A 54,818-nucleotide genomic window follows, 5' to 3' on the forward strand; every position below is an offset into this window, starting at 1 on the left:
GATCGCTAAAATTGTTCCAGACAAGGCGCAAAGCGACGATAATGCAGATGCCTTAGCGAGATTTGCAACGCAGTATGGGGCAATTTTAGCATCAGCCCGCAGGGACAGGACTCTTTTTTGCCGCTTCATCGTTAAAAATAAGCGTTTAGAATGACTAAACTTATTATTTTTAACCTCGAATCGCCTAAAAAATAGTCACTGTCAGTGCCATGGTCGAATGTTCAACACGCCCTAATACAAAACTTTCGCTAAAGCGCAGCAGATGAGCGACAAAGACCCTTGTCCGCTGCAAATTCTCTAATGTCTGTTATCTTATCCTAAATTTTGTGACCTGTGCAGCAGATGACAGCAGTCATTATTGTTGTTAATGGTCTAACATGGCACATCGCCTTAAACTTCCTTATAATAAAGCGCTCTTTTTACGTGTTTTTTAGACTGCTATAGTTTTAGCTCCTATCATGGTGTGACCTGCTTTATGACTGATGTAACTGCTTCTTTAACCGATACAAAATCATCGCAGCCGCTGCGCGTGGTGTTTGCAGGTACGCCTGAATTTGCCGCGCAAAGTTTGCAAGCACTTGTTGAGCAGCAAAGCGCGTTGAATATTGAGATTGTGGCGGTGTATACCCAGCCTGACAGAAAGGCGGGTCGTGGACAAAAACTCACGCCATCAGCGGTCAAAGCGGTAGCGCTTGAGCACAATATCGCCGTCGAGCAGCCCTTAACCTTTAAAAAATCTACAGAAGACGGGCAGCAAGCGCGCGCAACCTTACGCAAGTATGCGCCTGATATCATGGTGGTCGCCGCTTACGGACTCATTTTGCCCCTTGAAGTGCTAAACACCCCACGTTACGGTTGCCTTAATATTCATGCTTCCTTACTGCCGCGCTGGCGAGGGGCGGCACCGATTCATCGCGCGTTACTGGCGGGCGATAGCGAGACGGGCATCACTATCATGCAGATGGATAAGGGGCTGGATACAGGTGATATGCTCTACAAAACCTACTGCCCGATTGCGACTGATGACACCGCTCAAAGTTTGCATGACAAGCTCGCCGAGCAGGGCGCAGATGCCATTACGACCGTACTTGCCGATTTGCCAAGCTATCAAAACCAAGCCGCAGCCCAAGACGATAGCCAAGCCAATTACGCTGATAAGCTGGTTAAAACCGAAGGCGAGATTGACTGGACGCAGCCTGCGGCAGTGATTGAGCGGCAAATCCGCGGACTAACGCCGTGGCCAGGCACCTATACCTTTTTAGACGGCGCGCGTGTCAAAATATTGGCAACTCTGCCTGTTAATGATAGCCAAATGACCGACTTACCCGCAGGCACGGTGATTAGCGTTGGTCGCAAAGCGATTTTAGTGGCGTGCGGCGCTGATGAGGCAAGCAGCGACGCAAGTCATGACGATGAATCTAGCAATAAGATAAACACCACCCTTGCCATTACCCAGATGCAGTTTGCAGGCAGTAAGCCGATGAGCGCTGAGCAGCTGTGCCACGGTAACAAACTTGATGACGGTGATGTGTTCGCCATGTCTGCACCATAACTTTTTTATATGATGCTGTGAGAGGCGTCAAGGAAACCTTACTTAATGAAATCTTCTTCTGTTTCGACCCAGCCTGCACTTAGCATCAGCAGTATTCAAAAGGGCAGTGTACGCGCGCGCGTACTGCGCACGTTACTCATGATTCACGCAGGGCACTCCTTGGCCAGCTTGCTTGACCCGTTATTGTCGCGCCTGCCTGATGTGGACAGAAGCTTTGCGCATGCGCTACTATTGACCACGTTGCGCCAGTGGCACGCTACTGCGCGCCTCGTGGACAGCCTATCAGACAAGCCGATTGACGAGATGCCTGTCCGTGCCAGTATTCAGCTGGGCATCACGCAGTTGTTGTACCTAGAAGTCGCTGATCATGCCGCGATTAATGAAACCGTCGAAGCGGTCAAAGAAATCGACTACGCGCGCGCCTCTGCCTTAACCAATGCCATTTTGCGTAAAGTCGCCAAAAATCCCAATAAATTTCGTAAAAAGTGTAATAAAAACCACAGCCTACCTAATTGGCTGGCGCAGCAGCTCAAGCAAGACTGGCAGCCTGAGTATGACGCCTTGACCCAAGCGCTGCGTCAGAGTGCGCCGATATTTTTGCGCGTTAATACTGCAGTGACGGATACTGACAGCTATCATGCTGCGCTTACAGACGCTGAGATTGACAGCGCGCCTGTCACTTTACGTACCGCTACCGCTGCTACAGAAACCGCACTCGAAGTCACCGCCTTGCGCCTACAGCAATCGGTCGCTATCAGTGAACTGCCTGATTTTGAGAGTGGCGCAGTGAGTGTCCAAGATGCACACGCCCAGCTTGCTGCACCAATTTTACAACAAGCATTGGCGCAAAACGTCCCAAGCGCGCCCATTCGTCTGCTCGATGCTTGCGCCGCCCCTGGTGGTAAACTGGCACACTGGGCAAACTTGCTGCAAAGTGGCAAGGCGTTTCACGTGAAACAAGAAAATGCTGCAGTAAATGTAGATGAGATTTTACTGACCGCGATTGATAATGAAGCCAATCGTCTTGGCCGTATCGAAGACAATCTGGCGCGCCTTGTGCAGCAAAATACAAGCGCTGTAACGCCAAAGATTGATGTCATTTGCGCCGATGCCACCACATGGCAAGCCGCCAAGCCAAGTTTTGATGCGATTTTATTAGATGCGCCTTGCACCGCGACGGGCGTCATCCGTCGTCATCCTGATATTGGCCTGCTCAGACAAGAAAGTGATGTTGCGCAAACCGTCGCGCTACAGGCAAAAATCTTGGACAACTTATGGTCACAGCTGAACGCAGGCGGCTACTTGTTGTATGTGACGTGCTCTATCTTGAAACAAGAAAACGTCGAGCAAATGCAGCACTTTTTAAGCACGCATAGCGACGCCCGCGCCATTGACTTTAATGAGGATTGCAACTGGGGTATTGAGCAGGCCATCGGTCGCCAGTGCTTACCACTCGATAATGACGGCGGCGATGGCTTTTATTATGCGTTATTGCAGAAGGTTAAAAGCTAATCCAAGCGCGCTACGATAGACAGCAATAAAAGCAGCATATTCGCAAGTGTGTATTGGCATTGCGCCTATAGATTGCTATCTTAGGAGCACGTTTATCACGCGTTTTGAATACAGACACGCCCTAAAACAATGAAGTTAATTACCCGATAGGACACACCATGAAATATATCAGTACCCGTGGTCAAACTGCGCCCATGGACTTTAGCGACGTTTTGTTGATGGGGCTTGCGCCTGATGGCGGTCTGATGCTGCCTGAAACCTATCCGCAGATTGACGATGCGACCTTGAGTGAATGGCGCAGCCTCAGCTATTCTGAGCTGGCACTGGCGATTATGTCAAAGTTTGCCACCGACATTCCAGCGGCCGACCTAGAAGATATTATTCAGCGCACGTATAATACTAAGACCTTTGGCAGCGCGGACATCACGCCAGTGCGTAAGCTTGACGACAATCTGTACGTACTTGAGCTGTCAAACGGTCCGACCTTGGCATTTAAAGACGTGGCCATGCAGTTTTTGGGCAATGCCTTTGAATACGTGCTCAAGCAAAAAAACAAACGCATCACCATCATCGGCGCGACCAGTGGCGATACAGGCAGCGCGGCAGAATACGCGCTACGCGGCAAAGACAATATCGAAGTCTTTATGCTCTCGCCACACGGCAAAATGAGTGCCTTTCAGCGTGCGCAAATGTACAGCTTGACCGATGCCAATATTCATAACATTGCCATCAAAGGCATGTTTGATGATTGCCAAGACATCGTCAAAGCCTTGCAGCAAGATGCCGAGTTTAAAGCGCAATACGATTTGGGCACCGTCAACTCGATTAACTGGGGACGCATCTTGGCGCAAATCGTCTATTACTTTAAGGCGTATTTTGCGGTCACCAATAGCAATGATGACAAGGTCAGCTTTAGCGTGCCGTCAGGCAACTTCGGCAATATTTGTGCAGGGCACATCGCTCGCGAAATGGGCCTGCCCATTGGTCGCTTGATTGTCGCCACCAATGAAAATGACGTACTAAATGACTTTTTTAATCAAGGCAAATACCAGCCGCGCGCTGCTGATAACACTTATGTGACCTCAAGCCCGTCTATGGACATCTCAAAAGCCTCGAACTTTGAGCGTTTTGTCTACTTGCTGCTCGAAAAAGACACCGCGCGCGTACATGAGCTGTTTGATGGCGTGAAACAAGGTCAAGGCTTTGATTTAAGTGACGTCATGAGCGCTATTAATGACCAATACGGCTTTGCGGCAGGCAAGTCCACACATGAAGATCGCTTAGCGACCATCAAAGACTTGTATGACACCCATCAAGACTTGGTTGACCCGCACACCGCAGACGGCATCAAGGTAGCAAAAGAATTGCAGCAAGCAGGTGAAGTCATCGTATGCGCGGAAACTGCGTTGCCAGCCAAATTTGCCGAGACCATTAATGAGGCAGTCGGGCAGATTGAGATTGCGCGCCCTGCACACACCGAAGGTCTAGAAGACTTGGCGCAGCACGTGACGGTGTTAGACAACGATGCTAATCTGGTCGCAGAACAAATTCGCCAGCATGTGAGTGCCAATACGGCGGCGTAATTGCTGATACACGCTCACATTGTCTTCGTTTTTAAAGCACTGTTTCATGTGAAACAGTGCTTTTTTTTGGTTTAAGATTTTGCAAATATGTTTTTAAGCTATCCATAAAGAAAAGCAAAACCTAATAAACCGCATAGCGTATTAAGTACCGATTTTATTTTGCAAAAAAGCCTAACGATTGCTGCAAATTTAAGTTACTCTAATGTAAAAAGTTGTTTAATATTGTGCTATGGTAGCTTTATTTTAGATAGCAAGGCTGCTGTCCTTTGCCGCCTACCGAGCGGCATTCTTATTGTTTGCTATCGCTACTGTACTGTTCACTAATGATGGATATGACCATGAAAACAAGTCTCAGCCGTATGGCAAAATCTGTTGCGATGGGCGTTTTTGGTAGCGCCTTGCTGATGTCAGCGGCGCATGCTAACAACCCTGCACCGACCATCAAAGCCGATGCCCCAAACCGCTATATTGTTAAAAAGGGCGATACCTTATGGGACATCTCAGGCCGCTATTTGGACAGCCCATGGCGCTGGAAAGAGATTTGGGCAACCAATAAACAAATCAAAAATCCCAATCTGATTTATCCAAATGACATACTGATTTTGTGTGTGATTCAAGGCAAGACACTCGTTGGCGTTGATACAGGCGAAGGCTGCGCAGGCGTAGAAAAACAAGTCTTAGGTACTGCGCCAGTCGCAGCGGTCACTGTGACCTCGACTGCCAACAGCATTCCACCGATTCCATGGTCAGCCATTCAGCATTGGCTGGACAAAACCATCATTGTGAACCCAAAAGACTTTGACACCACACCGTACGTCCTCGCTTCCAAAAACCGCAACCTCATTACCGCACGCGGTGATAAAATCTATGCTAAAGGCGTGCCTCTATTGGTCGGACAGCGCTACGGTATCTATCGTAAGGGCGAGCCTTATATCGACCCTACTACCCAGCAGTTAATCGGTTTAGAAGTCACACAGGTGGCGACAGGTTTGGTGACTTCGGTGGCGAGTAATGGCGTGAGCAGCATTCAACTGACCGACACCTATGATAAAGAAGTGCGCGAAGGCGATCGCGTGTTTGTAGAGCTAGACAATTCGATTCCGCCAGTCTTTTACCCCGTCCCTGCCAATGTCACGCGTGGTGGTTTGATTGTGCGTGTTATGGACTCTATCAGTTCGGCCGCACGCGGCAGCGTGGTAGCGATTAACTTGGGTAAAGCGCAAGGTGCAAAACCAGGCGATGTCTTGACTGTGTACCGCAAAGGCCCATTGGTGCGCGATGTCTATGATAATGACAGTCCAGTACGTCTGCCTGATGAGCCTGCGGGTATGGTGATGGTATTTAATACCTTTGATGAGATCAGCTATGCTTATGTTTTAAGCTCCGAGTTGCCGCTCAACACGGGTGATAGGCTGCTACCACCGCCTTATTTATAAGGCAGTAAACGGTTATGTCAGTATCATCTAAATCTGTCCACCTGTCTGTTTCCAAGCGCGCTATGGTGTCACTGTGGCAGCGCGTGAATACTTCGCTAAATGCTTATTATAAGCTAGTCACGCATTTTGGTAATGCTGAGGCGGCATTGCAAGCGAGCAGTCAGGCGTGGCAACAGCTGCGTATCCATAGCACGCACGTAAAACGGCATCAAGATGCGGATGGCGATGCCTTTGTCGATAGCGTTCAAGATGCGCTGGATAAAGGGCAGTATCAGCTCTTATTTATTGATGATGCGGCGTATCCTGAATCGCTAAAGCAGCTATACGACCCACCACCACTACTGTTTTATAAAGGCAATATCGAGCGCTTAAACGAGCCGCAAATTGCTATCGTCGGCAGTCGCAAGCCAACCACGCACGCGCAAAAGACCACCTTTGATATGGCGCAGTATTTGGCGCAGGCAGGCTACGTGATTACCAGTGGTTTGGCAGTGGGTGTGGACATTCGCGCGCACTTAGGCGCGCTGGCGCAAACAGAAGCCTCTCATCAAGGGCGCACGATTGGCGTGATGGGCACAGGTATTAATGTCTGCTATCCCAACCATCATGAGCATTTGGTCAAGCAAATCATTGAGGCGGGCGGGGTGGTCATCAGCGAGCTGTTGCCCGACATGCCGCCGAATAAGCACACCTTTCCGCGCCGCAATCGTATCGTCGCAGGGTTGTCACAAGTTACCATCGTCACCGAGGCCACCTGCAATAGTGGCTCGCTGATTACCGCGCGCTTGTGTAACGAACAAGGCAAGCAAGTTTTTGCGGTTCCCAGCCATATTGACAATCCTAATGCCGAAGGCTGCCACCATCTGATACGCGAGGGCGCAACACTCATCTATCATCCGCAGCAAGTCATTGAGGACATGAAATACAGTGCGCCGCGACCATTTAGCGACTTTGCTGCATCCTGTACTACCAGTCCGTCTCAACAGCCAAACAATGCGCCGAAAGATACTGCATTACCAACCCGTAGCGAACCTGCCAGCAGCAACCCACCTGCCGCTAGTGTGCCTGAGCACCTAACCCAAGTTTATGCGCATATTGATTGGCATGGTCAGGATTTGGACGCGCTGGTTATCGCGACCGAGCTTGCACCGCCTGTGCTTATTGGACAGCTGATGGAATTAGAGTTATTGGGGACGATTCAGACCCAAGGCGGACGCTACAGCCGCGTGTAAACTTTTCTGCATAGGTTTTTTGGTGCAAATCCATTATAGTACGTACTCACAATGCTAAGTAAAAACAGGGCGTAGCCGCCTTTGGACTGGTATTAATAAAAAAAGAAAGAAAAACGGGTGGGTAGCATGAGCGTACAACAAGTATCGAAGCCGTCTTTTTACATGATTAACGATGTACAGACCGCCGTAACGTGGCTACGCACAGGGCATCTGCTCGCTTATCCGACTGAGAGCGTCTGGGGCATTGGCTGCGACCCCTTTAACGAAGATGCTGTCGAGACCGTGCTTGCGATTAAACAGCGCCCAAAAGCCAAAGGCATGATACTGGTCACCGATGCTATTGAGCGTATTGCGCCACTACTTGCCAGCCTACCCCCCGAGCAGCGCGCCACCATCAGCGCCAGTTGGCAGCCGCAAACAGGCGCAGCCAAACGCCAAGCCAACACATGGCTACTGCCTATCACGGAGGCACTGCCTGTCGCTATTCCTAACTGGGTCACAGGCCAGCATGACAGCGTGGCGGTACGCGTGATTGACCATCCACTTATCAAGGCACTGTGCGCAGCACTGGTTAGTGAGCACAACCCTTATGGCTTTTTGGTATCTACCAGCTGCAACCCCGCGAGCTTGCCGCCCGCCAAGACTCTAGACGATGCCTATGCTTATTTTGCAGACAGTGACTACAGCGCACAGGTGCGTTATTTGCAAGGCGAAACCTTAGGATATGAGCTGCCCAGCCAGATTCGTAAGGCCCTTACAGGCGCGATTATCCGCTAAGCGCCCCGTAAGCGTTTTATGCTTAACCCATTTTACCTTTCACGATACTAGGGGGTGTCCCTAATTCAAGCGTTTAGGACTAAATGGGCTAAAAATGGCTAAATCTTTGGCAAACGGTGTCAAATAGCTGGCCAATATCTTGATATTACCTGCGCTATTTTCCTTGTTTGCCTGCGATTTATCTCATTTTTATCACCATTTTTAAAATAGGAACACGCCCTAGCCAAAACAATACGGCTGCTAAAATGACGGTGTTGGCCTTTCTTAACCTTAACTTATTTTAGTAGTTTCTGTATTGACAGAAATAAAAGAGTGCGGCAAGCTAAAACCAACACTCTATTTGTATGTATAGGACATGCCTTATGAAGCTTAGCCCCATTACCGAGCAGTTTATTTTACATTGGGGCGAGATGGGCTCGCGCTGGGGCGTCAATCGCACCATGTCACAGATTCACGCCTTGTTATACATCACAGGCAGACCGATGCACGCCGAGGAAATCGTTGAGACTTTAGGCGTGGCACGCTCTAACGTCTCGACCAGCATTAAAGAACTGCAGCATTGGGGCTTGGTACAAAAGGTCTCACTCTTAGGCGACCGCCGCGACCACTTTACCACCGAGCTGGATGTTTGGGGGCTGGCGCGCACCATTGTCATAGAGCGCCAACGCCGCGAGCTTGCACCGACCGTCACCTTTTTACAGCAGTTGGTGGACAGTCCTGACTTTGCCGCAGAGCGTCCCGAGGTACGCGCACGCGTCAAAGACACACTTATCTTTATTGACACCATCACCACATGGTCAAATGAAATGCTCAAACTGCCGACCAGTATCCTAAAAAAAGTACTCAAAACGGGCAAAAATATTCGTGAATTGCTGCGCTAAACACATACATAGAACCCGTAGCTAAGAACAAAACCAAAACAGTCACCAGCATCAAACCCTGTAAAAATAAAAGAAAATCAGTAAGAAAGAATATAAAAGGAGTGAAGCGATGAAGGTATTAATCAGCGGGGGTTCAGGATTTTTAGGCACCGCACTAAGCAAGCAGCTTTTGGCGCATTACCAAACAAAAAACAGTCCTATCGACATCACGTGGCTGACACGTGATACCCAGCAGGCGCACTTGCATGAGGTCACCTTGATGTCTTATGACGCGCTCAAAGATACCGATACCGCGTTTGATGTGGTCATCAATTTGGCAGGCGCGGGCATTGCCGATAAGCGCTGGAGCGATGAGCGCAAACAGCAGCTGATGGACAGCCGTATCAAGCCGACACAGGCGCTACTTAACTTTATCGAACGTAGTGAACATAAGCCCAAGTGCGTCATCAGTGGTTCAGCCATCGGCTGGTATGGCACGCAAGGGGATAGGCCATTGACCGAAGACAGCGGCTTTGAAGACGACTTTGCCCACCGTTTGTGCGCGGCGTGGGAGCAGCTGGCAGCAAAAGCGACTGAATTTGGTGTCCCTGTGGCGCTGATACGCACAGGCGTGGTCATTCACCCAAGCGGCGGTATGCTTGGTAAGTTGTTGACACCGTTCAAAATGGGGCTGGGTGGTCAGCTTGGTGATGGCACACAGATTATGAGCTGGATTAGCCGTGATGACTGGGTGTCTGCATTGATATTTGTATTAGAGCAGCAGTTGGCAAAGGCGACGAGTGCTGCGATCGATACACCCAAGGTGACGATTTATAACTTTACCGCGCCCAATCCTGTGAGTAATGCGGTATTTACCAAAGCCGTTGGGCATTGGCTGCATCGTCCGACCCTATTTACCTTGCCACGTCCGCTACTCAAGGTCATGTTCGGTGAGATGGCAACGTTACTGGTCGATGGACAAAAGGTGCTACCTAAAGCACTAGAGGATAGCGGTTATACGTTTGTGCAGCCGACCCTCGCCGAAGCCTTACGCCAGCAAAAAAAGCGTTAATAGCGGGGTAGCACTACACAGCCACAGCGTAAAATTAATGAATCATCCGTTAATAATGGCGCGGTAGGGATTATTTACTGCGCCCCTATTGGGCATAAGTCATTCCTTTTAAGCGTACCTATCAAGGCAACATTGGCATTATTTTAATCATTTATTTCTGTAATTACAGAAATTATGGAAGATAAATAAATAATTAAGGAGAATACCATGCGTCATCCGTCATTATCCCACATCGTTTGGCGAGACTTGTGCCAGCAAAGCCCCCTTGAAATCCTATACAACTTGCTCTTACCGTTGCCGTTCTTACTGTTGTCATGGTGGTGTGCTTATTACGGCTGGTGGCTACCTGCACTGGCTGGCTCGTTTTTATTTTTTACTGCCGCTCTTCGTCAAGCGCACGACGCCTATCACAGCACCTTAGGCGTTGGGCGCAGATTCAATGACTTTATGCTATATGCGCTGACCAGCACCATGCTATGCAGCACGCACGCTATTAAAAAGACCCATCTCAACCACCACCGCGACCCATTAGGCACAAGTGATGTGGAGGGCAACTGGGCGCGTTTGCCGTGGTACAAGGCGATTATTGGCGGCGGGGTTTTTTCGGTACGCATTCAGTGGTATGGGCTGACGCATGGCAGCAAACGTGCGCGTAGGCAGGTCGCGTTTGATATGCTGATTATCCTCAGTATTTTTGCTGCTGCGCTTTTGTGGTCGCCAGCGGTGCTGGTGTATCACGTGCTTGTTATGCTGCTTGCCAATACCTTGGTAGGATTCTTTGCGGTATGGAGCGTACATCACGATTGCGATGAGACCATCTACGCGCGCAGTGAGCGCCATCCACTTGCTAACTTACTTACCTTTAATCTGTTGTATCATATGGAGCATCATTTGTTCCCAGCGGTACCCACGCAGCATTTGCCAGCGCTTGCCAAGCGTTTAGAAGCGACCGCGCCCGAGTGGGTACAGCAGTCTGTATTGCCCATGTCAAAAGCTGCCCCAAAATTACTGCCCGCCATTGCCACAAAAAAACCACTCAGATGAGTGGTTTGGTTTACTGATAGCGGCTTTAGAACATACAGGCGCCGCTACAAGCCTGCAATGGACTTGAAGGCCGCTTCGTCATAGTCCTCACTGTGGGTGACTACAATCGTGCCATTATCAGGGTTAATATTAATCCATTTGACGCCCTGTACTTCACTGCCTTCTTTAGTAATCTTATCAGCGAGTTCGCGGTCACTAATGGTGGCTTGATAACTGGTTTGTGGCATAGCTGCCTCCTATTTATAGTATTTAACCATCCGTTTTCTTAAGAGTTTACGACAACTATCATAATGCAAAAGTGCAGCATATGACCTATAAATACTGCCATAGCTGGTATCGTTGCACCAGTATGGCATCTATATTAAATAACTAACCTTAACAAAACTTAAAAGCCAGCGATAGACAGCTCATCCGTAAATCTGACACTTTGTCCTGTTTTTTATCATTAACTAAATGTACAGAAGATACAACACAGCTTAAGATAATAAACTCAATAATATCAACAATTTTTGTAAGGGATTACCAAGTAAGATACGTGTAAAAACACAATCATAGTAGGGTTTTTGCAGCCAGTTGTATGGTCGGCATGGGTTTGTGCACAAAATTTATAGCGCTGGGGGCTTGAAATTCACCTCCGTTACCTTTATCAAACAGCAAGTCCGCTTGATTCACCAATCGACGGTGGACAGGCACCCGTTATTTGATAAAGATGCTATAAAGCACAGGTCATCACTACCCTATGACCTATTTTTTTGAGTGTCATCGTTATTATAAGAAATCACAAGGAGCTACCATGAGCGAGCAGACCCCAAATCACGAGTTTGATAATAAAGACCCACAGCCAACGCACAGCAATATCGAGCGGGAGCATACGGTATTAGAAGAAGCGATTGAAGAATTTGACCCACAGTCAAACAATGGCGAATTTGAAACGGTCAAAAACGACGTGGACTTGCAAGCTTTTGAAGCGCGTATTGCGGAGCTAGAAGGCGAAGTCAAGCAAGCCAAAGAGCATACTGCTCGCGCCAATGCTGAAGCCTATAACGCACAAAAGCGCATGGAGCAAGAAGCCGATAAGAGCAAAAAGTTTGCTTTGCAAAAATTTGCCAAAGAGCTGTTAGAAGTGGTGGACAACCTAGAGCGTGCTATTGACAGTGCAGGTGAGGACGACGCGGTGACCGAAGGCGTCCGCTTGACCCACAAAGCGCTACTCAACGTGTTAAACAAAAACGGCATCGAAGTCGTTGACCCACAAGGTGAAGCCTTTAACGCTGAATTTCATGAAGCGGTCGGCATTGACCCCAATGCTGCAGCGGACACCGTCGGCACAGTGCTACAAAAAGGCTATAGCCTAAACGGTCGCCTACTGCGCCCAGCATTGGTACAAGTGGGTCAATAAGCAAAAGCCATTGTGTGAATCGGAATAATCCTTAAAAAAGGTAAGGATATTCACAAATATTCACACAAAAGCGATTTTTTGTGGGGGTATTGCCTTGAAAAAACTTCCCCCACAACCGATATAAAGCAACAAGTGACCGCGGACGGTCAAAAGATGCCAATAAAAAAACGCACTCCACTGTCATTGAATGATGGTAATTCCTAGCGACTGGTGGCAGCGACTGGCACGACATATATTGAATGTAAACATAATATTTATTAGGAGTAATTGATTATGGGTAAAGTGATTGGTATTGACCTTGGTACAACCAACTCATGTGTTGCCGTAATGGAAGGCGACAAAGTCAAGGTCATCGAAAACGCTGAAGGCGCACGCACAACGCCATCAATCGTTGCTTATAAAGACGACGAAACCTTGGTCGGTCAGTCAGCCAAGCGTCAAGCAGTAACCAACCCAAACAACACCTTGTTTGCCATTAAGCGTCTGATTGGTCGTCGTTTTGATGACAAAGTAGTACAAAAAGACATCGGCATGGTGCCATACAAAATCGCTAAAGCCGACAACGGCGATGCGTGGGTTGAAGTCAATGGCAAAAAACTTGCGCCACCACAGGTATCTGCTGAAATCTTGAAAAAGATGAAAAAGACGGCCGAAGACTATCTAGGCGAATCAGTAACTGAAGCCGTTATTACCGTACCTGCGTACTTTAACGATTCACAGCGTCAAGCGACCAAAGATGCGGGTAAAATCGCAGGTCTAGACGTAAAACGTATCATCAACGAACCAACCGCCGCTGCCCTTGCCTATGGCATGGACAAAAAGCAAGGCGACCGTACGATCGCGGTATATGACTTGGGTGGTGGTACTTTTGACGTATCAATCATTGAGATTGCAGACGTTGATGGTGAGCAGCAGTTTGAAGTACTGGCGACCAACGGTGACACGTTCCTAGGTGGTGAAGACTTTGACTCAGCGCTCATCGACTACCTTGTTAGCGAATTCAAAAAAGAGCAAGACGTCAACCTAAAAGGTGACTCATTGGCTATGCAGCGTCTAAAAGAAGCCGCTGAAAAGGCAAAAATTGAGCTATCAAGCGCGCAGAGCACGGAAGTGAACCTACCTTACATCACTGCAGACAGCAGTGGTCCTAAGCACTTGGTCATCACTATCAGCCGCTCAAAGCTTGAAAGCCTGACTGAAGAGTTGGTACAGCGCACGGTTGAGCCTTGCAAAATTGCTTTGCAAGACGCAGGTCTAAGCCCAAGCGAAATCGACGACGTTATCTTGGTTGGTGGTCAGACACGTATGCCACTCGTGCAAAAGAAAGTCGAAGACATCTTTGGCAAAGAGCCACGTAAAGACGTGAACCCTGACGAAGCGGTCGCCGCTGGTGCAGCGATTCAAGGCGCGGTATTGTCTGGCGACAAGACCGACGTACTACTGCTTGACGTGACTCCATTGACCCTAGGTATTGAAACTATGGGCGGTGTGTTGACGCCAATCATTGAGAAGAACACCATGATTCCTACCAAGAAATCACAGGTATTTTCAACCGCTGAAGACAACCAGCCTGCGGTAACCATCAAGGTTTACCAAGGCGAGCGTAAAATGGCTAGCCAAAACAAACTGCTTGGCAACTTTGACTTGACCGACATTCCACCAGCACCACGTGGCATGCCACAAATCGAAGTGACCTTTGACATCAACGCTGATGGTATCATGAACATCTCAGCGACTGACAAAGGTACGGGTAAAGCGCAAAGTATCCAGATCAAAGCAGACTCAGGCTTGTCAGATGACGAAATCGAGCAAATGGTACGTGACGCAGAAGCCAACGCGGCAGAAGACGAAAAATTTGCAAATCTTGCGCAAGCGCGTAACGAAGCAGACGGTCGTATCCACGCGGTACAAAAAGCGCTTAAAGACGCAGGCGACAAAGTTACTGACGATGAAAAGCAAAGCGTTGAGACGGCAATTAGTGAGCTAGAAACGGCAACGAAAGAAGATGATGCTGACGACATCAAAGCCAAGCTAGAAGCGCTAGACAATGCCTTCTTGCCAATCAGCCAAAAAATCTACGCCGATTCAGGTGCAGGCGCTGAAGGTGTTGACCCAAGCCAGTTCCAACAAGGCGCGGACAACGCAGACAATGCCAAAGCTGATGACGACGTGGTAGACGCTGAGTTTACTGAAGTCAACGATGACAAAAAATAAGCCTTAGCACTTATTACGTCAGACAAAAAACGCACCTTTCGAGGTGCGTTTTTTTATGCGTGTTTGAGACAGATAGGTTTTAAAAAACGGTTAAAGGCGTGTGGCTCATAGGGTCAAGGTTTTTTTGCGCTAATGATCAGCACCTCGTACGTCAAGGGTACACAATCGTTATTCGCCGTATTCTGTTGCCCAAACGCTGCCCAATAATCTTCTATAAACCGAGCAAGACGCGCCTTATTCCACACAAATGGCGCATCAGGGGTGTTGGTCGACACGCCCGTCAGCTTCATGTGCTTAAGCACCGCATAAGGGCTGTCAAAATGCAGCTCAAAACGCTCGGTGTGCAGCTCAATGTCCGTTAAGCCAGCATCATTAAGCGTTTGTTGCCATTCTAAAATGCTTGGGTAATGTAGCCCTTGACCGAGTAAGGTTTTTATTTGTAGAAAGTTATTGGGCGTAAAGGTGCTAAACAGCAGCTGCCCGCCTGTGTTTAACTGCGCTGCCGATTGCGTGACAAATGATAGTGGGTTATCAAACCACTGAATGGCATTGGCACTGATGATAAGGTCGTAATCAGCGCTCAAGTCCATCGTCTCGGCATCGCCAATATACAGCGTGGCATCAGGTAGCAGCTCGCGTAGCGTTGGACGCGCCGCTTCGGTCAACTCATTGATGTGCCATGCTTGCGTTGTCAGTTGCGTCTTTAACAGGCGCGTGAGCTGCCCACTACCTGCGCCTACTTCGAGCACTTGTGCTGGGGTAGTATCCATGATGCGCGTTAATAACTGCTGGCACACCTGCTGCTGAATACGCGCGTGCTGCTCATAGTGTGTGGCGTGGGCAAAGTGCTGCGCGATACGCTGCTTGCGACTACTGAGCGTCGTTGAGGAGGGGCACATAGGGTGTCCTTATGGTCGTTACAACTGAGCGATAAGGTGCTGACAATCATCCTTGCGGATGGCTGCATTCATTACAAGGCGAATGCGAGCGGTATTCTTGGGTACGGTCGGCGGCCGAATGGGCAACGCATAAAACCCCGCGTCCTGCAGCGCTTTGGCTTTTGCAACAGCAGCGGCATTATCACCAGTGACATAGGCGATGATGGGCGACTGATACGCCTTAGGCGGTGGAGACATTACTTGATACTCAGGCGGAATGGCTTGGCTGAGCATTTGGCTGATATCGGCTAAGTGCGCGCGCTTATCTTGCAATTTGGGCATTTTTGCCAAAATAAAGCGCGTCCATGCATGATTGATCGGCGGCAGCGCAGTGCTAAATATCAGTGAGCGCATTTGATTAATCAGCCATGCCTTATTGTCATCACTACAAAAAATATAAGCGCCGACTGAGGCAAATGCCTTACCAAATGTGCCGACTAAATAATCAATCTCGGCTAAGGTGTGCGTTTCTTCTGCCAGACCCAGTCCTGTCTCACCCAACACGCCGACGGCATGCGCCTCATCGATATACAGCTCGATGCGGTTATCATTGCGCTTAAGCGCTACCAGTGCGTCTAGATGCGCGCGGTCGCCATCCATACTAAAGATGCTTTCGGTAACGATAATGATGCGTTCAACATCGTCGCCCGCTTGCGCGATAAGCTGTGCCAAATGCGTGTCGTCATTGTGTCGGTAGCGGCGATAATGGGACGCACGGTTTTGGCACAGGCGAATACCATCAATGATGCTGGCATGTACCAATTTGTCCGCCAAAATCAGCGTTGGTACAGGCAGCGCAGTTAAGGCAGGTAAGATACCAATATTGGCATGATAGCCGCTGTTAAAAACCAGCGCGGATTTGCCATCGGTTGCGGCGGCGGCATACCAAACGCCAAGCTCCGACTCTAACGCCATCAGCTCATTGTCATTGCCTGTCAATAGCCGTGACGAGGTCGAGCTCATCTTCGGCAACATATCCTGCTGTTGTAAATGACAAAAAAACTCACGCTGTAAGGCACTATCCATACCCAAGCCTAAATAATCATTACTGGCAATGTTTAACAGCGGACGTCCTTGACTCAAGACGTGCCGACCTTGTTGATGTAAACAAGGCAGCGTGCGGTACTGCTGTTCTTTTTGCAGTGTTTTTAACGCGGCTTGCAGCTTTTCTTGGTTGCGTTCATGCACGACCAACGCTCCTTTAATTAAAAATAGCGTTTATTTTGGCTATTATTTATACAATAATTGAGGAATTATTGCACAAAACGGCTGCTTGTAACAAAAGATTTCATATCTTAGCCTTTGTAACTTGCGCCTAATGAATTCTTGCAAAAGTTAACCTGCATACCATCAAACATTGACAGTATATCTGACATGATTTGTTACTATGTATTCATCGTTAGCAGGTAAGGCGATACGAAGAAAGTTTCATACAACATGACTTGCCTGTCCAATTTGATTTTAAGGAGATGACGATGAAAACGCTACAAAAAACATTACTTGCCCTAACTGCTGGTTCATTGATGACTGTAGGTGCACAAGCGGCCGTCTCTTATGGTAACGGCTACACTGGTCAGCCATATGTGGGCGCAAAAATCGGTCAGTTTGATAATGATGTCAGTGGCGATGACCCAACCGCGTATGGTGTGGTTGCAGGCTATAACTTTGATCCAAATTTTGGTATGGAAGCAGAATACGTCGGTTCAGATGATGCTGACCTAGATGCTGGCGGTGATTATGATACCAAAACTTATGGCGCGTATGGTACTTACCGCTATGCCTTCCCAAATACCAATGCATACGCAAAAGGCAAACTTGGTATCGCTAAAACAGAACTAGAAGCAGATTTTGATAACGGTAATCGCGATTCAGTGAGTGATACTGGTATTGCTGGTGGTATAGGCCTTGGTTATAATGTCAATCCAAATTTCGGCGTTGAAGCTGAATATTCTATGATGGACAGCGACGCAGATACTAAGCTAATGACTGTTGGCGCTAATTTAAAGTTCTAATTTTAGAATTATATAGTAAAAGCATAGATAAAGAAGCGATCACATTATGTGGTCGCTTTTTTTATGCCTGCTATTTTTATGGGTGAAAATACAATAAACAAACCGTATTCTCGTCATGTACCTTAAATGCTTTGAAATAAAATATGCTATATTAAATCAATAACTTATAAAAAAGGCGGGCACTTATGGACTTGCTTTATATGATTGAACCGTGGCATTGGCTGGTACTTGGCTTTTTGCTGATGATTGCAGAGATATTTATTCCTACATTTGCAAGCATTTGGTTTGGTGCCGCAGCCGTTATCGTTGCGGCGCTGTCTTGGCTGTTGCCTATTTCTTTATTACTACAAGTGATTATTTGGCTGACGCTTTCAGTTTTATTCATGTTTGCTTGGGTGAAATATGCCAAGCCATTATCGATCAATCAAAGCAGAACCGCGTTAGGGCATAACGAAATTATCGGTGAAACAGGTATGCTTGTGGTCAAACCCACAGCAAATCATTTGGGTCGTGTGCGTTTTAGTGTACCTATTTTAGGCGCTGACGAATGGCTTTGCCGCGTTAATGAGGGTAGTGTCCAAATCGGTGATCGGGTAGTGGTAATGGCAGTGAATGGCAATGAGCTAACCGTTTCTGCCACAACGCAAACACCGTTAACCAAGCAAGTTGAAGCGCCTGCAATGCCAAGTACACCTGATATTAACCCTAAAATACCCAAACCTAATAAGCGCAAACTCCACTTAAACAAGCCCAGCCTAGACCGCACACGCCTCAAAAAAAAGTTTGTAGATAAATGATACTAAAAACCAGTAGTCACGCAAAAAAGTCTTCTAAAAGTCTTCTATTAGACACTGAGTCTTTGCCGTATTGTAGAGGGCAATAGCATAAGGAGAGCATTATGAACAGTATACTAAACAGCCTGAGTGGCGGCAGTATCGTACTACTGGTATTGGTGGCGCTGGTTGCCTTTACTGTATTTAAAAGCGTACGCATTGTACCGCAAGGCTATAAATGGATTGTCCAGCGCCTTGGTAAATATCATCAGACCTTAGAGCCTGGCCTAACGTTAATCATTCCTTTTATTGATAGAATTGCCTATAAGGTCACGACCAAAGACATCGTGCTCGACATTCCGTCGCAAGAAGTCATCACGCGTGACAACGTGGTCATCATTGCCAACGCCGTCGCTTATATTAATATCGTACGTCCTGATAAAGCGGTGTACGGTATTGAAGATTACGCGCACGGTATTCGCAACTTGGTGCAGACCTCTTTGCGCTCGATTATCGGTGAAATGGATCTAGATGATGCGCTCTCAAGCCGTGACCAAATCAAAGCCCAGCTTAAACATGCTATTTCTGAAGATATTTCCGACTGGGGTATTACGCTAAAAACGGTCGAAATCCAAGATATTAATCCGTCTGACACCATGCAAATGGCGATGGAAGAGCAGGCGGCGGCAGAGCGTCAACGCCGTGCGATTGTGACGCGTGCCGACGGTCAAAAACAAGCAGCAATCTTGGAAGCCGATGGTCGCCTAGAGGCCTCACGCCGTGATGCCGAAGCGCAAGTGGTGTTGGCAAAAGGTTCAGAAGAGTCGATTCGCCTCATCAGTAACGCGATGGGTGAAGAAGAAATGCCGATTATTTATTTACTGGGCGAGCAGTACATCAAAGCCATCCGCGAGCTGGCAGAGTCGGACAATGCCAAAACTGTAGTCATACCCGCCGATATTTTAAACACCGTCAAAGGCATGGTCGGTGATAAGTTTAAAGGCTAAATGTATGCTATAAAAAAAGACCCGCTATGGGTCTTTTTTTTATGTCGATTTAAATGGCTTTAGAAAAACGCTCAGGGTATTTTTGCTGCATGTAGGTATCAAACACCATAGCGATATTGCGCGCCAGCAGGCGACCTTTTGGCAAAATACGAATGCCCGCCGCGTCCATATCTACGAGTTTTTCACGCTGCATCGCGCCGAGCTGCTGGATTTCATCCAAAAAGAACGTCACCGCATCAATACCAAATTTTTGATTCACGTCTTCAAAATCAATATAGTCATGACACAGCAAATTCATAATCACGTACTCACGCAGACGGTCTTGGATTGAGGTTTTAATCGCTTTGACAGCGGGCATCCGCACGCCTGATAGCGCATCAATATGCTGCTGATAGTCTTGTAAATCGGTCGCGTTTTGTAATATATAGCGGTTGCGTGCGGTACTGATTTGGCTGATTGCCGAGACACCAAAACCAATCAAATCACAATCACCCATCAAGGTATAGCCCTGAAAGTTGCGGTGCAGTTTGCCCGCCCGCTGCGCGACCGCTAGACTGTCATCAGGCTTGGCAAAATGGTCGATACCAATGTACTGATAGCCCGCCGCGCCGAGCTGGTCAATGGTGTTGCCAAGGATGGTGAGCTTGTCGCTGGGGCTGGGCAGGTCGGCATCTTTGATTTGCTTTTGTGCCTTAAAACGCTCAGGCAAGTGCGCGTAGTTAAACACCGACAGGCGGTCGGGCGACATCTCAATAATACGCGCAATCGTCCGCTGCATTGAGGCGGGCGTTTGCTTGGGCAAGCCATAAATCAGGTCAATATTAATAGAGCGAAAGCCCAAGTTGCGCGCTTCTTTGATTATACTTTCAATTTGCTCGGCATCGTGCACACGATTGACCGCGATTTGTACCTCATCGGCGAGGTCTTGCACACCAAGGCTGATGCGGTTAAAGCCCAAACGGCGCAAGGTCGCTAAGGTCTGCGCGCCCAGCTCGCGCGGGTCAATCTCAATAGAATAATCGCCTTCCTTATCGTCAACAAACTCAAACTGCGTCTGCAAATAGTTCCACAGTTTGACCATTTCAGCATCGCTTAAAAACGTTGGCGTACCGCCGCCCAAATGCAGCTGCTTGACCACAGGTTTGTCCGCATCGTTTGGCGCTTTTAGCAGGCGTCTTTTGTATTCGATTTCTTTGAGCAGGTAGTTAAGATAGTCGCCTGAGTCGCTGTTCTTCTTAGTGATGATTTTATTGCACGCACAGTAGTAGCATAGGTGACGACAAAACGGGATATGAAAATACAGTGACAGCGGCGTGTGTGCTTCGCGCTGCTGCAAAATATCTGCCTCAAGCAAGTCTTCAATCGGCGCCAGCTCCAGCGCGGTGGGGTAAGAGGTGTAGCGCGGCGCGGCGGTATTGTAGGTCTGGATAAGCTCGGCATCGAAGCGTAGCGGCGGCATAGGTGTGCTGCGCGCTTTGGCATAAGGATTGGGCATCTCCGCGACAGGGCGGACAGTGGTGGGCGCGTCAATTGCGCTCGCGCTTGAGTCTTGCGGGGATTGTGGATGCATAGCTACTCCTTATTGAACGCCAATCAAATACAAACCATCATGCCGCTATCACGCTACTGGTGAGCAGGACAGCGCGCTTATTATAACAAATCCCTATTAAAAGTAGGTATATCTGTTATGGATAATATAAAAACAAATGCGCTCTAGATACAAGTCAAGCTCACCAAAAATATGGCACAATACACAACATTTGCACGCTTATACAATATCTTTTATTATCAAGGCATCTACCCTTTGGAGTCGTTATGTCCTTTGCTCAAGTTTATACCCGCTCAGTGGTTGGGCTGCACGCGCCGCAAGTCATCATTGAAGTGCATCTGTCCCAAGGGCTGCCTGCCTTGACCATTGTCGGCTTGCCAGCGGCGGCAGTACGAGAGAGTAAGGACCGCGTACGCTCAGCGATTATTAATTCTGGATTTCAGTTTCCGAACAGACGCCTGACGATTAATCTGGCCCCTGCCGATTTACCCAAAGATGGCGCGCGCTTTGATTTGCCCATTGCGCTTGGGATTTTGGCAGCCAGCGGACAGCTAGCGCCTGAGCGCTTGCGTACGTTTGAGTTTATGGGCGAGCTGGCACTAAACGGCGATGTGCGTCCTGTGACAGGCAGTCTGGCAGTAGCGCGGGCATTGTGTGCAGAGAAAGACATCTCGCGAGCGCTGGTCGTACCGACGGATAATGGCGAGGAGGCGAGCCTCGCAGGTGACGTCACGGTACTTGGCGCACCGAGTTTACAAGCGGTCTGTCAGCATTTACGCGCAAACGATGATGCGGCGGATGTACTGCCGACCATCACGCCCAGCAATGTACCGAGGCACGCCAGTTATAATGTCGATTTAGCCGATGTCAAAGGACAGCACCATGCCCGGCGTGCGCTAGAGATTGCGGCGGCTGGCGGACATTCCTTATTATTCGTAGGACCACCAGGCTCGGGTAAAACGCTGATGGCATCACGGCTGCCGACCATTTTGCCTGAGCTGTCTGCTGAAGATGCACTGGAAGTCGCCAGCACCTATTCGGTCGCGGACAGTGACTATTGTTATGGCAGCCGACCGTTTCGCCAAGTGCATCACACGGTATCGGCAGTGGCGCTGGTCGGTGGCGGCTCGCGTCCTCGCCCAGGAGAGATTACTTTGGCGCATAAGGGTGTGCTGTTTTTGGACGAGCTGCCCGAATTTGACCGCACGGTGCTGGAGGTGTTGCGCCAGCCGCTAGAATCCAAAAACATCACTATCAGCCGTGCCAATGCACAATTGACCTTTCCTGCCAACTTTCAGCTGATTGCCGCTATGAATCCGTGTCCTTGCGGCTATGATGGCGACCCCTCGGGGCGTTGCCGCTGCCGTCCTGAGCAAATCAAACGCTATCAGGATAAGCTGTCAGGACCCTTGATGGATAGGATTGATCTGCATATCACTGTGCCTGCGCTGCCTGTCAGCGACCTACAAAATCAGCAAGGCGGCGAACCATCACAGCAAGTACGCGCGCGTGTTGAGGCGGCAAGCGCCCAGCAGTATGCACGGCAAAACAAAGCCAATAGCGAGCTTAGCCCAACCGAGCTGGACAATTACGTGGTGCTCGGCAGTGGGGAGCAACAGCTCATGCAAATGGCACAGCAGCGACTTAATCTATCGGCGCGTGGTTATCATCGCGTATTACGTGTGGCGCGTACCATCGCTGATTTGGCAGGCAGCGCACAAGTACAAAGTGCCCACTTATCGGAGGCGCTCAGTTATCGCGGTGCCTAATGTTATTTTAAAATTATAGGATTAGGTCATCGGACAATAGCCACGCGGTCAGTTTAGCAAAGCTATCAAACACATAGGTCGGCTGGCTTTCGCTAATCGGCTGCCCGTAATTATAGCCGTAGGTCACGCCGACTGTATCGACACCAGCGCGTTGACCTGCCAAGATATCATTGATTGAATCACCAATCATCAGCGCTTTATCCGCTGAGATTTGTAGCGTCTCGCACACATGATGCAGGGGTGCGGGGTCGGGCTTTTTTTGCGGTAAACTGTCGCCGCCCATGACCACAGAAAAATGGTCTTGCCAGCCAAGCGCCTCTAAGATGCGCGGTACAAAGCGTATTGGCTTATTGGTCACCAGCGCCAGCGTATAGCCTGCCGCTTTAAGCTTAGCAAGTCCGCTGTCCACATCAGGGTAGGGTGTGGTGTGACTGACATCGTGCGCGGCATATGCCTCTAAAAATATCGCCTCGGCATCATCAATCTCTTGGCAGCTCAAGGCGTCACTGACGATACGCTCGCCACTTAATGCCCGCGCTACCAGCATGCGCGAGCCATTGCCAATCCAGCCTTCAATGGTCGATAGCGGATACGGCTCGCGCCCCAATTGCTGCATCATTGCATTGGTCGCAGTAGCAAGGTCGGGCACGCTATTGATCAGCGTGCCATCAAAATCAAACATCAATACAGGCTTTAATAGTGGCATAGAGGGTGGCTTCTCTTGTTATTATGGAGTTGGATGTAGGGAATTATCGCTCAAATAAGTCTAGCGCGTTGCTTATGACGTCTAAACCTCTTTTCTAAACCTCTTTTCTAAATATCTTTATAACGCTCGCGGTGCGCCGCTTTCATGTCTAAATAAGTTTGGTTCTCGCGGCACTTGTCCCATTTTTCTTTAAAGATGCGTGCCGATTCAGCTTTGATGGGGTCTTCCTCTTGGCGTGGCAGCTCTTCGCGCCCATGTGCGCCGCTTTGTCCTTTTTTATCATCAGGCACCGCGCCTTTGTACTTTTTGCCGCCTTTATGATTGGCGTAGCGGCGAGCGCGAGTGTAGCCCATCTGCAAAAACTTACGCGCCATATCCGCGCCGACAAAGTCATCATCGGCCAAATAATCCAAAAACATCTGATAAATAATATCGCTGCTCTCTTGTGCGACATCAGGTGTGGCAAAGCGCCAATGCGGCAGGATTTCTGACTTGTACGGCTCAACCAATAACACACCTTGCTCACCGCGTCCGACACGATACAGCTCAGGCTGCGCGCGCAGATCGAGGTTTTTATAATCCAAATCGTAATCAAATTCGCGCATGAGCGTATCCTTATGGCAGATAGCACAGTATAGCGAGGCGCGGATAAGAAAAAACACCCCAACTGTGTGCAAGATACGTTACCGCCAATAAAGAAAGTAGCAAAGACAAAATACGCACGCATAAAAAAACCCCAAATACCGAAGCATTTGGGGTGTTTTCATATCTGTTAACGAATGGTGGCTCGAGGCAGGATCGAACTGCCGACACACGGATTTTCAATCCGTTGCTCTACCGACTGAGCTATCGAGCCGTCTTCGTTGAGGTCGCTATTAAACTAAATATCCGCGCCTGTGTCAAGCCTTTTTGCCAGACTTTTTATAAAAAGGTCAAAATAGTTGGTTTTTGCGCCATTTTGGATGAGTTAGCCCTTTACGCGCAGCATATCGTATTCACTCATGATTTGGTGAATCAACGGCTCAGCAGGGACGAACTCGCGTGTACCACGGCGCACTTCGGCGTCATAAACCATTTTAATGAGTTTGCCTTCGATACCGCGATTTTCATTTTGCGGATGGACGCTTAAGTACTGCAAGCGCTTGGCATCGGTCTGCCCGTCATCAAAGCAGGCGAGCGCCGCGATGGGTTTGTCATTAAACATCCCGACATACAGACAGCCGCCGCGCAAAAAGCTCGTAGTAATGACGTCTAGTACCTCAGGCGCGTCAGGGTGGCTGTGCTGGTAGAGCGCTTGTAAGCGGGTATGCAGCTCATTGGTGCTGCTGGGTTTTTTGATGATGGGCGCATCTAGGCGGGTGATGGGGCGCGCTTCTAATGGCATGACAGCTCCTAAGGGCAGAAAACACAAGGTCAAAAAAATAGGGCACAGCTATTTTAGCAGAATTGCGCAAATTTGCGCCTCAGTTACGCGCGTAGCGTGGCGGTCGGCGTTGGGGTTTGCTATGATGAATGGCATTCATTTTAGTTTATTTTTCGCCATTTTAGCTATAGAAGGTCGCTATGACAGCCAATACTCCTGCTTCTTCTACCCAAACGCCCCAAGCCGCCATGCCAGCCCACCAACACGGTCGTGCAGCGCGCATCGCCACTGTTGCCCGCGATACCGCCGAGACGCAAATCAGCTGTACGGTCAATCTTGATGGCACAGGTCAAGGGGTGATTGATACGGGCGTGCCGTTTTTGGATCATATGCTCGACCAAATCAAGCGCCACGGTCTGTTTGACCTTGATGTCAAATGTACAGGCGATGTGCATATTGATGACCATCACAGTGTGGAAGACACAGGCATCACTATCGGTCAGGCATTTGCCAAAGCGCTCGGAGATAAAAAAGGCATCCGTCGCTACGGGCACTACTATGCGCCGCTTGATGAGTCTCTGTCGCGCGCTGTGGTCGATATTTCAGGGCGTCCAGGACTGCACATGGACATTCCCTTTACCCGCTCGCACGTGGGTAGCTTTGATGTCGATTTGTTTAGTGAATTCTTTTATGGCTTCGTCAATCATGCGTGGATGACCGTGCATCTGGACAACCTAAAAGGCAAAAATAGCCATCACCAGATTGAGAGTATCTTTAAAGCTTTCGCCCGTGCCTTACGTATGGCGTGCGAATATGATGAGCGTGCGTTAAACACCTTGCCATCGACTAAGGAGGCGCTCTAATGGCTCAAACGGTCAAAGTCGCGGTACTTGATTATGGCATGGGCAACCTGCACTCGGTCGGTAAGGCGCTGAGCGTCGTGGGCGCAGAGGTGTCTGTGACCAATGACCCCAAAGTGGTCGCCGCCGCGGACAAAATCGTCTTTCCAGGCGTTGGCGCGATGCGTGATTGCATGGCGGGTATGCACGAGGCGGGCATTGATGCGGTGGTAAAAGACGCGGTGTTTAATAAGCCTGTGCTCGCCATCTGCGTGGGCATGCAAGCGCTGTTTGCCAGCTCGGCAGAAAACGGCGGCACACCGTGCCTCGATCTCTTGGGTGGTGAGGTGTTAGCCTTTGACCCGACATGGCGCGATGCGGCAGGTGATACCATTAAAGTCCCGCATATTGGCTGGAATACCGTGAGCGAGATGGACAGCGCGCATCCGCTATGGCAAAACATTGAAGACAACAGTCATTTTTACTTTGTACACAGCTATTATTGTGCGCCTGAGGACAGCAGCATTGTCGCGGCGGTGTGCGATTACGGGCAGCCATTTTGCGCAAGTGTATTAAAAGACAATCTGTTCGCCACCCAGTTCCACCCCGAAAAAAGCCATACCGCAGGCTTGCAACTGCTTAAAAACTTCGTTGAGTGGGATATTTAAGGCATAAACTATTCGGGCACAGCTTATCGTTAATAAAGCGCTACCAAAAACGCCCAGCCGTTACCAAGTATCTGTGCTTGTGCAAGGTCAGCGTCAGTCTACTGGTTTAGATTAGGGCTTTTTGGGAGTGTTGCCGCTGTGCCCTTAGCGTTTTATAACTTAAAGCATTATATCGTCGAGTTGACAGGCTTAGAGCGTGATGCTCTGCATATTTATATTGGCATCATGGTGTACGTGGCGCTGATGTGGCTGCTCCGCCGTTATTTACCGCACTATAAAGCGGCATTGCTTGCGCTGGTAGGCGTCACTGTTATCACACTCATCGGTGAGTATTTGGACTTACAACAGCAGGTGGATTTTGGTCTTGAGATGCGTTTTGGTGACAGCATCCACGATATTATAAACACCTGCTTCTGGCCGTACGCGCTCTATGCGCTCGGCAGATGGACGACATTGCTAGATGCGCCGCGCCGCTAATGGGCTTTTATTATCCATAAAACACGCACAAAAAAGGGCACTGTATAGCGCCCTTTTTTATTGCTTATGCGTTATCTATTTTGCTGCGTCGTCATACACCGCACGCACCACCTCGCCGATGCCTTTAATACCCGCAATCAAGGTCGCCTCATCCGCTGCGATGCTCATACGGATGCACTCGTGCGCGTGCTGAAAATCGCTGACATCAATACCGGGGAAAAAGTACTCACTCGGTACGATTAGCGTGCCGTTTGCTTTTAGGCGCTGATACAGCTCAAGGGTGGTAATCGGCAAGTCCTTAAACCAGAGCCATAAGAAAATCGCGCCTTCAGGCTTATGAATCACGAGCGGATAGTCGCCCAGCTCCGCTTTTAGATTGGCAATAGCAAGGCGTGCTTGATTTTTATAAAACGGCTTAATCTCATTGTCCGATAGGTCTTTGATGGTGTCGTCTTTCACCAGCGGCGTGGCTATTGCTGCCCCAAAGCGCGTGGGCGATAGGTTGACCACCGCATTCATCGCGCTGATGGTCTCAATCACTTTTGGCGCAGCGACGATGATGCCCGTACGCACCCCAGGCAGCCCGATTTTTGAGAGGCTAAAACACAAGATGGTGTTGTCATCCCAGTTCAGCGTCACGTCTGAATAGATGATGTTCGGGAACGGCATGCCGTACGCATTATCAATAATCAGCGGCACTTCATAACGCGCCGCAAGCTCGCTCAAATGCGCCATCTCGTCATCGGTCAACACGTTGCCTGTCGGGTTGGTCGGGCGCGAGCAGCAAATCGCACCGATGCGCCCTTCTTTTAGCGCAGGCAAGTTCTCGAGCGCCTCAAAGTCCACACGGTATTTAAAAAAGCCCGTCTCACCCTCGTGCGTCACTTCTTCAATGTGCGGCGGCACGGACAAAAAGTGCTGACCATCGACATGCACATCGCTATAGCCGATATATTCAGGCGCAAGCGGCAGCAAAATCGACTTGTGTACCGTCTCGCCATCCTGCACGAACTCGCCGCCAAACAGGTTAAATAAGTAAAAAAAGGCGTTTTGTGAACCATTGGTCAACGCGATATTCTCGCGGGTCAGCCGCCAGTCATAATGACGGTTAAAAAACCCAACCAGCGCATCAATAAAGCCTGCATCCCCTTGCGGGTTTGAGTAGTTGCTCATGCTGCTAAGCGCTGTGCTGGCAAGCCCATTACCCTCCGCGCCATCGTCCCCAAGCGCCTGATAGGTGCGCAAAAACACCTCATTAATCGCCTCAATACGCGCAGGATTGCCCCCGCCCAGCATATTGACAGGCTGATCGCTCTTGAGCGCGTCGCCCAAGTCGTCCATCAACTGTGAGATACCCGTTTGCTCTGTAAATTGTTGACCAAATTTTGAAAAATTCATAAGACTACCGTGAGTGTAAGAAGTTATGCGGTTGATAGGGTGTGGCTAGTATAGCAAAAGGTGGGGATGAGGGGAGGGGTGGTTTGGGAGGATAAATTTATGAAGGCTATAATTCTATAAAGGATATTGATATATCTTAATTAGTTAGAGTATTAAACCTGCTAACTAATGTGCACCTTTCATGTTATATTGACAAAAATCTTAATAAATGAGTAGGTATAAATATGGCTGCTGAGGCTCTAATATTAACTGCATTGAAAGAACCAGTGAAAAAGCTAGCAAATTGGATTTTTGATGAAGCTTCGGTAAAGGTTAGTGAAGCAAAGATGCAAAATGCACTATCTAAATTACATGAAAAAATCTCTGATGTGGTTATGGTAAAAACTTTTTATCAGATTAATGAAAGTATAGATCTGCATAAGTTTTATGTTCCTACTAGAGTTGAAAATATCAGTACTATTGTCGATAGTATTGAAAAAATAGATTCATCTTCTATTGTGCTAGAAGGCACAGTTGGTCAAGGTAAGTCTATATTTATGCGTTATCTAACTTATCAAGAGGCTAATCGAGGAGTTAGAATACCTATATTTTTTGAGCTAAGAAGACTAAACGAAAAACAAACATTAGAGAATGCGATAAGTACTCTTATAAGTAATTGGATACCTTTATTTAAAAAAGAAAATTTCGACAAAATAGCTAGTAGTGGTGATGTGGTTTTATTTCTAGATGGCTTTGATGAAATTCCACAAGAAGATGTAAATAGAATAATTAATGAAGTCGAAGGTTGGTATGAACGTTATCCAAATATGCAAATAGTCATAAGTACTCGACCTGAATCTGAAATTCAAAAGTCGATTCCATTTAAAGTATATAAGCTTGCTAAATATGAACTTTACGAGCAAAAAAACCTTGTCAGAAAGCTGGTTTTAGATAATGAGTTCCAAAAGAATTTAATTAAAAATATAGAGAATAGCTCAACTGAAATTAAGGGATTGTTAAAAACTCCTTTAATGGTTACTCTTTTCGTTAAGCAGTATGAGGTTAATCTAAAAATACCAAAAAATCAAAGTGAATTCTATGAAAATTTATTTTCTAATATAGTATCCCTCCATGATAACACTAAGGCGGGTTTTATAAGAAATATTAATAGTAAAATTGATGTTATTAAGTTACAGGAGGTTTTTGAAGAGTTCTGTTTCCTAACAGGAAACAGTCAAAAGCTTATACTTAGTAGAAAAGAGGCTATCGAAGTAATTAAGAAATGTATAAGCAGCCAAGATATAAGTGCAAGTCCTAATGATATTCTTAAAGACTTTTCTACTGTAGTATGTCTTTTCTTAAAGGATGGATCTGAATATTCATTCATACATAGAAGTATACAGGAATACTTCTATTCAAGCTTCATCTCTAATAAGTCTACTATAGCAAAAGAAAAGTTTTACAATAGAGTAATAGGAGATAAAGATATTTATTTTAGATTAAGAAATGCCCTTGATTTTTTAGAAAAAATAGATAACTATAATTATAATAAATACTTTAGGCTTTCTGTGATAAATAGTTTTATCTGTGGTTTTAACATAACTAAGAATGGTAATGAATTAACAGAGCGTTTTTACTTTAAAGTCGATAATGATAATTTTTACTTTACATTAGTTGGAAAAGATATTGTTATCCCTTATTTAGGTATGTTACCAGAAATTTATCATGATCTATTTTATTATATTCATAATAGAGTGAGAGACAAATACGGAAAGAGTTCAAGTTTGAATATGTGCAACACTATGGAAAGTTTGGGAGGTAGTTATAAAAGTATATATTGCTTTGATGATGAAGACTTTATTGAACTTGTTAAAAACCAATCCTCTTTAGCAGGATATAAGCTATTAAGATCTAAAGAAAAAATAACAAATTTAATAAATTCTAAAGATGATATTGAATTTAACTTTGATTGAAAAATATAAAAACACTTTAGATTAGAAGCGTTAGAAAGTCTAATTATTATTTCTAACGCTTCGATCCCTAAATCATTGCCCGAACTCTTGCCATAATCCCGCGCCCAATCACCAAGCGCACATAGACAATCGCAATAATCAGCAGCACCGCGAGTAGGGCAGCCAGCCCAAGCGCAAGGGTCAGCCACGGCATACTAAAGCGCAAATCAAACCAATAGGTAATCAGCAGCCACGCGCCAGCGGTCGCAAGTGCGGTCGCAAACACCGCCGCACTCATCCCAAGTACACCAATTTCCAGCATATTGAGCGCGTACAAATCGCGCTTTTGCATCCCCAGCAGGCGGAACGACGCACTGTCTTGAATGCGCTCTTGTGAGGTAGACAGTAAGGAGCTGATGAGTACCATCAAGCCTGTAAACAGCGCGAGCAAGGTAAACACATATACGAGGCGGCTCATCTGCTGCACCAGACCCTGTATCTGCTCGGCGACCTGCGCGCCATTGATAGCGGTGATACTCGGGAACTGCCGCGACAGTACGCCCTGAATCTCAGAGATGCGCGCATCAGGGACGTGCGCGGTGGCAAACTGGATTTGCGGCGCTTTGGATAAAAATGTCGGCTCAAATAAGAAATAAAAGAACGGACTCGGACCGCGCTCATAGCGGGTACGGATACTGCTGATGGTGCCTGTGACCTGAATGCCTTGGATATTAAACACCAGCGTGTCGCCCATACCCACGCCCAGCATCTCGGCGGCGGTATCGAGGATGGACAGCGGCTGCGCTTCTTGTAGGCTCGGCGCGCTGTCGCCACTACTCTCAGGATACAGCGCGTCGCCATTGACACTGTCGGTGACAAACTCGGTATCCATGAGCGTGTCGGTATAGCTGAGATTAAACACTCGCGTGGGGTCATCAAAGCCCTCTTTGGTCTCAATCTCAGCGGCAGGCACACCGTTTGCGGACAGCAATCGTGCGCGTATCACAGGGTAATATTGCACAGGTACGCCGAGCAAGTCATTAATTGCGGTGTGCTGCTCGCTTTGCACATCGAGCAAAAAGATATTGGGCGCATCGTCAGGATACGCGGTGATAAACTGCGTATTGATGCTGTGATTGAGCGCGGCAATCAAGGTGAGTACCGCGACCGACAGCGCAAGGGTGACAAAGAACAGCGCCGATTGATTGCCCTTACGCGCCAGATTATGTACCGCCATGCGCTGCATCCAGCCTGTGCGATAGCGTTTGGCAAGCCAAGCCAGCGCGCCCAGCCACAGTCGTGCAATCAGCCAAAACACCCCGACCAAGACAATAAGCGCGGCAAACAGCTGCGCGCCCAGACGCAAAGACGCCACTTCATACGATAAAAACGCAGACAGTCCCGCACCGACTACCAGCGTCCATAGGATGGACTTGGGCGAAAAGCGCGTGCTTTCTTCTACGTTGCTGTGTCCATTTAACAGCGCAATCGGCTGGGCGCGGCGCAATAAGCCAAGCGCGCGATAGGTGATAATGATGCTCAAGACAACAGCGATGGTGATGGTCTTAAGCACGCTCAATGGCGCGACCGTCAAGCCTAATTCCGCAGGTAATATCGCTGCCATATAGGGCTGCGCGAGGGGTAGCAGCGCACTGCTTAGCAGCAGCGCAATGCCTGAGGCGAGCAGCGCCATCATCACCATCAGGCGCTGATAGCTGCGCTCAATCTGCGTGCGTGTCTCACCGAGGGCGAGGCGCATGGCGTTGGCGGCTTGTTGCTTGGTCACAAAAGCAGTGATGATGCCATACATGGCGACCGCCGAGAGCAGCAGCACCGCGATGACCAGCAGTTTTAAGAACAGCAGCACATTGTCCGAGATTTGCGACAGTGAGGTGTCGGCATCGCTGGTGTCAGACAGCTCAATATTGGGGTAGCGGGTGAGGGTTTGGGTCAGTTTGTCTTTGAGCTGGGCTTGGTTGTCAGGCGTTGCCGCGATGGCGATGCGGTAGCTGACGCGGCTGCGTTGTCCCAGCAGTTCGGTTTTATCGAGGTCGGCTTGGCGCATCATCACCCGCGCACCGATACCAAAGGCGCTAAGCGGACGGTCAGGCTCAGTGAGGAGTACATCCGCGATGGTAAATTCGGCTTCACCGATGCGTACGGTATCGCCGATCTTGGCGTTCAGTCCCGTCAGCACTTCAGGCGCGACCAGTACCGTGTTTTCTTTTAATACCTCATCAAAGGGTTTGTCCGATTGCAAGCGCACATCGCCATACAGCGGATAGGCAGGCGAGATGCCTTTAAGCCGTGCCAAGAGCGTATGCGTGGGCGTGATCAGCATCGCGCTAAACTGCTCGTCATAGACCACATCGTCTTTATCGAGCGTATTGACGGTTTGTAGCACTTCGGCAGGCCATTCTTGATTGCCGCTTAGGACGATATCGCCGCCCAGTAGCGCGCGCTGATTGTCCGTCACGTAAGTATTGACCGTTTGCTGGATAGAGTCGAGCGCGAGATAAGTGGCGAGCGACAAGCTTAAGGTCAATACCAACAACACAGGATAGACCCACAGCCGCCACCAACTGCGCGTAAGCGCCTTACTGCCCAGCGTGCCTTGTAGCCATTGCGATAGCGCGTTTGTCTTGGGTGTGGTGGTATCGGTGTTGGATAATGGATTGGTTTGCCTCATGAGTCTTGTATCCGCCCATCGTGCATGACGATGACACGGTCGGCGAGCTTGGCAAGCGCCGCATCGTGGGTGACGATGACCAGTGCCGCGCCCACTTCGCTGCGTAAGTCTAAGAGCAGCTGCATGACCTGTTCGGCATTGTGCTCATCGAGATTACCTGTCGGCTCATCGGCAAACACAATCTGCGGATTGGCGACCAAGGCGCGCGCCACTGCCGTACGTTGCTGCTCGCCGCCTGAGAGCTGCGCGGGTAAGCTGTCGCGGCGATGGGAGAGCCCAACCGCCTCAATCAATGCATCGACCCGCGCAGGGTCAGGACGGCGGGCAATGTCTAAAGGAAAGGCAATGTTTTCTGCCACGCTCAAGGTTGGCAGCAGATGAAACGACTGAAACACAAAGCCCATCTGCCGCTGGCGAATGGCGGCAAGGGCGTCTTCGCTGAGCTCATGCAGCGCTTGCCCTGCCAAATGCACATCGCCCGCATCAGGATAATCGAGCGCGGCAAGCAAGCCAAGCAAGGTCGATTTGCCCGAGCCAGATTTGCCCATGATGACCACAAACTCACCTGAATTGACGGTGATATCCACCTCTTTAATGATGGGTAAGGATTGCGTGCCCACTTGTACGGTCTTGGTCAGGTTGCGCCCAGTCAATAACGGCGCACTGTCGGTAGCGTTGGTCACTGGCTGCCCCCTTCGCTTGCCGTATTGCTTGCTTTTTCATCCATGGTGTCATTCAGGATGGGCAGTAGGGCGGGCAAGATATTGTCATTGACCACGATGCGGTAACCTTCGGCAGTCGGGTGGATGGCATCACTTTGATTCAGTTGCGGATTGGCGGCGACCCCTTTTAACACAAAAGGTATCAATGGCACGTCCATGTCTTTTGCCACACGTGGATAAATCGCGGCAAAGTCCGCCACATAGCCTGAGCCAAGATTGTCATAGATTTGCATCCCGCCCAAGATGACCTTGCTGTTGTTCTCGCGCAAGGTTTTGATGGCGGTGCGGATATTGTCTTCGATGATGGGCACGTCGATACCGCGCATGGCATCATTTGCGCCGATGATGAGCAGGGTAATGTCAGGTTTGGTCTGCGATACCCAGTCGAGGCGATTGACCATGCCTGTGCTGGTTTCACCGCTCAAGCCTGAGTTAATCACTGTCACATTGGGGTAGCCCATCTCTTTGAGGCGCGCTTCTAGTTGCGCGGGGTAGTTTTTGTCCGCATCGACGCCCAGCCCTTCGGTTAAGGAATCACCGAGCGCCAATACCGTAACTTTTTCATTGCGTATCTCGGTTGGCGTGGTGGTGTCTTTTTCGTTAGTCACCGTTGGTGCTTGGGTGCTGGTGTTTTCAGTGGTATTGCTATTGGCAGTATCGCTGGTATCGTCTGTACTTTTTTGGCACGCGCTCAATCCCAATGCGCCTGTCAATACGACAGTGCCCACGAACCAAACCAACCGCTTACTGGCTGATTTGATGGTAAGTTTTGCGGTTGGTTTGCTGGCTGGTGTGTCGGTGCGGTCTTGCCCTGTCATGCGCTTGTCCTCTTTTTTTATGCATCGAGTGTAACAAAAAAAGCAATAGACAAGCGTTGTACAAGTTTTATTGACCGTGTGTTTTTAATGAAATGGGCAGATTTATTTTAAGGTTAAGGCATACGCTCACCATCGACCATCAGCGGACGACTGATTTGCCATGCAAGCACCACATTGACCACCATAAACGCGAGCATCAGCCACAATGCCAGTTGCCAACTGCCCGTCAGCTCATGCAGCCAGCCGCTACCCAGTGGTCCAAAAAAGGCAATCAAATAACCGACACTTTGCGCCATGCCTGATAAAGTGCTGGACTGCTCAGGTGTGTGCGTGCGTAAGGAAAACAGCATAATACTGAGGGTAAAAATCGCCGCACAGCCCAAACCCATCAATGCTGACCATAGCCACGCCAGCTGGGTAGAAAACAGCAATATGCCCGCCACACCTGCAACATTACACAGCGCCGCAGTAACGGCCAAAAAGCGCAGCATACCACGGCGATTCATCAGCCACGTGATACTAATAATGGCAATCGGTCCCATAAACTGAAAGACTGACCCCATTTGTCCTGCACTAATTGCAGAGAGTCCTTTAGACAACCAAATCGACGGTAAAAAACTGGCGACGGTATAAAAGAGCAGCGACTGAATACCCATAAAGATGGCGATTTGCCAAGCGATAGGTAGCCGCCACATGGACAATGATGCTGTCGATGTAGTGTGTGTGGGACGCTTCGCTGCCGTGCCGAGCTGCCGCTTGAGCCATAGCCACACCACAAATGCAGCCACGCTTAAAGCCGCCCATATACCGAGCGCCCATTGCCAGCCCAATGTGTTGGAAATAGGCAATACGCTACCCGCTGCCACACCTGCGGTAATGGTCATGGTCAGACTAAGGACGCCTGTAAATAAGGCGATGTGCTTAGACGCGTGGGCTTTGATAATCGGTGCCGCCAAGGTATTGGCAAAGCCAATCGCTAAGGTCAGCACTGCCGTACCCACAAAAAAGCCAATCCACGATACCCACAATACACGCAGCAGCAGACCAACCGTCATCAGCGCAATCATGACGATAAGGGTATTCTCTAGCCCATAGCGCCGACCGAGCGCAGGCGAGATGAATGAACCAATGGCAAACGATAACATTGGCAAGGCACCCAGCCAGCCGATCTGCATGGCGGACAAGGACAGCGCCTCTGAAATGACGGGTGCAATCGAACCAAGCGCGACAATAGGGGCACGCATATTGGTAGCAAGCAGTATCAATGCCACGAGCAATAACCAAAAGGTCAATTTATTGGACGTTGGTGCTGAATCGGGGCGGGCAGGTGTGCGGGTCGTGCCGCGTGGGTAGGACATGATGACCTCGTCATCATTAGGGTGTGTCTTTATCTTAAAAATGGCGATAAAAATGAGATAAATCAAAGGCAAGCAGCAGCAAAAATTTAGCCATTTTTAGCCCATCTAGTCATGGACGTTTATATGGAAGACACGCCTTAGCAAAAAAGAAAATGCGCTGCACAATAAGCAGCGCTACGGATAAGTATTACGGCAACTCAAACAATAAGAATAGATAACATAGTAAATCAGCAAGCGATTGAGCGTATTAGAGTGTTAAAAAAGGGTTAAACCGACTTACCCAGCTGCGCCGCTTTGGTCGCTGTTTCTTGCTGTTCTGCCATTAGGGTTTCGCACTTGTTGGGGTCGTCACCGCAAAATGAGCATCGCTCCTCGCCCATCAGCTTAGCAACACCGCCACAAGAGCCTTTGAGCGGCTGCTTTTTGACCATATAGCCAATACCCATAAACAAGAAAAACAAGACAAAAACGCTAAAGGTAATGGCAAGCATCGGAAGCAATTGACTTAACATAATAAAACCTCAGTGCCAAAAAAATGTGTGAGTTACCAAAGCATTATTTTTAAGCATAAATTCAGGTAACTGACTTTAGGGCGTGTCTTCATTTTAAAAATGGTGATAAAAATGAGGTAAATTAAAGGCAAACAAGGAAAATAGCGCAGGTAATATCGAGATATTGACCAGCTATTTGACACCGTTCGCCAAAGATTTAGCCATTTTTCGCCCATTTAGTCACAGACGTTTGAATTGAAGACACGCTCTAGTATAACAAATTTTATTCATCAAAGAACGACTCAGCGGTTACGATACTTTGTCCGCACGTAACTTTTGCATGGCCTCGGTTTGTACCACTTGCCAATCATCGGCATTGTGCTCTGCTTTATTCATAGGCACGCCGTCTTTGGGCACCACAAACAAGGCCGCGATATTGTTTTTCTTAGCGGTCTCTAGCGCTTTAGGGTAGGGCATCGCGGTCAAGGCGGTTGCCCAGGCGTCTGCAGCGCCGACGGACTCTGCCGATACCGTCACCGACGGCGCGCCGCCAACGATGGGCTTGCCAGTGAGCGGATCAATGGTATGGCTGTAGCGCTCTCCACTAAAGACGATAGAGTTACGGTAATTACCTGAGGTAGCAAGGTGCATCTGATTGTCAGATTTGATGGGCTGACGAATCGCGGCGATGGTTTCGCGCTCACTGACCGTACTGTCTTGCAGTGGCGCGTCAATCGCGATTTGCCAAGGCTGTCGTTGCGCATTCACACCTAAGGTCGACACTTCCCCACCAATCTCAACCATATAGTTGATGACGTTGTATTTGTTTTTGAGCACATCGGCGATGACATCGACGCCATAGCCTTTGGCCACCGCTGAAAAGTCCAGTCCCACACCGTCTTTGGTTTTGTAGATTTGCTTGTCGTCTTCAATCACATTATCAAAGCCAATCAGCTGGTACGCAGCCTCGATTTCTTTGGCACTTGGCGGACTTTGCAAACGCTCAACCGTCATGGTGCTACCAAAGCCCCAGGTTTCAATGAGTGGCAAGACGGTTGGGTCAAATGCGCCGCCTGATTGCTCATATACCGTGCGTGAGATATCGAGCACACGCGCAAAGTCATCATCAATAGCAATCGGCGTATTGGGCGCTAAACGATTAAATTTGGAGATGGTCGTGTCTTCTTGATACGTCGACATACTCTCATTAATCTCTTGTAAGCGCGCATCAATCGCTGCTTTAACATCCGCCTCATCCGCGCCTTTTGGTAGCTGATAGCTGATGTGGTAGCTGGTGCCCATGGTTTCGCCGTGCAGATAGTCGTATTCTACCTTTTGATTACAGGCGCTGAGCAGTAGACCTGTAGACATTACCAGCACACTGGCGGGAATAGCGATTGCCGATTTGGTTTTTTTTGCAGACATAACAACATCCAAAACTAAAAATAAATAAAAAAAAGAGCGCCATGACTGACGCTCTTTAGGTACATTATTTGGAAGGCGTACTTCGCGGGTCAAGGCCGTAGCGAGAGTGCTTGGTCTTAACCACCGAAATCATCAAGCATGATGTTTTCATCTTCAACGCCAAGGCTGTGGAGCATATCAATTACAGCGGCGTTCATTACTGGTGGCCCACACATGTAGTATTCACAATCTTCTGGGTTTGGATGATCTTTCAGATACTCTTCTAAGAGTACGTTGTGAATAAAGCCTGTGTAGCCGTCCCAGTTGTCTTCTGGCAAGGGGTCTGACAGTGCCACATGCCATTCAAAGTTATCAAACTCTTCGGCCAATTGGTCATAGTCTTCGACGTAGAACATCTCACGTATCGAGCGCGCACCATACCAAAAGCTGATTTTGCGATCAGAGTTTAGACGCTTTAGCTGGTCAAAGATGTGCGAGCGCATCGGCGCCATACCTGCACCACCACCGATAAAGATCATCTCAGCATCGGTATCTTTGGCAAAGAACTCACCATACGGGCCTGATACCGTCACCTTATCACCAGGTTTTAGGCTAAATACCCAAGACGACATCTTGCCCGGCGGGATACCTTCAGGACCACGCGGCGGTGGACTGGCGATACGGATATTAAACTTGATGATGCCTTTTTCTTCTGGGTAGTTCGCCATCGAGTACGCACGAATCACAGGCTCATCGACCTTTGAGACGTATTTAAAGATGCCGAATTTTTCCCAGTCTTCTTGATATTCTTCAGCGATATCAAAATCTTTGTAATGAACTTCATGCGGTGGCGCTTCTAGTTGTACATAACCACCAGCGCGGAAGTTTACTTCTTCGCCTTCTGGAATTTTGAGTACCAGCTCTTTAATAAAGGTCGCCACGTTATCGTTTGAGATAACCTCACATTCCCATTTTTGAACATCAAAGAACTCAGGGTCAATCTCAATCTTCATGTCTTGTTTCACAGAAACCTGACAAGCAAGACGCATATTGTCGCGAATTTCACCTTGGGTGAAATGTCCTTCTTCGGTAGGCAGAATTGAACCACCACCGTCAATAACACGGCAGCGACACTGCGCGCACGTACCACCGCCACCACATGCTGAAGACAAAAAGATGCCTTCGTTTGCAAGGGTTTGCAGCAATTTACCGCCCGCTGGGGTCACTACATCATTATCGGGATTATCATTGATATGGATGGTAACGTCACCTGAGCTGACCAATCTTGAGCGTGCCATCAAAATAATGGCAACCAAGCTCATGATGATCAAGGTAAACATAGCCACGCCACCAATCGCCGTAGCATAATCCATGATAGGTATCCTTAATCTATGGGGTAGGGGAAGGGTAAACCTAAGCCCCTACCGAATAAATGAATTAAATAGGTCAAACCGTCACTTGAGTGATTAGATCGACATACCACCAAACGACATAAAGCCAAGTGACATGAGTCCAACAGTGATAAAGGTAATGCCTAGACCACGTAGCGGCGGTGGGATGTCTGAGTATTTGAGTTTCTCACGAATACCCGCCAGCGCTGTGATAGCAATCGCCCAGCCGAAGCCTGCGCCGACGCCATAAACGACCGACTCGCCAAAGTTGTAGTCACGCTCAACCATAAACAGTACACCACCTAAGATGGCGCAGTTCACAGTAATCAAAGGCAAGAACACCCCAAGCGCGTTATAGAGGCTCGGTACGAACTTATCCAAGAACATCTCAAGAATCTGTACGGTCGCAGCAATCAAACCAATATAGCTGAGTAAGCCTAGGAAGCTTAGGTTGATATCAGGAAAGCCTGCCCAAGCGAGCGCACCATCTTTTAGGATGAACTGGAACAATAGGTTGTTTAGCGGTACGGTGATACCCATGACCACGACTACTGCTACACCCAGACCAATTGCGGTCGATACTTTCTTAGATACCGCCAAAAAGGTACACATACCCAAGAAGTAGGCAAGCGCCATGTTCTCAATAAAAACTGAGGTAATAAATAGACTGATATAGTGTCCCATTAGTGACCGCCTCCGTGAGCCATGCCTTTTGATTGCGGCTTCATCACGTATTCAGGATCTTCGACCTGCTCAGGCTTCCAAATACGTATGATGGTGATAAATAAGCCAATGATAAAGAACGCAGACGGTGGCAGTAGTAGCAGACCGTTTGGTAAGTACCAGCCGCCATCAGTCACAGGCTGTAAGATGGTGATACCAAACCAGCTGCCTGCACCGAAGATTTCACGGATACTGGCAACGAATAGCAATACGGCTGAGTAGCCAAGACCGTTACCGATACCATCCATAAAGCTTGGAATCGGTGGGTTGCTCATGGCAAAGGCTTCAGCACGACCCATCACGATACAGTTGGTGATAATCAAGCCAACGAAAACCGACAGACCTTTACTGACATCATAGGCGACTGCTTTTAGCACCTGATCGACCAAGATAACCAGTGACGCAATAATCGTCATCTGCACAATAATACGGATGCTCGATGGGATTTTATTACGAATAATCGAGATAAAGAAACTTGAGAACGCGGTGACCAATGACAATGCGATACACATGACCAAAGCGTTGGATACGCTGGTGGTAACCGCTAGTGCCGAACAGATACCAAGGATCTGTAAGGCAATCGGGTTGTTGTCAAAAATCGGCGTGGTTAAAATGCTTTTTGTGTCAGCCATATCATGCCTCCTTGCCACTTTGAGCGGTTGCATCAGCGCCATCAAGCGTCTGACCACTCTGTTTACGCAACTGGTCTAAGAAAGGCTTGTAGCCTTGCTCGCCGAGCCAAAACTGAACCATATTGCTCACACCGCGACTCGTTAGCGTCGCACCACTGATGCCATCAACGTAGTTTTCACGTGGCGTACCTGCTTTGGTTACACCCGTTGCCACATCGCCCGACTCATCATAAGCGTGGATACCGTTCCACTGTGCGCGCCACTCTGGCTCTTCAATACGTGCGCCCAGACCTGGGGTTTCTTTGTGTTCATAAAAGCTGATACCTTTGATGGTATTCAAGTCGCTCTCAAGCGTTAAGAAGCCATAAATTGTACCCCAAAGACCGTAGCCTTTAATCGGTAGCACGACTGCTTCAGGCTGACCTTCTGCGTTTTGTTTTACATAGACTTTGGCGTATTTAGGTTTACGACCGATACTGGCAGGATCGTTGTCACCCAAATCTTCACTTAGCGCTTGGTTCTTTGACGCTTGGTCGGCGTCATAGCTGTTTACATCATCGATGCCCGCTTGTTTTAGCTCAGCGTCGTCAGCGTAGTTACCGCTGTCTAGGTTGATGATTTTAACGTCAAAGTCTTTAAAGCGCTCAGCCACGTCTTTATTGGTGTCTGAGGCAGGGTCAAACTGACCTGCGGCCACCAAAATGTTTTTGTTACGGTCAAGACGCGCGTTTTCGACCTGTGCTGGTTTTAGACCAACAGCGACTGCCGAAACCAATACTGAACACACCAAGCATAGCGTCAGTGCCACACTGATGGTTTTGAAATTGTTACTTTTGGGCTTGGACATAGCGAACCCTCCGTGCAGTTTGGCGTTTGATGTTTGCTTGGGTCACAAAGTAGTCAAACAATGGGGCGAATAAGTTGGCAAAAAGAATAGCAAGCATGATGCCTTCTGGGAACGCTGGGTTGACCACACGGATAAGTACCGTCATAAAGCCAATCAAAATACCATACGCCCAGCGGCCTTTGTTGGTATGCGCTGCTGACACAGGGTCTGTCGCCATAAATACCGCACCAAAGGCAAAGCCGCCGATGACCAAGTGCCAGTAGAATGGCAAGCCCATCATTAGGTTGTCTTCTGAACCAATCGCGTTAAAGACCAGTGAGGTCAAGATAAGACCGACCACACAGCCTGCCATGATGCGCCATGAAGCAATACGCGTCCATAGTAGACCGACCGCACCGATTAGAATCGCGAGTGTCGAGACTTCACCGATACTGCCTTGGATGTTACCAAAGAAGGCATCGCTCCACGTGATGGCAGTGCCGTACGCGTCAGTAAATTGCTCTGGCGAGACGCCAAGGGCTGCAAGACCGAGCGGGGTTGCGCCTGAGAAGCCATCAACCGCTGTCCAGATAGAATCGCCAGACATATAGGCAGGGTAGGCGAAGTATAAGAACGCACGACCCGATAGGGCAGGGTTCAAGAAGTTCTTACCTGTACCACCAAAGACTTCTTTAGCAACCACGACACCAAAGGTGATGCCTAACGCCACTTGCCATAAAGGAATATCAGGTGGCAGACACAGTGCAAACAGTACCGAGGTCACAAAGAAGCCTTCGTTGACTTCGTGTCCGCGCACGACCGCAAAGATAACCTCACACAAGATACCAACGGCAAAGGTCACAATATAAATAGGTAAGAACTGCATCGCCCCGTAGACGAAACATGCCCAAATACTGTTTGGGTCATAGCCGACCATGCCCGTAATAATGGTGCGCCAGCCCTCAGGCTGCAAGCCTAGATTGGCAATCGCCATGAGTGCTTGATGGCCGACATTGTACATGCCCCAAAACATCGCTGGGAACGTACACAGCCATACGGTAATCATGATGCGCTTTAGATCGATACCATCGCGAACGTGCGATGACGCATACGTCGTCGAGCTTGGCTGACGCAAAAACGTATCGAACATCTCAAAGACCGCATAGTATTTTTCATGCTTGCCACCTTTGGTAAAAGACGGCTCCATACGATCGAATAGGTTGTGTAAAAATTTCATCGCAATTAGCCCTCCAGCTCAATACGCGTCAAGTTATCGCGCAAGATGTCACCGAACTCGTACTTGCCTGGAGAGACAAAGGTACATAGCGCCAAGTCTTCTTCATCAAGCTCAAGCGCGCCCAAATCTACCGCTGTTACGATGTCTTCGACAATCAGTGCGCGTAGTAGCTGGGTCGGTAGGTAGTCTTGCGGCATAACCTCTTCATAGACACCAATCGGTACCATGGCACGAGGTGAGCCGTTTGTCGTGGTGGTAAAGTTGTACTTTTTGCCACCAAAAAACTGAGAAATATAAATCGGCAGCTTAGAAAAGCGGTTGCTACCAGCACTCAAGAAGTGGAATGCTGGACGCTCATAGCCTTCAGCCAATGCGCTGATTTGATTGTGAAAACGACCTAAATAAGCCACATTGTCAAACAGTTTGCGACCTGAGAGCACAGAGCCTGAAATCACGCGGTTGTCGCCTGAGGCCAGCTCGCCTTTGATCATTGCATTTACGTCCGCACCGCGCTCAGTTTTGATCAGGTGCGGGTTTTTGACCGCAGGCCCTGCCAAGCTGATAAGGCGAGAAGTGTATAGACGACCTGTGGTAAAGAGCTTACCAATCGCAATCACGTCTTGGTAGCCAATGGTCCACACGGTTACGCCGCGAGCAATCGGGTGCAAAAAGTGAATGTGCGTGCCCGCAAGACCTGCTGGGTGCTTGCCTTTAAAGCTATGATATTCAGTCGTGTTACCGCTTGCCGTGTTTGTCACTTTGGTCAACTGGGCATCGCCATGATGACAGACATAAGTTTTTGGGCTTAGGGTTGAGAGAACGGCAAGGCCATCATTAAAGGCGGTCAACTCTTCATTAATGAGTAGCATTGGGTCAAAGGCAAGAGGGTTGGTATCTATTGCCGTAACGAAAATGGCTTGAGAACGTGCGCCGATATCAGGGGTGCGGCTAAACGGACGTGAACGAAACGCGGTCCATTCACCAGAGGTTACCAGTTGGGCTTCAACTGTCTCAGCATCTAACTGTGCAAGTTTGTCTGAGTCGTAGCGCCCAAATTCGACTTCTTCACCGTTTGGGTCAACCTCAATTACCAGACTTTCAAACACACGACGCTCACCGCGGTTCACGGCGACCACTTTGCCTGAAGCAGGCGCAGTATAAATCACGCCTGCACGTTTTTTGTCTTCGTAAACGGGTTGACCTTTGGCTACGATGTCACCTTCTTTGACATTCATTGTCGGCTTCATCCCTACGTAATCATAGCCAACCAAGGCCACGTGCGTAGGTTTGTGCTCAGATATCTCGCGGGAGGGTTCACCAGTAATAGGCAAATCCAAACCTTTTTTGATGGTAATCATAAGCGAAAACTTAGTCCATAGTCTAAAACGATACCAGACGTCCTGTTCGGTACGACAGCAACAAGCACGACAAATGGCAACAAGCCCGCAGTATTTTATTTGTATAAACAAATTATACTGTGCGCGTGTTGCCTATGCTCTAGCATTGTTACAACTAAGAATATTAACGCTGACCTTAGACTCCTTAACAACACGTTAACGTCTTATTCAATTACCAAAGTGGCGACCGGCTACCAAGGTGTATGACGGGACACTGAGTCAAGCAGCCGAGTTATAAAGTGCGGCGTACTCAGACAGCGGATATCATACGTTTATAGAAATCCTAAAAATTGTATTATAAGCACATTGTATGTAAAGGGTTTTTTACGATATTGGTGTAACCAAATACAAGCTAAGTAGAGTAAAACGCTCGCCTATGAGCATTTTATTAAACCAGCTGCACAGATTAACAAGTTATACACTGCAATCGTGCGACAGATATTTTGTAACAAAATATCTAATAGTAAAAACCCAATAATAAATGTCCCTAAACCGATACAACACGAACCAAAAATAGCGTCTACGCTGTACAGTTTGGTAACAAGAGCAACAACGGTATCTGTCTGTCGCCTGTTACCTGCCAGTTGGTTGGGTAGCGCCCCAATACGACGGCATCTATAGGGAATCAAATACAAATTTACCTAGGATTATACGCCAAATTGACCTAAAATTGCCAGTTAGTAATGATATTTATGTCTAAGTAACACGCAAATAAGTCCATGTTACAGTAAGGGATTTTGGGTAAAAATAATTTGATTTACCCGCAATTTTTGACCGTATTTCAACAGAAAATAGCAGACCGCCATGACGTGGTTTGTTTTCATTTTTATATCAGCATAAGGAGTACTCATGAGCGCCGCCCCATTAATTATCCCTGCAATTGATTTAAAAGATGGCAAGTGTGTGCGTCTAAAACAAGGACGCATGGAAGATGATACCGTCTTTTCTGATGACCCTGTGGCGATGGCTGCGCGTTGGGTCGATGAAGGGGCACGCCGCTTGCATTTGGTGGATTTAAATGGCGCGTTTGATGGGGTGCCTGTCCACAAGTCTGTGGTCAGTGACATTGCTCGCGCTTATCCTAACTTACCCATTCAGTTGGGTGGCGGTGTGCGCACCATGCAGACCATCGAGCAGTACATTGATGCAGGTTTGACCTACATTATTATCGGCACCAAAGCGGTCGAAGAGCCGAGCTTTGTCACCGAAGCCTGCCGCGAGTTTGCAGGGCACATTATCGTCGGTATTGATGCCAAAGATGGCATGGTTGCCACCCATGGCTGGGCGAATGTGACCGATACCAAAGCCACCGAGCTTGCCAAGCGTTTTGCCGATGCAGGCGTGTCCTCTATCGTCTATACCGATATTGCCCGTGATGGCATGATGCAAGGCGTGAATGTTGAGCAAACCGTCAATCTTGCACGTGAAGGCGGTATTCCTGTCATCGCTTCAGGCGGCGTCACGGATATGAGCGACATCGAGCTGCTCAAGCCTTATGGTGATTGTATTGAAGGTATTATTACAGGGCGCGCTATTTATGAAGGTACGCTCGACTTGGGTGAAGCCCAGCGCTATCTAGACCACTAAGCTTGAATTACTAAAGCGCGCTTATCCCTGCCGATTGTCTCTACATTGTCTGTCCATTGGTTCTTCTGCTTTCTATATAGTGGTAAAGTGGAAGAACACGGCAAAATCAATGTAGGACAAGGGCACGGCATGACAATAACTCTCCCCTCTCGACATTTCAGCAGCGCATTGCTCATAGGTATGAGCGTCTTTGCAACGCCGTATCCTGTAGTTGCAGAAACTTCCCTGACAGACATTGGCGCACAGATGACAGGCGTCAGCGTGGATGGTGGCGACCAACCTGCTGATGGTGACTCAGCAGCAAATGAAGCGCCTAACACGCCAACCAACGATGCCGAAACCAGCAGCATCACCTCTGCGCCCGATACTGCCGTGCAAGACAGTGATATTCGTGCGCGCATTCGTGGGATTTTTTCTGAAATTGAAGGCTTACAAGCGGTCAACGTGACTGTCAATCAAGGTGTGGTCACGCTGGCAGGTGAGACCGCCAATGAAAAAAAAGCCCAGCAAGCCATCAATCTGAGCAGCCGCATCGCCAATGTGGTCACCGTCAATGACGAGATTGAGCGTACACTTGATGTTCAGGACAATGTCTCTACTGTCTACCAATCGCTTATCACTCGCAGTAAGCAACTGCTTAAAGCCTTACCACTGGTGTTTATTGGTATTTTGCTGTTTGGTATTGTCGCGCTACTGGGCAGCCAACTTGCCAAGCAGCAGCGCCTATGGCAGCGCGTCACACCCAATCCTTTTGTCGCCGAGCTGCTCGCGCAAACGGTAAAAGTTATTTTTATTATCTTAGGACTGATATTAGCGCTCAGCTTGATTGGTGCAGAGACCATTTTGGGCACGCTATTGGGCGGTGCTGGGGTTATCGGTATTGCGGTGGGTTTTGCGGTCAAAGACACCATCGAAAATTACATTGCTTCTCTCATGCTCAGTATTCGTCAGCCATTTCGCGCGCGTGATCAAGTGGTGATTAATGGACAAGAGGGCATCGTGGTTCGGCTCACTTCTCGAGCGACTATTTTAATGACCTTGGATGGCAATCAGCTGCGCATTCCAAATGCGGAAGTGTTTAAAGGCACGATACTCAATTACACCAAAAATCCTGAGCGCCGCTTTACCTTTGAGCTGGGTGTGGATGCCAATGATGACCCGATTGCCGCCATCAAGGTTGGTTTGGATGCGATTAACCAATTGGATTTTGTCTTAGCGACCCCCAAAGCAGTGGCGGTGATTAACGAAGTCGGCGACTCCAATATCGTGCTTGAGTTCCAAGTGTGGGTGGATCAATCACAGACTGACTTTGCCAAAGCGCGCAGTATCGCTATTCGCGAAACCAAGCACGCCCTTGAGGACACTGGCTTTAGCTTGCCTGAGCCGATTTATCGTTTGCGCTTTAGTCACAAACTGGAGCAAGCGCTCATGCACCTGCCTAATGGGGATGCGCCAGCCAAAGCGGCGGTGAGCATACCTGATACCACCATGAGTGATAAGGAAAAAGCCGAAGCCAAAGCGCGCGCCAAGCAGATTTTAGAAGGCTGTGACACCAGTGATGTGTTAGACGCGAAGCCTGATGCCAAGCTCTTGGCAAAAGTAGAGCAAGAAATTGCCGAAAATGCCGACACGCCTGATTTATTAGACAGCCGCAGTCCGCAAGAATAATAGACATGCTGGCAATGGCGATTGAATAAGACCCTCTATAACAGAAAAACGGGCACAAAAAATGCAGTGCATTGTCTGTACGCGTTTATCCCTTTTGTCTGTAGAGTACCGTCATGCAGCCCAAACACATCATCATCGCCGCCCTTGTCGGCATTGTCGCTTTAATTGTTTTTAATGTGCTGAACAGCCACAGCCGTCCTGAAGTTGCGCCCGTCCAGGTAGAGAGCAGTAGCGAACCCGCAGCGCAGGAAAGTGCCGCAACTGTCAGTAACACAGAAACAGCCGCCCCGAGTCTTGGTGAGCAGCCCAAAGCCATTTTGGACAATGTGCATAATAATATCGATGCTGCTGAAGCCAAAGAAGCGGATAAAATGGCGCAGGTCGAAGGCAGTTTATAACCACGCTTACCAAAAATTAGTCATAAAAAAAGGGTCAACGCTGACGTTGACCCTTTTATCTATCTGCCGTAAATAAAAACTACTGACTTTTTTTACGACTACTCTTACGGCTATTAGTGCGGCGTTTTTTCTTGGTTTGGTTCATTTGGCTCGCTTGTAGTTTGGCTTGTAACTCAAAGTCAATTTGTAGCAAGTCCATATTCACGCCAGCAACTTTGATGCGTACCAAGTCGCCCAAGCCAAACAGTTTCCCGTGATCTTGACCGATAAGCTGTTGTTGCTTTTCGTCATAGACAAAGAAGTCATCGCCGACATTTGAGATGTGTACCAAGCCATCAATATATAGGTCGGTTAAGGTGATAAACAAACCAAAATTGGTCACGGTCGTCACCACACCATCAAACTCTTCGCCCACATGGTCTTTCATGTAGTGGCACTTGAGCCATGATTCGACAAAGCGCGAGGCTTTTTCAGCGCGGCGTTCAGTGTCCGAGGTTTGCGTACCTGCTTCATCCAATGAAAAGTCCATCACAGGCTGCTTGGTACCTGTAACTTTGGCTTTAATCGCACGGTGTAGCATCAAGTCAGGATAGCGGCGAATCGGCGAGGTAAAGTGGCTGTACTCATCGTATGCCAAGCCAAAATGCCCGATATTATCAGGGGCATAGTTTGCCTGCATCATTGAGCGCAGTAGCATACTATGAATGCTGATTGCGTCAGGACGGTCTTTGGTCGCTTCGATAATGCGCTGATAGTCCGCCTGCGTTGGGTTTTCTTCAGGGAAACTTAAACCAAAGTTTTTCGCGTATTCATGGATACGACCTGATTTTTCGCCATCGGGCTTATCATGATTGCGGTACAGCACAGGCAATTCATGCTTGAGGGCAAAGTTTGCCGCACACGTATTGGCAAGCAGCATGCACTCTTCAATCAGCTTGTGCGCATCGCCGCGCGTACGTGGCAAGATGTCCGCAATACCGCCTTTTTCGTTGAATTTGATATAGGTTTCAACCGTTTCAAACTCCATCGCATGACGGGCTTCGCGTTTTTTCAGCAGCAGTTCATACAGCTGATGCAAGGTGGCGACCGATTTTTTAACCGCCTCATTGCCAGTGAGCGTTGTCGGTAAGCTGTCATCTTTGGGGTTTTCAAAGTAAGCATTGACTTGATTATAAGTCAGGCGTGCTTGCGAATGCATAACCGCAGGATAAAACTCATAGCCTGTGACATTGCCTGCGCGCGATACCTTGATATCGGCAACCATACACAGACGGTCAACTGACGGATTGAGGGAGCACAAGCCGTTTGACAACACTTCAGGCAGCATCGGAATGACGCGATGCGGGAAGTATACCGACGTGCCACGCTCGTACGCATCAATATCAAGCGGCGAGTTCGGCGTCACATAGTGACTGACATCAGCGATGGCGACCAATACGCGATAGTTACCGCCTGAGCGCTTTTCAGCAAACACGGCGTCATCAAAATCGCGTGCATCTTCACCATCAATGGTGATGAGCGGTATATCACGCAAATCGACACGACCTTTGATGTCTTTTTTGCTTGGCTCTTTGTACGCTTGCGCTTGTTTTAACGCTGCGGGGCTAAACTCTGAGGGAATGTCGTAGTTTAATAACGTGGTTTCAATGATCAGCTCGCGGTCATTATCATCGTTGAGTAGGGCAGTGATTTTACCTGTGGCAAACTCATGCTGGTTTGGCCAGTCGATGATGTCAACTTTAACAGGGTCACCTACTTTTGCGCCGAGGGCATCAACATTGTCATCGGTTACGGTGATGGGCTGGTGATTGTTCGGGCTTGCCAGCTCGACGCAGTAGCCATCTTCATCGCGTGCCAGCGTACCGATAAACTGGTTTTGCTGACGCTCATTAACCTTAACAATACGCCCTTCGGTGCGCCCGCGATTGTCCGTAGACGTACCGATGGCATCGACGGTATCGCCATTAAACACCCAGCGCATTTGTTTTTCATGCAAAAATAAGTCAGGCATGTCCTCAAGCACCACAAAACCAAAGCCTTTGGCATGTGCTGAGACCGTTCCTGTCACCACATCGTGCGTGGTCACAGGACGATAGCGATAAGGACGTCCATCGCGCGTGACCTGACCATCACGAACCATGGCTTTAAGGCGATTACCCAGCGCATCGAACTGTTCGGGGTCATTAATCTCAAAAATATGTGCCAGCTCAGGATGCGTCGGTTGACCATTCTGTGCAATCGTTTGTAGTATCAACTCTCGGCTCGGAATAGGGTTATCGTATTTTTGTGCTTCCGCCGAGGCATTTGGATCGTTCCAAGTCATAAATTACCGTATCTGTCTTTTAATATCATAAGTAAGGAGTATCTTAACACGAACCACCTGACAATATCTTGCAACAATGATGATAAGTCAGGTAACCCGTTTGTACGACCCAAAAGCGAGCGGCCATTCATCTGCGAATGCAGACAGTTTAAACGAACTGTCTAAATGGTCACTTTGGTGTTGTCCGATTGCTGAGTTATTTTCTCAGCATTGATATCCTTGGACACCTCAAGCACGGTGGTCTGGTTAGATTTGTCCAGATACTTTTGTGCTTTGTCCACTTCGGTCGTCAAAGTATTAATCGTCTGCTGCATGCTGTCCAGCGCTTGCACCTTGTAATTGCTGATCATATCCATCGTTTCATAGATATTAGTAAAGGCATTTTGTAGCTTATCCAGTTCAATGGTGGCGCTGGTCGCTTGCTCATGAATCTCGCCTGATTGGCGCTTGAGCATCGCTGAGGTCGATTCAATCAAGCTGCTGGTGGTTTTATTGAGCGCAGTGATTTGGTCGAGTACCAGTTTTTGATTGGTCATTGCCTGCGCGACCACAACAGCGGTGCGTAGCGCAGAAATGGTGGTTGTCGTAGCGCGGTCAACGCCTTTAATAAGCTCAAGGTTATTCTTACGAATGGTGTCTAAGGCCAAATAGCCCTGAATATTAACCGCCAATTGGGTCAAAAAATCAGTATTTTTTTGGCGCACATAAAACAGCATTTCTTCTTTAATAATACGCGCTTTTTCTGGGTCAGTGGCTTCAAGCGTTTGTACCTTTTGCGCCAGTTGCTCATCAATCTTTTTACCGACATAGATATATTGGCGAATAGACTGCATCAGCGCCCACATATTGATTTTTTCTTGCTCAATGGTGGCGTTGTCTTTGAGCAGCTCATCTTTACCGTTGTATAAGCTGGTCACCACCGCATTGATGTGCGACTGCGCTGATTCGTACTGACGAAAATAATCTTGCACTTTATTGCCAAAAGGAATCAGACCAAACAGCTTGCGTGAGCTGGTCAGCTCTTTTTTACTAGGGTCAAGATCTTCGACAATGCCGCGCAGCTCGGTCAATGATTTGGCAATCGGGGAGTTGTCAAAAAGACCATCGTTCAGACTTTTGGCTGGCAAGTCGAGCATACGGTTCGATACCTGTGCGGACTCGCGGATTTCTTTTGAGCCAAGCTCATGAATAGATTGCACATTTTGACGAAAGTCAGGACTATCGACGGGATTGGTAATCACATGGTCAATAAAGGCATCAACCTTGGCATCCAGCTCAGGGATTTGGTCTTTATCGAGCGGCACCATCTGATCGGCTTCATCTTTTTCGACTTCTTTGACAGGTTCAGGGGCGCTAAGTGTAATTGTTTGGCTGGCAGCATTTTCAGGTGGGGTTAATGATTGCATCAGGTGTCCTTATCCAAAGAATAAACAGTGATAAAAATTCGGCGTTGATAATTATTATAAGTAATTGGCAGTATTAGCCTAGGGCAGCAAGCTCATAGCGTCTGCAAAATAAGCGATACGCTTAAGACTACCGCGTTCTGTGGCAGGTGGGAATATGGATTTTGTAAAACGATTTGCGAGTTCCTATCTGCTTGTGCGCCAAACAGCGGACATGACACAAAATGTTAAGGCAACAAAAAACCACCAATACGCGGTGGCATATTGGTGGTCAAAAAAGTACACACGTCATTATCGAACCAAAGACTTGGCTGATTATTTTTTCTTAGTTGGCCCTAAGAGCATACCCATCTGGCGGCCTTCCATTTTTGGTGGCTGCTCAACGTTTGAGATATCAGCGGTATCTTCGATGATACGCTCAAGCTGACGGCGACCAATATCTTGGTGCGCCATTTCACGACCGCGGAAGCGGATGCTGATTTTTACTTTGTCCTGATCTTCTAGAAAGCTAACGATCTTTCTCAGTTTGACCTGATAGTCAGCCTCTTCAGTGCTTGGACGCAGTTTCATCTCTTTTAACTGGGTCTGCTTTTGGTTTTTCTTCGCTTCTTTGGCCTTTTGTTTTTGGTCATATAAGAAACGCTTGTAGTCCATGATTTTGCAAACGGGTGGTTTGGCATCAGGAACCAGTTCAACCAAGTCTAAGTTTTCATCACGTGCCGCTTTCATCGCGGTATTGATATCAACCACGCCCATCTGTTCGCCATCTTCTTTAACAAGACGAACTTGTTTGGCGCTGATATCTTCGTTGATGTTCAAACGGTTTGACTGTTTAATAGGTATTACTCCTCATCTGTTTTTTGATTCTGTCGACCTTTTTGAGCGATGGCAGTTTGTACCAATTCAATAAATGCCTCAACACTCATGACGCCTAGGTTCTCACCTTCACGCGTACGGACATTGACGCTGCCCGATTCGACTTCCTTATCCCCCAATACTAGCATATAAGGGATACGTTCTAATGTTTTCTCTCGTATCTTAAATCCAATCTTTTCGTTACGCAAGTCACTAATGGCGCGCAGTCCAGCAGCACGTAGGGTTTGCACCACTGAGTCACAAGCATCCGCCTGTTTATCGGTGATGTTCATAACCGCAACCTGTTGCGGCGCAAGCCATACAGGCATCCAGCCAGCATAATGCTCAATCAGCATACCAAGGAAACGCTCAAATGAACCCAAAATCGCACGGTGCAACATGACAGGCGTCTCACGCTCGCCATGTTCGTTAACGAACTCGGCATCTAAGCGCTCTGGCATGTTCGGATCGACCTGAATCGTACCGCACTGCCACACACGACCTAGGCAGTCTTTTAGACTAAATTCAATCTTAGGACCGTAGAACGCGCCTTCGCCAGGCAGATATTCCCAGTCCAAGCCTGAGCTATCAAGCGCATCTGCCAAGGCTTTTTCGGCCGCATCCCACGCCGCTTCACTGCCCACACGTTTTTCTGGGCGAGTAGAGAGCTTCATTTCAATATCCGTAAAGCCAAAGTCGTCATATACTGCCAATGTCAGCTTGATGAATTCTGCCACTTCTTCTTGGATTTGCGCAGGCGTACAGAAGATATGCGCGTCATCTTGAGTAAAGCCGCGCACACGCATCAAGCCATGTAGCGAGCCTGACGGTTCGTTACGGTGGCATGATCCAAATTCTGCCATACGTAGCGGCAGGTCACGGTACGACTTTAGCCCTTGGTTAAATACCTGTACGTGGCATGGACAGTTCATCGGTTTTACCGCATAGTCGCGGCTTTCACTCGATGTGGTGAACATATTGGTCGCATAGTTGCCCCAGTGTCCTGAGCGCTCCCACAGACTGCGATCCACGATTTGTGGCGTTTTAATCTCTTGATAGCCATTATCGTATTGTACCTGACGCATATACTGCTCAAGCACTTGATAAATCGTCCAGCCGTTTGGATGCCAAAACACCATACCGGGTGCTTGCTCTTGCATATGAAACAGGTTCAGCGCTTTACCAATTTTACGGTGGTCACGCTTTTCGGCTTCTTCAATACGCTGAATATACGCTTTTAGCTGCTTTTTATCCGCCCACGCCGTACCGTAGATACGCTGTAGCTGTTCGTTTTTAGCATCGCCACGCCAGTAAGCACCTGACATCTTAGTCAGCTTAAACACTTTTAAAAAGCGTGTGTTCGGCACGTGCGGCCCACGGCACATATCCACGTATTCTTGATGATGATACAGACCAAAAGCATCTTCGCCCGGCATATCATTGATTAGCTGTAGCTTATAGTCTTCACCACGCGATTTAAAAATCTCAATCGCCTCATCACGCGGGGTCATTTTTTTGACGACATCATAGTTTTGATTGATCAGCGACATCATACGCTTTTCAATGTTTTCCATGTGCTCAGGGGTAAATGGCGTATCACTATAGATGTCATAATAAAAGCCATCTTCGATCACAGGACCGATGACCATCTTTACATCAGGATACAGCTGCTTGACCGCATGACCGAGCAAATGCGCGCACGAGTGGCGAATGATATCCACACCATCATCATCTTTTGGCGTCACAATCTCCACATTGGCATCAGCGACGATAGGGTCGCACGCATCGACCAAATGTCCATTCACCCGTCCCGCGACCGTAGCTTTTGCCAGTCCCGTACCGATACTTTGCGCCACCTCCATTACGGTGGTGCTGCCTTCGAAGTTTCTTACGCTACCATCGGGTAAAGTAATTGCGACCATAATTGATTACCTATATTTGAATCCGCCAGCAGTGATGATTGCAACCATCAACCATATGACCTTAAGATTATATTGTGACTCATAAATGACAGTACACCAGTCGATGTCTCTAGATGATGCGCCCTTTAAATACAGTTAACTGACGCCTCAAAGCATACCGTCCCAAAGTCAGCCATCATAGCAAAACCACGCTATAAACGCCAGATGACAAGGGATTAAGCCAAATCAATAACCAAGCGGCTTATCTATATAGGTATAAACGCCATAAAAACAATAGCGTCACCCGATAAGCAAAGAAATAGCTATATAGAAAACACTTTCAGAATGTGCTAACTATATAAGAAAGATAAAGCAAAAAAACTAAGGTGCATAAGATAGGTAAGTAAACGACTAAAAACAGGCAAAAATAGAAAAAGATAAAATAATTTAAACAAAGTGTTGACACACAAAATAAACGCTCTATAATACGCCCCACTGATGAGGCAAAGCGGTTGTTAAAACGCTTACTTGCGAAGTTAGTAAAAAAAAGAGTTTGACAGTTTATAAATTTATGATAGACTAGTCGGCTCACCCATACAGCGAAGCGTATTAGCTTAGTGAGTTTGGGTAATAAATATTTACTGGACGACAGTGATATTACTTTTTAAAAGCATACTAAAGAACAACTTGTGTGGATTTTTGCTGACACAGAATGTTAGTTATTCAGCCAGTAATGGCAAAAAAAATTATCATTCATGATTAGCAAATAACTCAAGTTAATTCATATACGAACATACGAAAAGTTAAATGCGAGTGATTGAATGAGCCAAGATTAGGGACCATCTTAAAAGGTCTCAAGTAGATTAAACTGAAGAGTTTGATCA

Annotated in this window: 46 protein-coding genes and 1 tRNA gene; 22 read left to right on the forward strand and 25 right to left on the reverse strand. The window is 48.2% G+C overall.

The features are described from left to right. Positions 1 to 475: 475 nt before the first annotated feature. The 9 genes from fmt to JIE71_RS07280 all read left to right on the forward strand — a co-directional run bounded on the left by fmt (position 476) and on the right by JIE71_RS07280 (position 11,068). A complete protein-coding gene (gene fmt, locus JIE71_RS07240; RefSeq protein WP_199508065.1) occupies positions 476 to 1,552 on the forward strand; it encodes a methionyl-tRNA formyltransferase in 1,077 nt (358 codons plus the stop codon). Positions 1,553 to 1,597: 45 nt separating this feature from the next. After that, entirely contained in the window at positions 1,598 to 3,064 is a 1,467-nt protein-coding gene (locus JIE71_RS07245) for a transcription antitermination factor NusB (RefSeq protein WP_199508066.1), read from the forward strand. Positions 3,065 to 3,222: 158 nt separating this feature from the next. Further along, complete coding sequence (thrC, locus tag JIE71_RS07250) at positions 3,223 to 4,647, forward strand: threonine synthase (protein ID WP_199508067.1); 1,425 nt, start codon at positions 3,223 to 3,225, stop codon at positions 4,645 to 4,647. 338 nt (positions 4,648 to 4,985) lie between these two features. Next, entirely contained in the window at positions 4,986 to 6,083 is a 1,098-nt protein-coding gene (locus tag JIE71_RS07255) for a LysM peptidoglycan-binding domain-containing protein (RefSeq protein ID WP_199508068.1), read from the forward strand. A gap of 14 nt (positions 6,084 to 6,097) precedes the next feature. After that, positions 6,098 to 7,315, forward strand: coding sequence for a DNA-processing protein DprA (gene dprA / locus JIE71_RS07260; RefSeq protein WP_199508069.1), 1,218 nt, complete (start codon positions 6,098 to 6,100; stop codon positions 7,313 to 7,315). A gap of 126 nt (positions 7,316 to 7,441) precedes the next feature. Further along, a complete protein-coding gene (locus tag JIE71_RS07265) occupies positions 7,442 to 8,092 on the forward strand; it encodes a Sua5/YciO/YrdC/YwlC family protein (protein WP_199508070.1) in 651 nt (216 codons plus the stop codon). A 362-nt stretch (positions 8,093 to 8,454) separates the two neighbouring features. Then, complete coding sequence (locus JIE71_RS07270; RefSeq protein ID WP_199508071.1) at positions 8,455 to 8,973, forward strand: GbsR/MarR family transcriptional regulator; 519 nt, start codon at positions 8,455 to 8,457, stop codon at positions 8,971 to 8,973. Between the two features lie 109 nt (positions 8,974 to 9,082). Beyond that, a complete protein-coding gene (locus tag JIE71_RS07275) occupies positions 9,083 to 10,024 on the forward strand; it encodes a TIGR01777 family oxidoreductase (protein ID WP_199508072.1) in 942 nt (313 codons plus the stop codon). A gap of 207 nt (positions 10,025 to 10,231) precedes the next feature. Further along, positions 10,232 to 11,068, forward strand: coding sequence for a fatty acid desaturase family protein (locus JIE71_RS07280; protein WP_199508073.1), 837 nt, complete (start codon positions 10,232 to 10,234; stop codon positions 11,066 to 11,068). A gap of 44 nt (positions 11,069 to 11,112) precedes the next feature. Here the strand turns inward: JIE71_RS07280 and JIE71_RS07285 are convergent, their stop codons facing one another. Further along, positions 11,113 to 11,295 (reverse strand): hypothetical protein, encoded by a 183-nt coding sequence (locus tag JIE71_RS07285; protein WP_199508074.1) that lies wholly within the window; start codon positions 11,293 to 11,295, stop codon positions 11,113 to 11,115. A gap of 566 nt (positions 11,296 to 11,861) precedes the next feature. Here JIE71_RS07285 and grpE point away from each other — a divergent pair. Next, positions 11,862 to 12,467 carry a nucleotide exchange factor GrpE gene (gene grpE, locus JIE71_RS07290; protein ID WP_199508075.1) on the forward strand — a complete coding sequence of 202 codons (606 nt, stop codon included), beginning with the start codon at positions 11,862 to 11,864 and terminating at the stop codon, positions 12,465 to 12,467. 273 nt (positions 12,468 to 12,740) lie between these two features. Then, the gene (dnaK, locus tag JIE71_RS07295; RefSeq protein WP_199508076.1) at positions 12,741 to 14,681 is read left to right on the forward strand and encodes a molecular chaperone DnaK; all 1,941 of its coding nucleotides are present in this window, start codon (positions 12,741 to 12,743) and stop codon (positions 14,679 to 14,681) included. A gap of 113 nt (positions 14,682 to 14,794) precedes the next feature. Here the strand turns inward: dnaK and JIE71_RS07300 are convergent, their stop codons facing one another. Both JIE71_RS07300 and JIE71_RS07305 read right to left on the reverse strand, forming a co-directional pair. Next, entirely contained in the window at positions 14,795 to 15,580 is a 786-nt protein-coding gene (locus JIE71_RS07300) for a methyltransferase domain-containing protein (RefSeq protein ID WP_199508077.1), read from the reverse strand. An 18-nt stretch (positions 15,581 to 15,598) separates the two neighbouring features. Beyond that, positions 15,599 to 16,807: an 8-amino-7-oxononanoate synthase gene (locus JIE71_RS07305; RefSeq protein WP_199508078.1), complete on the reverse strand. Its 1,209-nt coding sequence runs from the start codon at positions 16,805 to 16,807 to the stop codon at positions 15,599 to 15,601. A 287-nt stretch (positions 16,808 to 17,094) separates the two neighbouring features. On the opposite strand from JIE71_RS07305, the gene JIE71_RS07310 reads away from it, so the two are divergent. The 3 genes from JIE71_RS07310 (at position 17,095) to JIE71_RS07320 (ending at position 19,411) form a co-directional block, all read left to right on the forward strand. Beyond that, complete coding sequence (locus tag JIE71_RS07310; protein WP_199508079.1) at positions 17,095 to 17,631, forward strand: porin family protein; 537 nt, start codon at positions 17,095 to 17,097, stop codon at positions 17,629 to 17,631. Between the two features lie 185 nt (positions 17,632 to 17,816). Next, entirely contained in the window at positions 17,817 to 18,428 is a 612-nt protein-coding gene (locus JIE71_RS07315) for an NfeD family protein (protein WP_323126919.1), read from the forward strand. A 101-nt stretch (positions 18,429 to 18,529) separates the two neighbouring features. After that, the gene (locus JIE71_RS07320; RefSeq protein ID WP_416232021.1) at positions 18,530 to 19,411 is read left to right on the forward strand and encodes an SPFH domain-containing protein; all 882 of its coding nucleotides are present in this window, start codon (positions 18,530 to 18,532) and stop codon (positions 19,409 to 19,411) included. A 49-nt stretch (positions 19,412 to 19,460) separates the two neighbouring features. Here the strand turns inward: JIE71_RS07320 and hemN are convergent, their stop codons facing one another. Next, complete coding sequence (gene hemN, locus JIE71_RS07325) at positions 19,461 to 20,906, reverse strand: oxygen-independent coproporphyrinogen III oxidase (protein WP_228284585.1); 1,446 nt, start codon at positions 20,904 to 20,906, stop codon at positions 19,461 to 19,463. Positions 20,907 to 21,226: 320 nt separating this feature from the next. Here hemN and JIE71_RS07330 point away from each other — a divergent pair, with 320 nt between their 5' ends. Further along, positions 21,227 to 22,729 carry a YifB family Mg chelatase-like AAA ATPase gene (locus JIE71_RS07330; protein WP_199508080.1) on the forward strand — a complete coding sequence of 501 codons (1,503 nt, stop codon included), beginning with the start codon at positions 21,227 to 21,229 and terminating at the stop codon, positions 22,727 to 22,729. A 13-nt stretch (positions 22,730 to 22,742) separates the two neighbouring features. Here JIE71_RS07330 and JIE71_RS07335 read toward each other — a convergent pair whose 3' ends face one another. The 4 genes from JIE71_RS07335 to JIE71_RS07350 all read right to left on the reverse strand — a co-directional run bounded on the left by JIE71_RS07335 (position 22,743) and on the right by JIE71_RS07350 (position 24,819). Further along, a complete protein-coding gene (locus tag JIE71_RS07335) occupies positions 22,743 to 23,435 on the reverse strand; it encodes a phosphoglycolate phosphatase (RefSeq protein WP_199508081.1) in 693 nt (230 codons plus the stop codon). Between the two features lie 107 nt (positions 23,436 to 23,542). After that, entirely contained in the window at positions 23,543 to 24,040 is a 498-nt protein-coding gene (locus JIE71_RS07340; protein ID WP_199508082.1) for a DUF4385 domain-containing protein, read from the reverse strand. A 175-nt stretch (positions 24,041 to 24,215) separates the two neighbouring features. Then, a tRNA-Phe gene (locus JIE71_RS07345) sits at positions 24,216 to 24,291 on the reverse strand. 111 nt (positions 24,292 to 24,402) lie between these two features. Then, positions 24,403 to 24,819, reverse strand: coding sequence for a hypothetical protein (locus JIE71_RS07350; protein WP_199508083.1), 417 nt, complete (start codon positions 24,817 to 24,819; stop codon positions 24,403 to 24,405). A gap of 227 nt (positions 24,820 to 25,046) precedes the next feature. On the opposite strand from JIE71_RS07350, the gene hisB reads away from it, so the two are divergent. The 3 genes from hisB (at position 25,047) to JIE71_RS07365 (ending at position 26,782) form a co-directional block, all read left to right on the forward strand. Next, positions 25,047 to 25,661 (forward strand): imidazoleglycerol-phosphate dehydratase HisB, encoded by a 615-nt coding sequence (gene hisB, locus JIE71_RS07355; RefSeq protein WP_199508109.1) that lies wholly within the window; start codon positions 25,047 to 25,049, stop codon positions 25,659 to 25,661. Then, a complete protein-coding gene (gene hisH / locus JIE71_RS07360) occupies positions 25,661 to 26,305 on the forward strand; it encodes an imidazole glycerol phosphate synthase subunit HisH (protein ID WP_199508084.1) in 645 nt (214 codons plus the stop codon). Before hisB ends, hisH begins: the two co-directional genes overlap by 1 nt. A gap of 138 nt (positions 26,306 to 26,443) precedes the next feature. Beyond that, positions 26,444 to 26,782 (forward strand): hypothetical protein, encoded by a 339-nt coding sequence (locus JIE71_RS07365; RefSeq protein WP_199508085.1) that lies wholly within the window; start codon positions 26,444 to 26,446, stop codon positions 26,780 to 26,782. A gap of 75 nt (positions 26,783 to 26,857) precedes the next feature. Here JIE71_RS07365 and JIE71_RS07370 read toward each other — a convergent pair whose 3' ends face one another. Continuing rightward, positions 26,858 to 28,180 (reverse strand): valine--pyruvate transaminase, encoded by a 1,323-nt coding sequence (locus tag JIE71_RS07370; protein WP_199508086.1) that lies wholly within the window; start codon positions 28,178 to 28,180, stop codon positions 26,858 to 26,860. 224 nt (positions 28,181 to 28,404) lie between these two features. Between JIE71_RS07370 and JIE71_RS07375 the strand changes: the two genes are divergently transcribed. Next, positions 28,405 to 30,132, forward strand: a complete 1,728-nt coding sequence (locus tag JIE71_RS07375; RefSeq protein WP_199508087.1) for an NACHT domain-containing protein — start codon at positions 28,405 to 28,407, stop codon at positions 30,130 to 30,132. A gap of 67 nt (positions 30,133 to 30,199) precedes the next feature. Here JIE71_RS07375 and JIE71_RS07380 read toward each other — a convergent pair whose 3' ends face one another. The 12 genes from JIE71_RS07380 to JIE71_RS07435 all read right to left on the reverse strand — a co-directional run bounded on the left by JIE71_RS07380 (position 30,200) and on the right by JIE71_RS07435 (position 43,760). After that, a complete protein-coding gene (locus tag JIE71_RS07380) occupies positions 30,200 to 32,800 on the reverse strand; it encodes an ABC transporter permease (protein WP_199508088.1) in 2,601 nt (866 codons plus the stop codon). Continuing rightward, positions 32,797 to 33,483 (reverse strand): ABC transporter ATP-binding protein, encoded by a 687-nt coding sequence (locus JIE71_RS07385; protein ID WP_199508089.1) that lies wholly within the window; start codon positions 33,481 to 33,483, stop codon positions 32,797 to 32,799. The genes JIE71_RS07380 and JIE71_RS07385 overlap by 4 nt, the downstream gene beginning before the upstream one ends. After that, a complete protein-coding gene (locus tag JIE71_RS07390; protein WP_199508090.1) occupies positions 33,480 to 34,340 on the reverse strand; it encodes an arylesterase in 861 nt (286 codons plus the stop codon). The genes JIE71_RS07385 and JIE71_RS07390 overlap by 4 nt, the downstream gene beginning before the upstream one ends. Positions 34,341 to 34,453: 113 nt before the next feature. Continuing rightward, complete coding sequence (locus JIE71_RS07395) at positions 34,454 to 35,698, reverse strand: CynX/NimT family MFS transporter (protein ID WP_199508091.1); 1,245 nt, start codon at positions 35,696 to 35,698, stop codon at positions 34,454 to 34,456. Between the two features lie 266 nt (positions 35,699 to 35,964). Further along, complete coding sequence (nqrM, locus tag JIE71_RS07400) at positions 35,965 to 36,210, reverse strand: (Na+)-NQR maturation NqrM (RefSeq protein WP_199508092.1); 246 nt, start codon at positions 36,208 to 36,210, stop codon at positions 35,965 to 35,967. A gap of 288 nt (positions 36,211 to 36,498) precedes the next feature. Next, positions 36,499 to 37,614 carry an FAD:protein FMN transferase gene (locus JIE71_RS07405; protein WP_199508093.1) on the reverse strand — a complete coding sequence of 372 codons (1,116 nt, stop codon included), beginning with the start codon at positions 37,612 to 37,614 and terminating at the stop codon, positions 36,499 to 36,501. 116 nt (positions 37,615 to 37,730) lie between these two features. Next, positions 37,731 to 38,966, reverse strand: a complete 1,236-nt coding sequence (gene nqrF, locus JIE71_RS07410) for an NADH:ubiquinone reductase (Na(+)-transporting) subunit F (protein WP_199508094.1) — start codon at positions 38,964 to 38,966, stop codon at positions 37,731 to 37,733. Positions 38,967 to 39,059: 93 nt separating this feature from the next. Further along, on the reverse strand, positions 39,060 to 39,668 hold the full coding sequence (gene nqrE / locus JIE71_RS07415) for an NADH:ubiquinone reductase (Na(+)-transporting) subunit E (protein ID WP_199508095.1): 609 nt from the start codon (positions 39,666 to 39,668) through the stop codon (positions 39,060 to 39,062). Further along, positions 39,668 to 40,339, reverse strand: a complete 672-nt coding sequence (locus tag JIE71_RS07420; protein WP_199508096.1) for an NADH:ubiquinone reductase (Na(+)-transporting) subunit D — start codon at positions 40,337 to 40,339, stop codon at positions 39,668 to 39,670. Before JIE71_RS07420 ends, nqrE begins: the two co-directional genes overlap by 1 nt. Before the next feature lies 1 nt (position 40,340). Further along, positions 40,341 to 41,186, reverse strand: a complete 846-nt coding sequence (locus JIE71_RS07425) for a Na(+)-translocating NADH-quinone reductase subunit C (protein ID WP_199508097.1) — start codon at positions 41,184 to 41,186, stop codon at positions 40,341 to 40,343. Beyond that, positions 41,167 to 42,402, reverse strand: coding sequence for an NADH:ubiquinone reductase (Na(+)-transporting) subunit B (locus JIE71_RS07430; protein ID WP_199508098.1), 1,236 nt, complete (start codon positions 42,400 to 42,402; stop codon positions 41,167 to 41,169). The genes JIE71_RS07425 and JIE71_RS07430 overlap by 20 nt, the downstream gene beginning before the upstream one ends. A 5-nt stretch (positions 42,403 to 42,407) precedes the next feature. Beyond that, the gene (locus JIE71_RS07435; RefSeq protein ID WP_199508099.1) at positions 42,408 to 43,760 is read right to left on the reverse strand and encodes a Na(+)-translocating NADH-quinone reductase subunit A; all 1,353 of its coding nucleotides are present in this window, start codon (positions 43,758 to 43,760) and stop codon (positions 42,408 to 42,410) included. 888 nt (positions 43,761 to 44,648) lie between these two features. Here JIE71_RS07435 and hisA point away from each other — a divergent pair. The 3 genes from hisA to JIE71_RS07450 all read left to right on the forward strand — a co-directional run bounded on the left by hisA (position 44,649) and on the right by JIE71_RS07450 (position 47,452). After that, positions 44,649 to 45,386 carry a 1-(5-phosphoribosyl)-5-[(5-phosphoribosylamino)methylideneamino]imidazole-4-carboxamide isomerase gene (hisA, locus tag JIE71_RS07440; RefSeq protein WP_199508100.1) on the forward strand — a complete coding sequence of 246 codons (738 nt, stop codon included), beginning with the start codon at positions 44,649 to 44,651 and terminating at the stop codon, positions 45,384 to 45,386. 246 nt (positions 45,387 to 45,632) lie between these two features. Next, positions 45,633 to 47,054: a mechanosensitive ion channel family protein gene (locus tag JIE71_RS07445; RefSeq protein ID WP_199508110.1), complete on the forward strand. Its 1,422-nt coding sequence runs from the start codon at positions 45,633 to 45,635 to the stop codon at positions 47,052 to 47,054. A gap of 113 nt (positions 47,055 to 47,167) precedes the next feature. Beyond that, positions 47,168 to 47,452, forward strand: a complete 285-nt coding sequence (locus JIE71_RS07450) for a hypothetical protein (protein ID WP_199508101.1) — start codon at positions 47,168 to 47,170, stop codon at positions 47,450 to 47,452. A gap of 79 nt (positions 47,453 to 47,531) precedes the next feature. On the opposite strand, the gene rnr is transcribed toward JIE71_RS07450, so the two are convergent. The 4 genes from rnr to thrS all read right to left on the reverse strand — a co-directional run bounded on the left by rnr (position 47,532) and on the right by thrS (position 53,955). Further along, the gene (gene rnr / locus JIE71_RS07455; protein WP_199508102.1) at positions 47,532 to 49,775 is read right to left on the reverse strand and encodes a ribonuclease R; all 2,244 of its coding nucleotides are present in this window, start codon (positions 49,773 to 49,775) and stop codon (positions 47,532 to 47,534) included. A gap of 161 nt (positions 49,776 to 49,936) precedes the next feature. After that, positions 49,937 to 51,181, reverse strand: coding sequence for a toxic anion resistance protein (locus JIE71_RS07460; protein ID WP_199508103.1), 1,245 nt, complete (start codon positions 51,179 to 51,181; stop codon positions 49,937 to 49,939). A 312-nt stretch (positions 51,182 to 51,493) separates the two neighbouring features. Next, positions 51,494 to 51,997, reverse strand: coding sequence for a translation initiation factor IF-3 (gene infC, locus JIE71_RS07465; protein ID WP_199508104.1), 504 nt, complete (start codon positions 51,995 to 51,997; stop codon positions 51,494 to 51,496). 23 nt (positions 51,998 to 52,020) lie between these two features. Continuing rightward, a complete protein-coding gene (gene thrS, locus JIE71_RS07470) occupies positions 52,021 to 53,955 on the reverse strand; it encodes a threonine--tRNA ligase (protein ID WP_199508105.1) in 1,935 nt (644 codons plus the stop codon). Positions 53,956 to 54,818 lie beyond the last annotated feature (863 nt).

The sequence above is a fragment of the Psychrobacter sp. bablab_jr014 genome (assembly GCF_016464015.1).
Lineage (GTDB): Bacteria > Pseudomonadota > Gammaproteobacteria > Pseudomonadales > Moraxellaceae > Psychrobacter.

What these genes read in the sequence shown, in the direction of transcription:
- fmt (WP_199508065.1), top strand. Translation starts at nt 476, where the DNA reads ATGACTGATGTAACTGCTTCTTTAACCGATACAAAATCATCGCAGCCG.
- JIE71_RS07245 (WP_199508066.1), top strand. Translation starts at nt 1,598, where the DNA reads ATGAAATCTTCTTCTGTTTCGACCCAGCCTGCACTTAGCATCAGCAGT.
- thrC (WP_199508067.1), top strand. Translation starts at nt 3,223, where the DNA reads ATGAAATATATCAGTACCCGTGGTCAAACTGCGCCCATGGACTTTAGC.
- JIE71_RS07255 (WP_199508068.1), top strand. Translation starts at nt 4,986, where the DNA reads ATGAAAACAAGTCTCAGCCGTATGGCAAAATCTGTTGCGATGGGCGTT.
- dprA (WP_199508069.1), top strand. Translation starts at nt 6,098, where the DNA reads ATGTCAGTATCATCTAAATCTGTCCACCTGTCTGTTTCCAAGCGCGCT.
- JIE71_RS07265 (WP_199508070.1), top strand. Translation starts at nt 7,442, where the DNA reads ATGAGCGTACAACAAGTATCGAAGCCGTCTTTTTACATGATTAACGAT.
- JIE71_RS07270 (WP_199508071.1), top strand. Translation starts at nt 8,455, where the DNA reads ATGAAGCTTAGCCCCATTACCGAGCAGTTTATTTTACATTGGGGCGAG.
- JIE71_RS07275 (WP_199508072.1), top strand. Translation starts at nt 9,083, where the DNA reads ATGAAGGTATTAATCAGCGGGGGTTCAGGATTTTTAGGCACCGCACTA.
- JIE71_RS07280 (WP_199508073.1), top strand. Translation starts at nt 10,232, where the DNA reads ATGCGTCATCCGTCATTATCCCACATCGTTTGGCGAGACTTGTGCCAG.
- JIE71_RS07285 (WP_199508074.1), bottom strand. Translation starts at nt 11,295, where the DNA reads ATGCCACAAACCAGTTATCAAGCCACCATTAGTGACCGCGAACTCGCT.
- grpE (WP_199508075.1), top strand. Translation starts at nt 11,862, where the DNA reads ATGAGCGAGCAGACCCCAAATCACGAGTTTGATAATAAAGACCCACAG.
- dnaK (WP_199508076.1), top strand. Translation starts at nt 12,741, where the DNA reads ATGGGTAAAGTGATTGGTATTGACCTTGGTACAACCAACTCATGTGTT.
- JIE71_RS07300 (WP_199508077.1), bottom strand. Translation starts at nt 15,580, where the DNA reads ATGTGCCCCTCCTCAACGACGCTCAGTAGTCGCAAGCAGCGTATCGCG.
- JIE71_RS07310 (WP_199508079.1), top strand. Translation starts at nt 17,095, where the DNA reads ATGAAAACGCTACAAAAAACATTACTTGCCCTAACTGCTGGTTCATTG.
- JIE71_RS07315 (WP_323126919.1), top strand. Translation starts at nt 17,817, where the DNA reads ATGGACTTGCTTTATATGATTGAACCGTGGCATTGGCTGGTACTTGGC.
- JIE71_RS07320 (WP_416232021.1), top strand. Translation starts at nt 18,530, where the DNA reads ATGAACAGTATACTAAACAGCCTGAGTGGCGGCAGTATCGTACTACTG.
- hemN (WP_228284585.1), bottom strand. Translation starts at nt 20,906, where the DNA reads ATGCCCAATCCTTATGCCAAAGCGCGCAGCACACCTATGCCGCCGCTA.
- JIE71_RS07330 (WP_199508080.1), top strand. Translation starts at nt 21,227, where the DNA reads ATGTCCTTTGCTCAAGTTTATACCCGCTCAGTGGTTGGGCTGCACGCG.
- JIE71_RS07335 (WP_199508081.1), bottom strand. Translation starts at nt 23,435, where the DNA reads ATGCCACTATTAAAGCCTGTATTGATGTTTGATTTTGATGGCACGCTG.
- JIE71_RS07340 (WP_199508082.1), bottom strand. Translation starts at nt 24,040, where the DNA reads ATGCGCGAATTTGATTACGATTTGGATTATAAAAACCTCGATCTGCGC.
- JIE71_RS07350 (WP_199508083.1), bottom strand. Translation starts at nt 24,819, where the DNA reads ATGCCATTAGAAGCGCGCCCCATCACCCGCCTAGATGCGCCCATCATC.
- hisB (WP_199508109.1), top strand. Translation starts at nt 25,047, where the DNA reads ATGCCAGCCCACCAACACGGTCGTGCAGCGCGCATCGCCACTGTTGCC.
- hisH (WP_199508084.1), top strand. Translation starts at nt 25,661, where the DNA reads ATGGCTCAAACGGTCAAAGTCGCGGTACTTGATTATGGCATGGGCAAC.
- JIE71_RS07370 (WP_199508086.1), bottom strand. Translation starts at nt 28,180, where the DNA reads ATGAATTTTTCAAAATTTGGTCAACAATTTACAGAGCAAACGGGTATC.
- JIE71_RS07375 (WP_199508087.1), top strand. Translation starts at nt 28,405, where the DNA reads ATGGCTGCTGAGGCTCTAATATTAACTGCATTGAAAGAACCAGTGAAA.
- JIE71_RS07380 (WP_199508088.1), bottom strand. Translation starts at nt 32,800, where the DNA reads ATGAGGCAAACCAATCCATTATCCAACACCGATACCACCACACCCAAG.
- JIE71_RS07390 (WP_199508090.1), bottom strand. Translation starts at nt 34,340, where the DNA reads ATGACAGGGCAAGACCGCACCGACACACCAGCCAGCAAACCAACCGCA.
- JIE71_RS07395 (WP_199508091.1), bottom strand. Translation starts at nt 35,698, where the DNA reads ATGTCCTACCCACGCGGCACGACCCGCACACCTGCCCGCCCCGATTCA.
- nqrM (WP_199508092.1), bottom strand. Translation starts at nt 36,210, where the DNA reads ATGTTAAGTCAATTGCTTCCGATGCTTGCCATTACCTTTAGCGTTTTT.
- JIE71_RS07405 (WP_199508093.1), bottom strand. Translation starts at nt 37,614, where the DNA reads ATGTCTGCAAAAAAAACCAAATCGGCAATCGCTATTCCCGCCAGTGTG.
- nqrF (WP_199508094.1), bottom strand. Translation starts at nt 38,966, where the DNA reads ATGGATTATGCTACGGCGATTGGTGGCGTGGCTATGTTTACCTTGATC.
- nqrE (WP_199508095.1), bottom strand. Translation starts at nt 39,668, where the DNA reads ATGGGACACTATATCAGTCTATTTATTACCTCAGTTTTTATTGAGAAC.
- JIE71_RS07420 (WP_199508096.1), bottom strand. Translation starts at nt 40,339, where the DNA reads ATGGCTGACACAAAAAGCATTTTAACCACGCCGATTTTTGACAACAAC.
- JIE71_RS07425 (WP_199508097.1), bottom strand. Translation starts at nt 41,186, where the DNA reads ATGTCCAAGCCCAAAAGTAACAATTTCAAAACCATCAGTGTGGCACTG.
- JIE71_RS07430 (WP_199508098.1), bottom strand. Translation starts at nt 42,402, where the DNA reads ATGAAATTTTTACACAACCTATTCGATCGTATGGAGCCGTCTTTTACC.
- JIE71_RS07435 (WP_199508099.1), bottom strand. Translation starts at nt 43,760, where the DNA reads ATGATTACCATCAAAAAAGGTTTGGATTTGCCTATTACTGGTGAACCC.
- hisA (WP_199508100.1), top strand. Translation starts at nt 44,649, where the DNA reads ATGAGCGCCGCCCCATTAATTATCCCTGCAATTGATTTAAAAGATGGC.
- JIE71_RS07445 (WP_199508110.1), top strand. Translation starts at nt 45,633, where the DNA reads ATGACAGGCGTCAGCGTGGATGGTGGCGACCAACCTGCTGATGGTGAC.
- JIE71_RS07450 (WP_199508101.1), top strand. Translation starts at nt 47,168, where the DNA reads ATGCAGCCCAAACACATCATCATCGCCGCCCTTGTCGGCATTGTCGCT.
- rnr (WP_199508102.1), bottom strand. Translation starts at nt 49,775, where the DNA reads ATGACTTGGAACGATCCAAATGCCTCGGCGGAAGCACAAAAATACGAT.
- JIE71_RS07460 (WP_199508103.1), bottom strand. Translation starts at nt 51,181, where the DNA reads ATGCAATCATTAACCCCACCTGAAAATGCTGCCAGCCAAACAATTACA.
- thrS (WP_199508105.1), bottom strand. Translation starts at nt 53,955, where the DNA reads ATGGTCGCAATTACTTTACCCGATGGTAGCGTAAGAAACTTCGAAGGC.